Here is a 45,976-nt window from a genome sequence, read left to right on the forward strand (position 1 = left end):
GCGGCGCAGACAGATGGAAGCCCAGGTAGTTGTAGACGCTCACGAAGCTGCCCATCATCAACCCGGCGAAAAGATACAGCCCGAGCAGCGCGGGATCCGCGAGGTGGCGACGCGCGTGCCCCACCGCTTCGCGCACGGACATGTGGCGCGGCGTGAAGCGGCGCGAATGCGGCAGACTGCGAGCAAACTCCAGCCCCATCGCCAGACATACCAATCCGATCACGGCCACCGAGACGCGCCACGAGAACATGTCGGCGACGAACGCCGCGAGCACGCGTCCGGCCATCCCGCCGAGAATGTTGCCGCCAATGTAGAGGCCCATCGACATGCCGAGCGAGCCCTGGTCGATTTCCTCGCTGAGATACGCCATCGCAATGGCCGGCAGCCCGGACAGCGCAAGCCCTTTGAGCGCGCCGAGGACCACGAGCGTCTCGAAGTTCGTCGAGAACGCGCTCGCGAGCGTGAGCACCGACGAGCTGAGCAACGCAATGGTCATCATCCGCTTGCGGCTCACGCGGTCCGCGGCCACGCATGTCACGAGCAGGCCCAGCGCCATCATCATCGTGGCCGCCGACACCGACCAACTCGCCCGGGCGGGCGTAATGCCGAACGTCACCGTCAGCAGCGGCAGCAAAGACTGCATGCAGTACAACTGCGCGAACGTGGAGAAACCACCGAAGAAGAGCGCGCGGCTGATCACCACGTACTCGCGTGTGCCGCGCGCGACGCCGGCCGGTAGCCCGGGCGCGGAATGACTGCCGGCGGCGGAATTGCCGGCGCTAAGCGAAAGAGAATTCGTTGACGCCATGTTGCTGGCCCGCCTGACGGGCCGTAGGAAGGGATACCACGGATGATAGGTTTGCCGTTACCTCGCGTCCAATATATATTTAAGCGATCTTTTCATATAAAAAACAGATCAATTGAATCTCGAACCATGGAACTGCGCCATCTCCGTTACTTCGTCACGGTGGCCGAAGAGCTTCACTTCAGCCGCGCGGCGCAAAAGCTCAATATCGGGCAACCGCCGTTGTCGATGCAGATCCGCGCGCTCGAGGAGGAACTCGGCGTAGCGCTGTTCGAGCGCTCGCAGCGGCGGGTCTTCCTGACGACGGCGGGACGCGCGTTTCTCGCCCGGGCGCGCCAGATCCTGGCCGACGCCGAGGCCGCGCGTCAGGAGGTGCAGCAGATCGCCGGGGTCAACGCCGGCGAATTGCGCATCGCATTCACGACGTCAGCGCCCATGACCAATCTCATGAAACGCGTGCTCACGAGCTATCGTCAACGCTATCCGCGCGTCACGCTCATGCTCAGCGAATCGCCGTCGGAGCGCCAGCGCGAGGCGCTGATCGCACGCACGCTCGACATCGGCCTGTTGCGCCAGGCCGACGACGCCGCCCCTGTACCGGGACTGACGTTCGAGACGTTGATGGACGAGGCGCTCGTCGTGGTACTGCATCAGGGCCATGGGCTGGCGCGGCGCGCGAGCGTGTCGATTGCCGATCTTGCCGGCGAGGCGTTCATCATGCATCCGCCCGACGTCGGTACGGCCGTGGACGGGAAGATTCGGAAGATGTGCGCACGCGCGGGTTTCACGCCGCGTGTGGTGCAGGAGGCGCGCGAATCGACGACGATCGTCGCGCTCGCGGCAAGTGGTCTCGGCGTGGCGATCCTGCCAGCGGCGGTGCGCTGCATCCAGATCGAGGGCGCCCGCTTCATGGACATCGTCGAGCGCGACGCCCACACCCCGCTGCTGCTGGCCAAGCGTCGCGACGACAATGGCCCGCTCGTGCAGGCGTTCGTCGCGATGTGTCACGAAGTCGCGGGCCAGCGTCAGGAAACGCCCTCGCCCGAAGGCTGACGTCGCCGCGTGCCGGCCCGGGCCCGGCCCTCCCTCGCGCCCCCTCGCCTTCCTCGCGCCCCCTCGCCCCTCGTCAACTGCGCAGCGAAGCCGCCAGGCCGATGACGACCACGCCAAGCACGAGATTGAGAATCACGAGCCGGCGAATGCCGTTGACGGCTGCCGCGCCGTCCGGCCACGATTGCGCTTGCACCGCGCGTTGCAGGCGGGGGAACAGCGCAAAGCGGATGTGACCGAAAACCAGCATCATCACCACCCCGACGCCGGCCATGGCGTGCACGGGCCAGCGCGCGTGCGCGCCGCCCATCGCCATCATCATGTGGCCGCCCGAGAGCAGAATGACCACGATGGCGACACCGACCCACGTAAAAAAGCGTGTGAAAGCGGCCTCCCACAGCGGCAAACGCTGCTGCGGCGAGAGCTCGGAGGAGGCGGGCCGCAGGCACGCCAGCGCGAAGAACATCCCGCCGATCCAGACGGCCACGCTCACCAGATGCAGGAACAGGCTCAGGGCATAAACGCTCATGCGTGACTCCCGTCAGGATGCCGACGGCGCGGCCGGCAGCACCGGCTCGAGCGAGCGCGGCTTGAAGGTCGTGAACTTGACGGCAGGCCCACGGCCCTTGCGGGCGCGCTTGCCGATGTTCGGCGCGAGCGCATCGCCCGAGAGCGTCTCCGACTGAATCTTGCCGCCGCGCACCTCGCCGTACACCGTCACCCCGGCTTCGCTGATCGGCACCGCCGACACGAGCGTCTGCTTGCCCTCGAGCCCGATCAGCGTCACACCACGGCCGCCGCCGGTAAGCGACTTCATTTCGTCCATGCCGAAAACGAGCAGCCGGCCGTCGCTCGACAGACACGCCACCGCGCTCGCCCCCGGCCAGATCGGCGTCGGCGTGAGCGGCTCGGCGCCCTCGTCGATGGTCATGAACGACTTGCCGGCCTTCACGCGACTCACCATGTCGCCAAGCTTCGTGGTGAAGCCAAAGCCGTTCGACGTGGCGAGCAACAGTCCCTGCTCGCTCGACGCCGCGTAGTAATGCAGCAGACGCGAGCCCGACTCCAGTTCGATGAGCGACGTGAGCGGCACGCCGTCGCCGCGCCCGCCGGGCAACAGCGCCACGGCCACCGAATACACGCGGCCGTTGCTGCCCCAGGCAATGAGCGGATCGACGGTGCGGCACTCGAACGCGCCGTACAGCGAGTCGCCCTGCTTGAACGAGAAACCCTGCGCGTCGAGACCATGGCCCTTGAGCGCCCGCACCCAGCCTTTCGCGGATACGACCACCGTCACCGGCTCGTCGAGGACCTTCGCCTCGGCCACGGCGCGCTTCTCTTCCTGGATCAGCGTGCGGCGCTCGTCGCCAAATTGCTTCGCGTCGGCTTCGATTTCCTTGATGATCAGGCGCTTCATCGCGCTGTCGTTGGCGAGCAGGTCTTCGAGCTTCGCCTTCTCGTCGCGCAACGCGGCGAGTTCCTGCTCGATCTTGATGGCTTCCAGACGCGCGAGCTGGCGCAGCCGGATTTCGAGAATATCATCCGCCTGACGCTCGCTCAGGTTGAACGAGCTCATCAATGCGGCCTTCGGCTCGTCGGATTCGCGGATGATGCGAATCACTTCGTCGATATTCAGGAAGACGATCATCCGACCTTCGAGAATATGGATGCGATCGTCGACCTTGCCCAGACGATGCCGGGAGCGGCGCGTGACTGTCTCGAAGCGGAACCCGATCCACTCGGTGATGATCTCGCGCAACGACTTCTGGCCGGGACGGCCGTCTGCGCCGACCATCACCAGGTTCACCGACGTGCTCGACTCCAGGCTCGTGTGCGCGAGCAGCATGGTGATGAATTCCTGCTGGTCGATGCGGCTCGACTTGGGCTCGAACACCAGACGCACCGGCGCGTCCTTGCCCGATTCGTCGCGCACCGCGTCGAGCATGGCCAGCACCGACTGCTTGAGGTTCTGCTGCTCGGGCGTCAGCGACTTCTTGCCCAGCTTGACCTTCGGGTTGGTGATTTCCTCGATCTCCTCGAGCACCTTCTGGCCCGAGGTGTTCGGCGGCAACTCGTACACCACGGCCTGCCACTGGCCGCGGGCCATCTCCTCGATCTTCCAGCGCGCGCGCACCTTCAGGCTGCCGCGACCGGACTCATATGCGGCGCGAATCTCCGCAGCGCTCGAGATCAGTTGGCCACCGCCCGGGAAATCGGGCCCGTGCACATGCGTCATCAGCTCGGCGTCGTCGAGCTTCGGATTGCGAATCAGGGCCACGGCCGCCGAAGCGACCTCGCGCAGATTGTGCGACGGGATTTCCGTCGCCAGCCCCACGGCAATGCCCGACGCACCGTTGAGCAGCACGAACGGCAGCCGGGCCGGCAGCAGGCGCGGCTCTTCGGTCGAGCCGTCGTAGTTCGGCACGAAGTCCACCGTACCGGCATCGATTTCATCGAGCAGCAGCCTCGCGATAGGCGTGAGGCGCGCTTCCGTGTAACGCATGGCCGCCGCGCCGTCGCCATCGCGCGAGCCGAAGTTGCCCTGGCCGTCGATGAGCGGATAGCGCATGGAGAAGTCCTGCGCGAGGCGCACCAGCGCGTCATACGCGGACTGGTCGCCGTGCGGGTGGAACTTGCCGAGCACGTCGCCGACCACGCGCGCCGACTTCACCGGCTTGGCGTCGGCTCCAAGGCCCATTTCGTTCATCGCGAACAGAATGCGGCGCTGCACCGGTTTCTGGCCGTCGCAGACGTCCGGCAAGGCGCGGCCCTTGACTACGCTGATGGCATAGTCCAAATAAGCACGCTCGGCATACGCGCCGAGCGTCAGCGTGTCGTCATCCGACGGTTGTGTAAAGAGATCTTCTACTTGTTCCATAAAACCTGTGGGTCTGCTGCGAACGTTTGACGAATGTTCGGTGGGACGTCGACCGCGAGATCATACCAAGCCCGCTGGTGCAAAACGGCAAAAACGCGTCCAGGCGGCGAAGCGGGAGGCTGATTTCGGAGTCACGGAAGCGGAAATTGCCGGGATTCCGCCGGGCGTCACGGAAAAATCCCCGAATCCGGGCCGCATCCGGGCCCCGGCAGCCGCCGTTGCCGGCCTCAGTCGGCTGGCGGGGCGGAGGACAGCCCTTGCGCGGGGGCCAGGTCGCGAGCCGACGCGTTCGGCATGGTAGCAGGCACGACCGGCAGGCCGGACGGCGCTCCCAGGATGACGTGCACGCGACCGTGCGAGCCGCTCACGCGCGCATTGCCGATCTGCCCGGCGCCGCCCGTGGCGCGCAGCGTCCTGCCGCCGGCCACGGCGTCGGGCGCATCGGGATTGAAGCGCCGATAGAGTTCGAGCACGGCGGCCACGTAGTCGCGCGTTTCCGCATAGGGTGGGATCTGATCGGCGTGGCGCGCCACCGCGCCCTCCCCCGCGTTGTACGACGCGAGCACGAGTTCGAGCCGGTCGGGATAACGGGCCTGGAGGTCCCTCAGGTAACGGGCGCCGGTCAGCACGTTGGTGCGTGGGTCGGTGAGCTTGTCGGCGACCGAGCGTTTCGCGTCGGCGCGCAGACCGTAGCGCTCGCCCGTGGCCGGCAGCACCTGCATCAGCCCGACGGCCCCCTTGGGCGAGACCGCGTCGCTGTCGAACCCCGATTCCGCGGCAATCACCGCCTTGAGCAGCGCGGCGTCGACGTGAAAGCGCTGCGCGGCCTGCGCGATGACGGGCGCGAGCTTGCGCAGATTCGGATGACGTGCGAGAGCGTCATAGAGGCGCGAGCGGTCGGCACCGCTCACCACGCCGCCTTGCGCGGCGCGCGGATCGACGCTGCTGCCGCTCACCACGAGCCGATAGCGCGCGTCGAGCCGGCGCGCGGCGAGATGAGCGACGCCGTTCTCGTCGACGTAGCCGTAGAGTTCCGCAAGCGCGGGCGGCGGCGCGACAAGCAGTGCGGCTGCCAGCGCGGCCCCTGCGAATCGCGCTACGAGCGGCAGGGAAAACGTTCGGTGGAAGGCCCTCTCGCCATCCGCCGTCGAGTCGTCGTTACTGTTGGCCTTTGACATGCACCTTGATCGTCTGGCTCATGGCCGGACCGTAGGACTGGTGCGCACCGTTGGCGAACTGCATCGTCAACGTGTGATCGCCCGGCGTCAGGTTGACGCTCGTCTCGGTCTGGCCTTTGCCGAAGTGCAGGTGGGTGTCGTCGGTCGGCACCACCTGACCCGCGGGAATCGGATCGCCGTCGATGATCAGATGGTGATGACCGGTATTGGACGCCATGTCGCCCGCCGGCTTGATCGCCATGCCCTCGACGCCGAACTTGACCACTACCGGGTTCGTCACCGTCGCGCCATCGGTCGGCGAGACGAAGAAGACGCGCGGCTGGGCCGACTGCGCCAGGGCGCAAGCGCTGGCGCCCGCCAGCAGCAACGGCACGAAAATGCAACGCATAGAACGCAACATAACGCGACTCCCGGTAGGGTGAAGGTTGGATTATCCCACTATGTGGGCGCTCACGCTGATCTGGCGCAGTGTGAGGCGCCCGCCGTTACCACCATGTCAGGCTAGCGCCCGGACATCGGTTCGAACCTCCGCACGAGAACGTCGTGCGAGAACGTCGTGCGAGAACGTCTTGCAAATGGCGAGGCCAATGCCGAGGCGAATGTCGCCATCGACGTCGACACGCGGACATCGACTCAGATGTCGGCTTCGACCTCATTGCCCTTGGCCTCGAGCCAACTGCGCCGCTGCGCCGCCTCGCCCTTGCCCATGAGCATGTTCATGCGCGCCACCGTGGCGTCGAAATCGAGGCCGCCCAGCGCCACCGGGCTCAGGCGACGCGTATCCGGGTTCATCGTGGTTTCCCACAACTGCTCGGCGCTCATTTCGCCCAACCCCTTGAAGCGGCTGATCGACCATGCCGTCTCGCGCACGCCGTCCTTTCGCAGCTTGTCGAGAATGGCCTCGAGTTCGCCTTCGTCGAGCGCGTAGAGCTTTTGCGCCGGCTTCTTGCCGCGTGCCGGGGCGTCCACGCGAAACAGCGGCGGACGCGCGACGAACACGTGGCCTTTCGCAATCAGCTGCGGGAAGTGCCGGAAGAAGAGCGTGAGCAGCAATACCTGGATATGCGAACCGTCGACGTCGGCATCCGAGAGGATGCAGATCTTGCCGTAGCGCAGATTCGACAGGTCCGGCGTGTCGTTCGGGCCGTGCGGATCGACGCCGATCGCCACCGCGATGTCATGCACTTCGTTGTTGGCGAAGAGGCGATCACGCTCGGTCTCCCATGTGTTGAGCACCTTGCCGCGCAACGGCAGGATCGCCTGGAACTCCTTGTCGCGCCCCATCTTCGCCGAGCCGCCGGCCGAGTCGCCCTCGACCAGGAACAGTTCGTTGCGCGCGATGTCCTCGGTCTCGCAATCGGTCAGTTTGCCGGGCAGCACGGCCACGCCCGAGCTCTTCTTCTTCTCGATCTTCTGGCCGGCACGCGTGCGCGCCTGCGCCTGACGAATCACGAGCTCGGCGAGCTTCTTGCCGTGTTCGACGTGATGGTTGAGCCACAATTCGAGCGCCGGACGCGTGAAAGACGACACGAGGCGCACCGCGTCGCGGCTGTTCAGCCGCTCCTTGATCTGGCCCTGGAACTGCGGATCGAGCACCTTCGCGGAGAGCACGAAAGACACGCGCGAGAAGACGTCTTCCGGCAGCAGTTTCACGCCCTTGGGCTGCAGGTTGTGCAACTCGATGAAGCCGCGCACCGCCTGGAACAGGCCTTCGCGCAGGCCCGATTCGTGCGTGCCGCCGGCCGGCGTCGGGATCAGGTTGACGTAGGACTCGCGCACCTGCGCGCCATCTTCCGTCCAGGCGACGACCCAGGCCGCGCCCTCGCCCTCGGCGAAGCTGTCTTCGTTGCCGTCGGCGAAGCGCTCGCCCTCGAACAGCGGAATGAGCGGCTCGGCGCCCCCCAGCGCTTCCACGAGATAGCCGCGCAGGCCCTGCTCGTAGAACCACGATTGCTCTTCGCCGTTCTTCTCCTGACGCAGCGTGACGCGCACGCCCGGCAACAGCACGGCCTTCGAGCGCAGCAGTCGCTGGAGCTCACCGAGCGGCAGCGTGGGGCTGTCGAAGTACTTTGCGTCGGGCCAGACGGTCACACGCGTGCCGCTCTTCTTCTCGCCGCGTTGCGCGGGGCGCGAATGCAGCGCCACGCTGACGTTGCCGCCGTCGGCGAATTCGAGTTCGGAGACCTGAGCGTCGCGCCAGACGGTCACGGCAAGGCGCGTGGCCAGCGCGTTGGTGACCGACACGCCCACGCCGTGCAAGCCGCCGGAGAAGGTGTAGGCGCCGCCGGCGGCCTTGTCGAACTTGCCGCCCGCATGCAGCCGCGTGAACACGATCTCCACGACCGGCACGCCTTCCTCGGGATGGATGCCGACGGGAATGCCGCGACCGTCATCCTCGACACTGACCGAGCCGTCCTTGTTGAGGGTGACGAGAATCTGCTTGCCGTAACCGCCCAGCGCTTCGTCCGAAGCGTTGTCGATGACTTCCTGAATGATATGCAGCGGATTTTCCGTGCGGGTGTACATGCCCGGGCGCTGCTTGACCGGCTCGAGGCCCTTCAGGACCTTGATGGAAGCTTCACTGTATTGGGCGGGCGTGTTTTTTTTCGACATAGCGTGACTGAATTGGGGTGCAGCGCCCGTCGATTATCCACAAATCCTGTGGACAACCACGGGGAAAACCCATTAACACATGACAAAAGTGACGCCGGATCAACGACTTGCATTTCGGCGCCCACAGAATGAGCACGCCGAGTGCGCCTGGCACCGGCTCGGGTGGCCCGGGTGCGGGGCCGCCCGATGAATCGCGGCCTATTGTACTGTCACTCGACAAGCGCATCGCGCGACGTGGCCGACAGCCGAACGCGACGCGCCCCGGATACCCCGGCCGTCCGCCGTGCGCCGCTCGCCAGATGACGCGCATGGCGCAGGCGTGTTACGCGCTCTCGCCGCGCTGCTTGGCCTCGAGCACTTCCCAGCGTTCGAGCGCTTCGAGCAATTCCAGTTCAATGGCCTCGAAACGTTCGGACAATGCTGCCCCCGCTGCCGGATCTTTCACAAAGATGGCGCCATCCTCGAGCTTGGCCGCGGCGTCTTTCTGCTCCGCTTCGAGGGCCGCGATATGCTCGGGCAGGCCGTCGAGTTCGCGTTGCTCCTTGTAGCTGAGCTTGACCGTGCGGTTGGCGCTGCGCCTGGGCGCGCTCGGGACGTCCTTGGCCGCGTCCTCGGCCGGCGCGCGCTGCGCGGCCAGCGCCTGGGCGCGCTCGCGTTGCACCTGCCAATCGGTAAAACCGCCCACGTACTCGCGCCAGTTGCCGTCGCCCTCGGCCGCGATGACGGACGTCACGACGTTATCGAGGAACGTGCGGTCGTGGCTCACCAGGAACACCGTGCCGCCGTACTCTTCGAGCAGTTCTTCGAGCAGTTCCAGCGTTGGGATGTCGAGGTCGTTGGTGGGCTCGTCGAGCACCAGCACATTGGCCGGACGCGCAAACAGGCGTGCGAGCAGCAGGCGATTGCGCTCCCCGCCGGAGAGCGACTTCACCGGCGAGCGCGCGCGCTCCGGCGAGAACAGGAAGTCGCCCAGATAGCTCATCACGTGCTTGCGCGCGCCGTTGATCTCGATCCAGTCGCTGCCCGGGCTGATGGTGTCGAGCAGGCTCTTCTCGGGATCGAGCTGCGCGCGCATCTGGTCGAAGTACGCCACCTGCAGGTTCGTGCCAACGCGGATCTGGCCGCTGTCAGGGGCGATCTCGCCGAGGATGAGCTTGAGCAGCGTCGTCTTGCCCACGCCGTTCGGGCCGACGAGGCCGACCTTGTCGCCGCGCATGAGCGTTGCGGAAAAGTCGCGCACGACGACGCGCGCGTCATAGGCCTTCGTCACGTTGGTGAGTTCGGCGACGATCTTGCCGGACTTCTCCGCCTGCGCCACATCCATGCGCACGTTGCCCTGGATTTCGCGGCGCTCGGCACGCTCGCTGCGCATCGCCTTGAGGCGCTCGATGCGCGACACGCTGCGCGTGCGGCGCGCCTCGACGCCCTTGCGGATCCACACCTCTTCCTGCGCGAGCAGCTTGTCGAATTTCTCGTTCTCCACGCGCTCGACTTCGAGTTGCGCAGCCTTGCGCTCCTGGTACTGCGTGAAGTTGCCCGGATAGGAGAGCAGACGTCCGCGATCGAGCTCGACGATGCGAGTGGCCACGCGATCGAGGAAACTGCGGTCGTGCGTGATGAACAGCAGCGCGCCGCGAAAGCCGATCAGCAGTTCCTCGAGCCAGCGAATGGCGTCGAAGTCGAGGTGGTTGGTCGGCTCGTCGAGCAACAGCACGTCCGGACGCGCCACCCAAGCCTGCGCGAGCGAGACGCGCTTTTGCATCCCGCCGGACAGGTCGCCCACGCGTGCATGGGCATCGAGGCCCAGTTGCGCGATGGTCGTCTCCACGCGTGTTTTCAGCTGCCACGCGTCGGCGGCATCGAGCGACGACTGCAACGCGTTCAGACGGGCGAGCAGCGCGTCGTGCTCCGCGCCCTCGGGCGCCTTGGCCAGCGCGCTCGCGGTGCTGTCGTAGTCGGAGAGCAGTTCATGCCATTCGCCCAGGCCGAGCGAGACGACGTCGAACACGCGCTTCTCGCCGTCGAATTCGGGCTCCTGCGGCACGTAGACGGTGTGCAGGTCGGCCTGGCGCGCGACGAGGCCGTCATCCGGCGCGGTGAGTCCCGCCACGATCTTGAGCAGCGACGACTTGCCGGCGCCGTTGCGCCCGATCAGTCCGACGCGCTCGCCGGCTTCGAGCGAAAAATCGGCATTGTCGAGCAATGCCACGTGACCGAACGCCAGTTGGGCGCCCGTGATGGAATACAAGGCCATGTGTCGGGAAACGCGAGAACCGCAAAAGCACTATTGTAGTGCCGGGCACGGCGGCCCGGGCGGAGAAGGGGACTGGGGGCGCGGCGCCGCGGCATGGCCGCGCTCAGACTAATGCGCTCACTGCGGCACGCACCATCTCGATGTGGAGGATGCCGTCCTCGTCGTATGGCTCGCTGGCCTTGACGAATCCGAATCCGCCATAAAACGCTTCGAGGTGGGCCTGCGCGCCGATGCGCAATGGCGTCTCTGGCCATTGCATTTCGGCGATCGCGACGGCGCGGGCGAGCAGCTCGCGTCCCAGCCCCGTGCCGCGATAGGCGGCGGTGGTGATCACCCGTCCGATCGACGCCTCCTCGTAGGCGAGGCCCGGGGGAAGCAGGCGCAGGTACGCGGCGATCTGCAGCCGATTGGCTTCGTCGCGCGCCTGAGCCACGAGATGGAGGCTATGCGGGTCGCGTCCGTCGATGTCCTGATACGGACACCGTTGCTCGACCACGAAGACGGCGTTGCGCGCCGACAGGATGCGGTACAGCAGCGCGCTGCCCAATTCATCGAACGACTTGCACATCCATTCCATTGCCGACTCTCCAGCCTCGCACGACTTGCGGTGTGAAAGGCGGGACTATAGCACCGTCGCCAGATGACGATGCCAGCATCACGCAAGGGGAATGGACGGCAGAAAGGCCGGCTTACTGATAGTAGACGATGCCCTGCTCGATGTCGGCACGGGCGTTGCGCTCCGCGTCATCGAGTGCGTTGCCTTGCGTGGCGAAGCCGTAGGCCGTCTGTACCTGATAGACGCCGACCTTTTCCATACCCTGGCTGGTCGGACGATGGATTTCGTAGAAAGCGTCCCAACGGGCGTTGTCGCGCTCGACGGCGCGCACGCTGTACTGGAATTCCTGATATTGCGTTGTTTTCATTTTCTGTTCCTTCTTACTGCAAAAAATATGACTGATAACTATCCCTCTCGAATCGGCTTACGGTGATGAGAGTGCAAAACCGCACAAATGTTTCCGTGAAGTGCACGCAGCGTATCGGCCCAATGTGACGGCCACGCGACATTGGCGTGACTGACATGCGACGCATTGGGTCGACGGGAGACGGCGTGCGGCGAGTGGCCCCATGCGCGCCGGCACCACGCAATGCGCGGACAAGCGATCCTGGGCAACTTCCTGTTTCGGGGGAATGGCGGCGTGCCGGCCCACGGGCCCGGCGGCAAGAACGTCGAACTATCCGAGTTCGTTACGAACCCGCGTCGAAGCGTTCCCGGCCTCTTTGGGTCGGCACATGGCCGCACGTGGCGACATGTGGCGGCACACCCCGCGCGACACATCTGTGTAGTGGTAATCGTGTTGTGCGGTGGCCGTCGCCGGACGGACAGGAGCGTTGCCCGGCGTTTCATGCCACGAGAACTGCGTTCATTCGGTCCCGAAGTTGACGGGCAGATCGACGCAGTTGACGAATGATATCAGAAAACAGCGTCCCGTGCATCGACGGGCGGCAACCCCTCTCCGGGCGGGGGCGCGGCCGCCCGGGTTCGCCGGTCCGATCGGGCGCACGCCCGTCCCGGCAGGGCTCACGGCATTACGGTACGGTCGTCGATTTTCGCGAGAATCCAGTACATGTAGCCGGCGAACGCGCCGAAGATCACATGCCCGGCCACCATGATCCAGGAGCGCGACTCGATGAACCAGGGGAACAGTTGCGTCATCACGTAGAAGTTGACGGCGTAGACCACGAGTCCGAACACGGCGCCGGCAATCGAGACCGTGACGACGTCGGAGTCGAGCCGGAACGGCGCGATGATGGCGCCGAGCACCACGCCCAGCACGACGCCGATGGCCGCGTGGACCATGAGCGCCATGGCCACGATGGACACATCGAACGTGGCGGGCTGCGACAGGATGCCCGGCCCGAGCACGATGGCGGCGACCATGCGCGGCGGCACCCACGGACTCTGGCCGGTGACCAGCAGCACCATGAGCATTTCGACGGCGCAGAAAAAGGCGCAGGCCACGAAGCCGGCGACGGCGGCCGCCGCCCAGTCGGGCGAGCGGTGCGTGAAGCGATGCGACTGGAGGTGCAGTTCCATGATGTCCTCCCTGAAAGGGTCACTCACAGAGCCGCCGGCGGGACCGGCAGTGTTTTCAGGATAGAACAATCCAGCGCTGGCGATGGGCGGTCGTCTCGCTATACTTGGCGTCAACCCGCCGCCGGCGGGACTTCAGGGGAGAGATCGTATGTTCAACGGACTTCTCGGCTTGCTCATCGGCATTGTGCTCGTTGGCATTCCCGTCTGGCGGATTCTCACGCGCCTCGGCCTCTCGCCGTGGCTCACCGTACTGGCCTTCATCCCGATCGTCAACATCATTTCCCTGTGGCTGCTCTCCTATGCCAACTGGCCGGGGCAGCGCAACACCATGTAGGCGCCCGGCGAGACAAGGCTGGCCCATCGCCTCCTTCCGCCTCCTTCCGCCTCCTTCCGGCCGACCGGCGGCCGATGCTCCGCTTTCGGGGCGTGGGCCCCGCCCCGACCGTCCCCCCGTCCAAGGCGAGCGCGCGCTTCGGCGTCGCGCCCGGCCCCGATCGGCAGGCGGGCCCAGCGCCTTCAGGCGGCCCTCGTCGAGCGCAAACGCGCGTCGTCGCTCGCCCGTGGTGCAGTGCGGTACGGTAGAATGTTCGCCAAACACCGAACACTGGACAGGCATGAGCACAGAGCTGAACGCGGCATCCAATTTCATCCGCAACATTATTGACGAAGACAACCGGTCGGGCAAATGGGGCCAGCGCGTCGAGACGCGTTTTCCGCCCGAGCCCAACGGCTATCTGCACATCGGTCACGCCAAGGCGATCTGCCTGAACTTCGGCGTGGCGCGCGACTACGGCGGCGTGTGCCATCTGCGCTTCGACGACACCAACCCCGAGAAGGAAGACACCGAGTACGTCGACTCGATCATCGACATGGTCAAATGGCTCGGCTTCCGTTACGACACGCCGCAGAAGGAACATCTCTATTTCGCGAGCGACTATTTCGAGCAGCTCTATCAGGGCGCCGAAATCCTGATTCAGCGCGGCAAGGCCTACGTCGACAGCCAGAGCGCCGAGGACATGCGCGCCAACCGCGGCACGCTTACCGAGCCGGGCAAGGATTCGCCGTTCCGCAACCGCTCGGTCGAGGAGAACCTCGACCTGTTCCGCCGCATGCGCGCGGGCGAATTCGCCGACGGCACGCACGTGCTGCGTGCGAAGATCGACATGGCGTCGCCCAACATCAATCTGCGCGACCCGGCCATCTACCGCATTCGCCATGCGCATCACCATCGCACGGGCGACGCCTGGTGCATCTACCCGATGTACACCTACGCGCACCCGCTCGAGGACGCGATCGAGAACATCACGCACAGCCTGTGCACGCTGGAGTTCGAAGACCAGCGCCCGTTCTACGACTGGGTGCTCGGCGAGCTGGCCGACGCCGGCATGTTCACGCGCCCGACGCCGCAACAGATCGAGTTCGCGCGCCTGCAGCTCACCTACGCGATCACGAGCAAGCGCAAGCTGCGTCAGCTCGTCGACGAAAAGTACGTTGACGGCTGGGACGACCCGCGCATGCCGACGCTCGTCGGCCTGCGCCGTCGCGGCTTTTCGCCGGAAAGCCTGCAACTGTTCTGCGAGCGCATAGGCGTGGCCAAGTCCGCCTCGTGGATCGACATGAGCATTCTCGAGCAGGCGCTGCGCGATGACCTCGATCCGAAGGCGCCGCGTGCCACGGCCGTGCTCGATCCGCTCAAGCTGATCATCGACAACTATCCGCAAGGCAAGCAGGAAGACTGCCAGGCTCCGGTACACCCGCACTTCCCCGAGCGCGGCATGCGCACGTTCCCGATTTCGCGCGAGCTGTGGATCGAGCGCGAGGACTTCCAGGCCGAGCCGGTCAAGGGCTTCTTCCGCCTGTTCCCGGGCAACAAGGTCCGCCTGCGCTATGGCTACGTCGTGGAGTGCACGGGCTTCGATACCGATGCGAACGGCAACGTGATCGCCGTGCACTGCAACTACTTCGAAGACAGCCGTTCGGGCACGCCGGGCGCGGACAACTACAAGGTCAAGGGCAACATTCACTGGGTGAGCGCGCCGCACGCACTGGCCGCCGAAGTGCGCATCTACGACCGTCTGTTCCTCGATCCGAATCCGGACGCCGGGGAGAAGAACTTCCTCGATTACATCAACCCGGACGCCAAGCGCGTGACGCAAGCATACGTCGAGCCGGAACTGCTGAGCGTTAAGCCCGAAGACCGCGTGCAGTTCGAGCGCCACGGCTACTTCGTGGCGGACCGCCACGATTCGGTCCCGGGCAAGCCGGTGTTCAATCGCATCGTGTCGCTCAAAGACAGCTGGGCCGCCAAACCCGCGAAGGGCGGCGGCAAATAAAGCGATGTCGGCAACGTCGCCGACATCCGCAACGTCTGTCGGACAACACCCGCGCCGTTGAGCGCGGGTTTTCTTTCTGGGGGCGGCAGCCGCTCGCCTCCACCGCACCCTGGCGTGCTCGCCCCTCCCACGCATCCGGGAGGATTCGAGGCCGGAGCACCAGGCCGACCGCCAGGCCAACCACCAGGTGATCACCGGGCTGATGTGCCGGCTCGAATACGGACTATAACGCCCGCATGCGCCCGGCCTGCGCCGTTCGGCGTAAGCTCGCGCCCATTCGATTCCGTCTCGCGCGACGGACGGCTTGTGCGGAGCTCTCCCGATGCCCCCCGCCCACGCAGGTCCGCCCATGCGTTCGTGCTCATCCGCTGCCGATGCCCTCGCTCCCATCCACGCCCGCGTCGATTTCGCTTCGCCCGGCCCTCCTCTCGCGTCGCTGGTTGACGTCGGCGTTGCATGGCACGGCGGCCAGTTTTGCGCAGATTTACTTCATTCCGTCGGCCGGCGCCGGGTTGCTGTTGTTTGCCGTACTCGCGTTGGCTGACTGGACTGCCGCGCTGAGCGGACTGGCCGCGAGCGTTACCGCGTCGGTGGTCGCGCTCGGACTGCAGCTCCCGCGCGAGGCTCGGCGCGTCGGGTTGTTCGGGTACAACGGCGCGCTCACGGGCATCGCGTTCAGCGCGTTCTGGCAGCCGGATGCGGCCTATGCGCTGTGGCTCGTCGCCTGCGTCTGCCTGACGGTACCCGCAACCGCGGCCCTCGTCCGCCGCAACGTTCCCGCCCTGACCGGGCCGTTCGTTGGCGTCATGATGTTGTCGTGGGCCGCGCAATCGTGGCTCGGGCTGATGCCGCGCGTTGGTGCGCCCGGCTGCAGCATGGGCACGCCGGGGTTCGTTTTCTGTGCCGTCGGACAAGTCGTATTCGTGGCGCCGCTCGTGCTCGGACTGCTGGTCTGGTACGTGCTGGCGCTCTGGAATCTACGCGCGACGTTGTGGGCGCTCGCCGCAGGCGTTCTCGTGTGGTCGGTGCTGGCGCTCATGGCAGCGCACTGGCCCGCACTGGCGGGGCATGCCGTCGGCATTGGCGTGAATGCGTTTCTCGCGGCGTTGGGCCTGGGCGCGTTCGGGCGCCGCCCCCTGCTGCGCCTTGTCGGCGCCGGATTCGCGGCCTTGCTCTGCGTCGGCCTCGGGACCTGGCTCGAACCGCTGGGATGGCCCTACTTCACGCTTCCGTTCAATCTGGCGGTCTGGATCGTATTGGCATGCGGTGTCACGGCACGGTAGTCAGCGCACCGTTGTCGGAACCCTGTTGTGAGATAGCGGCTGCGTCGTGCGCCTGGTCGCGGGCCTGATCGCGAGCCCAATCGCCCGCCTGATCGCCGGCCTGATCGCGGGCCTGGTCGCGAGCCAATCGCGCGCCTGATCGGGGGCCCTCGGCTGGCGCCCCCGAGGCGCGCCCGCGCGGCCGCCGACGGCGCCCACCGGCGAGGCAGCGAGGCAAAAAAATGCCCGGAACCGTGACGTCCCGGGCACTCGCGCTTTACCGACCTCGTGATGACGAAGCTACCGTCCTCGCGGCAGCGTCGGGTCAGCTTCCCCGTGTGGTTTTGGCCTGCCCTGACTCGCGTCCGAGCCGTTGCTTCGTTGTTATGGCGGCATCCTCCCTAACACCCGCAAACGCCCCCCGACGTTGCGAATCGTTACCGGAGCCCAGGCCTCTTGCGTGCCATACCTGTATCAACGGCCGGTCACGGAAAAAGTTGACGGGGGTATACACCGACGCTTTTTGCGGTTTTGCCAGGCGGGTGCGTTCGCGGCGGTTCGCGCGGCCGGCCGCGATGACGCGCCGCGGCAGCGCATCCACATCACCTCATGCCGGTGCGCCGCCCTCCGTCGCACGGCGCGAGACGGCAGGCGTCTTCACGACCGCGTACCGCGCCAGCGTCTGCCTGCGTGCGACATCGTGCGCCACCACCGGGTGCGGATAATCGCGGCCCAACGTCACGTTCGCCGCCGCGAGCACGTCGGCATCGGCGCGCCATGGCGCATGGACGGCCTTGCCCGGCAGGCCAGCGAGTTCCGGCACGTATTTCCTTATGAAACGCCCCTGAGGGTCGAACTTCTCGGACTGGGTGACCGGATTGAAGATCCGGAAGTATGGTTGTGCGTCGCAGCCGGTGGAGGCCGCCCACTGCCAGCCACCGTTGTTCGCCGCCAGATCGAAGTCGTTGAGCGCCCGGGCAAAGTAGGCCTCCCCGCGACGCCAGTCGATGCCCAGGTCCTTCACCAGAAAGCTCGCCGCCACCATGCGCAACCGGTTGTGCATGTAGCCCGTCTGGCGGATCTGCCGCATGGCGGCGTCCACCAGCGGATAGCCCGTCCGGCCCTCGCACCATGCCGCGAAATGGGCGTCCGCCGCCGCGCCGCTGGCCCATACGATGGCGTCGCAGGCGGGCTTGAACGCGCGCTCGACCACGCATGGGTGGTGATGCAGGATCATGAAGTAGAACTCGCGCCAGATCAGCTCGCCCAGCCACGCCTGAGCGCCGCGGCCGGCCTCGCCGCCGCCCAGCATTGCGGCATGGGCCTCGCGCGCCAGCGTGCGAATCGAGAGGGTGCCGAAACGCAGATGGACGGAAAGATAGCTCGGGCCGCGCACCGCCGGGTAGTCGCGACGCTCGTGGTAGTGCGCCATGCGCGGCAGGAAATCGTCCAGCAATTGCCGCGCGCCGCGCTCGCCGGCAGGGATTGCCATGTGCCGCGCCTCAGGCACGTCGAAACCGAGCGCCGCCAGCGTCGGCACCGCCCCCACGTCCGGCGGCGCCGGGGCCAGCCGCTTCAGATCGGTCGCCCGCCCGTGCGGCGCCAGATCGGCTGGCCGGACCTGCCTCAACCACGCGCGCTGATAGGGCGTGAAGACGCTGTACGGTTCTCCTTGCGCGCTCAGGATCTCGCTGCGCTCGAAGATCACATGGTCCTTGATCAGTTCGAAACGCATGCCGAGTGCGTCGAGCGCTCGCGACACCGCGCGGTCTCGGGCGAGCGCCGCGGGCTCGTAGTCGCGGCCGGCAAACACCGCCTGCACGCCAAGCGACTGCGCGAGCGCGGGGATCTCCGTCACCGGATCTCCGTGCCGCACCATCAGCGCGCCCCCCTCGCGCTCGAGCGCCTGTGCGAGTTCGGTGACACTGTCGTGGATGAACGCCACGCGACGGTCGTCGCGCGGCAGGTCGGCAAGGATCGTCGTATCGAAGACGAATGCGACATACACCTGAGCGCACGCCGCCAGCGCCTGCGCCAGCGTCGCGTTATCCGTGCAGCGCAAGTCGCGCCGCAGCCACACCAGTCCCTTGTGGAATTCGCTCATGTCGGAATGGTGCGACACGCGTCGCACCTGCCTCGGGTGGGTTCCTCGAATCCCGTACCATATCGGCATCGCGAACTTTATGCCATCGGCATGGACGACTTCATGACTCGGATGTTTCCGACTTTGGCCGGCGCGCGTCGCCTCGCGCCAATGCGGCTTTGCGCGGTGGCCGCGCTACTGCTGACCGGCTGCGCGACCCCGTCAAGCCCGTCGGCGCCGGCGTCAGCAACCCGCCCCGCGGCGTCCGACGCCGCGACCCTGCGCGAGCGCCACCTGGTGGCCGCAGACGCTGCCGCGGCCCAATACCGCACTTGCCTCTACGGTCATGTCGCGCGCTACGTCAACCTCGTGCCCGATCCGGCCCGGCTTGCCGACGAAGCGGCGACCGAGTGTGCGCCGATCAGCGAGCGTTTCCGTCGCGAGCGACAAGCGGCCATCGCGACCTACACGACGCCGGCCGACGCCGCACAACAAGCCGATGCGGCCACGCTCACACTGCAGGCCGACGGGCTTCGCGTTGCGCGCGCTCGCGCCACGGAGCTGCGCGCGCTGCAATGAACGGTATCGCGAGGCCCGCGCCCGGCAACGCCGTTACGTAGTCTCCCGAACGTGCTTTCCCTAATCGGGCAAGCCCCGATTGGCGAACGATGGCCGGCTGACCAAAATGAAATCGCCCTCTTACGTCCTTTTGGGGGTACTGCGACAACGTCATTTGCCCGCTTCGGCGGGCATTTTTCTTCGGTATCCGCAGGAGTCTGCCCCTGATGTCCGGGGCAAGGAGACGGCGATGTCCATCTTCTGCCGACGCGCGGCAGCGCTCACTTGCCGTCGCGCTCATGCCGCGCCGGCACGTCCTCGTCCGGCGACGCTTCCCGCGATGCACCCGACGCCCCCTTTTCCGGCTCGTCGTGCCCCAGCCACCTGTGCGCGATATCCTCGATCGGCCCGCCGACCGCCAGCACGATGAGCAGCAACACCATCGCCGCGACGGCGATGTGCCAGCGTCCCAGCCCGCAGATGATGCCGATGCCAGTGGTGCTCCAGAGCGCCGCCGCCGTGGTAAAGCCATGTACCGAGCCGCCGCGGTTCGGCCGGACGATGCAGCCTGCGCCGAGAAAACCGATCCCCGCAACGATACCCTGCACCACCCGGCTCACCGACGAGGCGTCATAGGACAGCGACGTCCCGGGGAATGGTACGACGGCCAGCACGAACAAGGCTGAACCGAACGAGACGATGGCCAGCGTGCGTAGCCCGACGGACTTGTGGTGCAGGTTCCGGTTGAGCCCGACCATGCCGCCCAGCACGAGCGCGGCCATCAGCCGCAGCATGACTTCGATGATCTCCGCCATCCCCCACCTCCCGCGCGTTCGAGCTACGTTTGCGATGTTTCATTATCGCCCGCGCCAGCCCGACCGAGCGACGCACCGCCGTCCCAGTCGTCGAAAAGCCGCAATTGCCGCGTCGCCTGCGCCTCGAGCAGCCGCACCCCCACGCCCAGCAGGCGGACGGGCTTGCGCCGGCGTCCGACAGCTTGTGCGAGCAGTTGATGGCACTGCGCAGGATCGACGCCAAGCGCGCCCGCTTCGGCCGTCGTGCGTGAAAAGTCGGCAAAGCGAATCTTGACGAAGACCTTGGCCACTGCGAGCGGCTCGCTGCGGCGCGCCCGTTCGATCCGCTGGGCCAACTGGTGCAGCAACGGCTCGAGGGCCGTGGCGCAGTCGGCCAGCGTGCGCAAGTCACGCGTGTAAGTCGTCTCGACGCTGATCGATTTGCGCTCGCGCTCCGGCGACACCTCCCTCGTGTCGATACCGCGGCAACGCTCGTACAACCGTTGCCCGAACACGCCGAAACGGTCGATCAGCTCGGTCATGGAATGGCGGCGCAGGTCGCCGCACGAATCCACGCCGAGCGCGCGCAGTTTCTCTGCGGTGACCTTGCCCACGCCGAACAGGCGTTCGACGGGAAGCGCGGCCACAAACGCGTCGACTTCGGCCGGCCGCACGACGAACATGCCGTCCGGTTTGCGCCAGTCGCTGGCGATCTTGGCGATGAACTTGTTCGGGGCCACGCCGGCCGAGACGGTCAGCCCCACTTCGGCGGCGACGCGCGCGCGAATCTCGCGGGCGATGAGCGTGGCCGATCCTTCGCATCGCTCACTGAGAGTGACATCGAGATATGCCTCGTCCAGTGACAGCGGCTCCACCAGTTCGGTGTAATCGCGATAAATCGCCATGATGCGTTGCGACGCCTCGCGATAGCGGTCCATCGACGGCGGGATGATGTGCAGGCTCGGGCAAAGCTTGAGCGCCTGTGCCGACGGCATGGCCGAGCGCACCCCGAAGGCCCGGGCTTCGTAGTTGCAGGTCGCCACCACGCCGCGCTGGTCAGGCTGTCCGCCGACGGCCAGCGGGATGCCTCGCAACGACGGGTTGTCACGCATCTCGACCGAGGCGTAGAAACAGTCGGCGTCGCAGTGGATGATCTTGCGCGTGGTGGTGGACATGGCGGACAGGCAAAAACACTGTGCAAATATACAGCATTCGCGCAACGTATGCGCCTCGTCCGTGACATCGTCTCACCGCACGGGCAGGAACTGCAGGAATTGAGCGCCGAGCAGGTTCTGGACATACCCGATGCCTGCGCGGCGGTACTTCTCGTCGAGCATTTCGGCGAGCAGATCGAGCCGGCCGATGATTTTGCCGAATTCGCGCTCGAAGCTCACATTGCGTACGTCCGCCATTTCGTTGGCCAGCAGCAGCGGCCGCCCGGACAGGTCGTGGCGGCTCGCCAGCAGCCATGCCGCGATCTCGACGTTGCGTGCGGCGTTGTAGATGCGCTGCGCGTCGAGTCCGTCGCTCAGGTAGAACACCGTGGCACCGCCGTGCGCCGTGATGATCGTGTCTGCCAGGCTAAAGACGAAGGCCGCCACCCGATCGCCGTCGAACGACGGTTCGAGCGACAGCGACAGCGCCTTCACGTCGCGCAGATCCTTCAGTCCGGGCAAGCTTCGACGCTCCTCGACGCACGCACGCAACCGCGCCATCGCCTGCGCCTGCGTTGCCGCCCCGCTCTTGCGCCATTCACGCGGATTGCGCTTGTACAGCTTGTCCGCGAGCCGATAGAGGCTCTCCAGATTCGCTCGCATGCCGAGCGTGGCCATGCGGTTGATGTCAGTCTGCGCAAGGTCCGCGGTGGTCATGGACGTCGAACGGACCTTGCCGCGATCCGTAGGCGCGTCCTGATACGACGCGCACCCCGCGCACACGGCGAGAGCCAGCGCCGCCAGCGCGTATGCCGGTTGTGCCAGCCGTGGCGCCCATCGTACTGGCGGCACCGGCACTGGCGGCACTGCCCGCACCGGCTGCGCATGTCGTTGTCGTCGCGGCCGCCGCGCAAGCCGCCCGTGCAGTCCATACCGTTGGGTCATGAGTCGTTCGCTATCGATCAGCGACCGACTCTACGCGATCAACGCGCCGACTTCGCACCAGCACCGGCGGAAAATTGTGACAATCGGTAACGCGCCCTCCTTACAGACCTCCTGGTCAATCACGCCCCTCTTCAATCACCCCCTCTTCAATCACCCCCTCTTCAATCACCCCCTCTTCAATCTCGCCTCGCGGCCCCACGGCTGCTTCAAGGCACCAACGCTTCGCGCGCCTCGGCGAAAAGCGGATGCGCCATCGCTTCTTCAAGCCGGAGCACCGGCGTGACGCAGCAATCGGCGTGCGCAAAACGCGCGGTCCACTCTGCCTGCGTGGCGCTCGCGAACACCGCCGCGAGTTCGGCCTGCAGCGTGCGAGCGTCCTCGGCGCCGACCGCCTGCCCGAGCGACCAGTGGCGAGACTTCCAGTCACTGCGTCCGAGCACGTCGCACAGGGTCTGCCAGAACTTGAGCTCGAGCGCACCCACCGCCATGTAACGCCCGTCCCGCGTGCGATAGACCTGATAGCACGGCACGCCGCCGTTGAGCAGGTCGTCGCCGGCGCGCGGCGCCCGCCCTTGCCGATGCATGGCGACGGCCGGCACGAGGTTCGATCGGAACACCTCGTGCGTCATTGAAATGTCGAGCCATCGTCCGCGCCCCGTCCGCTGCGCCGAGACCAGTGCCGCGAGCACGGCCTGCACTGCCGCCTGTGCGCCGCCATAAAGGTCGCCGATCTGGAAATTGGGCACGATGGGCGCGTCGCCCGCATCGCACAACTGGTCGAGCACGCCGGCGTAGCCGATGTAGTTGATGTCGTGCCCGGCCGCCTGCGACATCGGTCCGTGCTGTCCGTACCCTGAGATCGACGCCATCACGAGCGACGGCCGATGCCGCGCCAGCGTCTCGTAACCGAAGCCAAGGCGCGCCATCACGCCGGGCCGAAACCCTTCGAGCAGCACGTGCGCACGCGCGACGTGCCCGAGGAACGTCGTGCGGTCCGCGTCGTCCTTCAGGTCGAGGCGCGCCACCGTCTTGCCACGATTGAGCAGCCGCCAGAACGCGCTCGGCGCGGATTCACCCTCGCCCAGCATCATCTCGCGCGCGTAGTCGCCCGAGCCCCTGTCCTCGATCTTGATGACCTCCGCCCCCATCTCCGCGAGCCGCATGCCCGCCAGCGGACCGGGCAGCAGACGTGTGAGGTCGAGCACCACGACGCCCGCGAGCGGCAGTTGCGGCGCGGTGAAAGACGGATCGGAAGACTCGGCGGCGTTCCTGCCGCGATCGCTGCGCGGTGCGCCGGACGTGCCGGGCGTATCCGATGTGTCGGATGTGTCGGATGTGTCGGATCTGTCGGATCTGTCGGATGATTGGCTCATGACGTGGCGAATGATGACGGTGGGATAGCCACACCGTACCGCGCCAGGGCGACTGCCCGCAAGCAGAGAGCGGGCATAAGCGGTTCGGACAACTCCGAATCATCGGATTACGGGATGGCTCGCGGCGCGCGCCGCCTTCGCTGCCAGACGCGCCCCCGCCACGGCGCAGGTTCGCCTCCCCTCAATCGTGGCCGCCCTCCCACAGCACGGGCCCGGCGCCATTGTCCGGCGCGTTGGCGCCGGCGAGCGCCCCGGGCGCGCGCCCGTCCATCGGTCCGGCCACGACACCGTCGCTCCGCAGCTTGGCGATCTGCGCGTCGCGATAACCCAGATCCCGCAGAATTTCGTCGGTATGTTCCCCGGTCGAGGGCAGCGGCCGACGTGCCGGCAGCCGCTGTCCGCCCATCGTGATCGGCAGCAGCGGCACCTGCGTGCGCTCGCCGTCGTCGGTCTCCAGTTCGCCCAGCCCCCCGCTTGCCCGCAGGTGCGGGTCGTCGAACAGCGCCTGGGGCCTGACGATCGGCGCAAACGGCAACCCGTGACGCTCGAATGCCGCCGCCAGATAGCTCGCGTCGAAGCCCAGCACCATCTCGCGCAGCAACGGCAGCAGCCAGTCGCGCTCGCGCACGCGGTCGTTGTTGGTAGTCAGTCGCGTGTCGTCGGCGAGATCCTGACGGCCGAACACGTCGCAGAAAATGCGCCACTGTGAATCGCTCACCACCGCCAGAAAAATCTGCGCGCCGTCACGCGCGGTGAACACGTCGTACACGCCCCAGGCCGACACGCGCGCCGGCATCGGGTCCGGCGCCACGCCCGTCACCGCGTATTGCTGCATGTGCTGCGCCGCGAGCAGCACGCAATTCTCGAACAGCGCGCCCTGCACTTCCTGCCCGCGCCCCGTGGACTTGCGCTCGTAGAGCGCGGCCAGCGCGGCCAGCGCGCCGAACACGCCGCCCATGATGTCGTTGACCGACGACCCGGCGCGCAGCGGCTGCCCCGGCGGCCCCGTCATGTACGCGAGCCCGGCCATCATCTGCACCACTTCGTCGAGTGCGGTGCGCGTGGCATACGGCCCCGGCAGAAAGCCCTTCAGGCAGACGTAGACGAGCGCCGGATTGAGTCGCGAGAGCGTGGCGTAATCGAGACCGATCTGTCGCATGCGTCCCGGCTTGAAGTTCTCCGTCACCACGTCGGCGGTCGTCACGAGACGCAGGATCAGCTCACGCCCCTCGGGCCGCGTGACGTCGACGGCCAGGCTGCGCTTGTTGCGGTTGAACGTGCGGAAGAAGCCCGCGCCGGTGCCCAGCAGCCGCCGAGTGGCGTCGCCGCCGACCGGCTCGACCTTGATGACGTCCGCGCCGAGGTCCCCGAGCACCATGCCGCATGCCGGCCCCATCACCATGTGCGAAAACTCCACGACGCGGATGCCTTGCAGCGGCATCGGGGTCGCAGGGGTCACGTCCTGCATCGATTACCCTCCGGAAGCGGCGCCCCACGCCTCGCCGTGCCGTCGCGCACCGCGCTGCCGGCATGCGTTGCGAAGCCGTCGCGTCGCAATTGATCGAAGCCGACGAGGTAGCCCGCCAGCGCGCTCGCCGCCACCGTGGCGGGGCTGCCCAGCCACATCTGCCCGGGCCCCGAACGACCAGGGAAATTCCGATTCTGTGCGCTGATGACCACCTCGCCCGCCGTTTGCGACACGCCGGGCCCGGCATTCACGCAGGCGCCGCATCCCGGGGCAAGCAGCGTCACGCCCGCTGCGCGGAATACCTCGGTATAGCCCTGCGCCTCGCACCACGTCCGCACGTCCTCGCTGCCGTACTGCAGGTAGAAGCGCACGCCATCCGCCACCCGGCGCCCTTGCGCGAGGCCCCAGGCGAGCACGTCGTGGCAGGCCCGCAGATCGTCGCGCTTGCTGCCCGTGCATGAGCCACCGTAGGCGATGTCGATGGCAATCGGCGCCGACAGGCGCGAGAGCGGCAAGCCGTTGCCCGGGTCGCCGGGGCTGGCCACCATGGGCTCCAGGCCCGCGCAGTCGATTTCGATGACGTGGGCGTAGGACGCCTGCGCATCGCTCGACATCCACGGGGCAATCTCGAAGTCGATGCCACGGCGCTCGCGCAGATACCGCACGGTTTCCGCGTCGGGGGCGACAAGGCCGGTGAGCCCGCCGATCTCCGCGACCATGTTGGTCAGCGTCGCGCGCTCATCCGTGGACAGATGCGCCACCGCCTGCCCGGCGAACTCGATGACCTGGCCGATGGCGCGCCCGTCGCGAATGTAGGGCAGATGCAGCAGGTGCAACGCGAGGTCTTTCGCGCCAACGCCGGCCGGCAGCTTGCCGTGCAGGTGCACGAGACAGGTGCCCGGTACGGCAAGCCGCACGTCTGCCGTCAGCCAGGCGTTGGCCATCTCGGTCGCGCCCACGCCGAACGCGAACGCCCCGATTGCCCCGCAGTGCGGCGTATGTGAATCGGTGCCCACAACGACCTGTGCGGGCAGCGCATAACGCTCGAGCATCAGGGCATGGCAAATCCCCTCCGAGCCGCCGCCTGGCGCCCGCCCGTGCAGGCGCAGATCGTGCTGCGCACAGAACTCCCGCTGTACGGCGCCCAGCCGCCGCGCCGCGTCGAGCAACGCCGGGGGACGGCCGCCGTCGGCGCTCACGGCCTCCAGATGCGTGAGATGGTCCTCGAAACAGAGCATCGACGCGCGCTCGTGCAAATCCGGGGCGGCATCGCCGAAGGCATGTCGCAGGAAGCTCACGGCCATCGGCGTGACGTACTCGTGCGAGAAGCGCCAGTCGGCCGGCACGAACACGGCGTCGCCGGCCCGCACGCGCGGCACGCCGAGCGCCCGGGCAACGATCTTCTCGCCATAGGTCATCGGCCCCGCGGCATGCGACGGTGTCGGCGGCACCACCTCGCCCGCGAGCCGCCGGCGCGTGTAGCTGAACAGGCCGCCGCTTCGCACGATCGCTTCGGCCAACGGGTCGCAGTCTTCGAGGAAGACTTCGATGGGCACCTCGTCGCCCGCCTGCAGACGCTCCGCGAGCGTGAGGTCGGTCGACATCAACAGCCCCAGGTTCTGACAGTTCTGCGCGTAGATGCGCTCGAAGCTCTCCGCAATGACGATGCGAATGCCCGCGCACCACTCGGCGAAGGGACTTGCCTCGCGCGACGAGCCCTTGCCGCGACGCATGCCGGACACCGACACCACGAAGCCGCCCTCGCGCACGGCGCGCGGCCTGACCGGAAATGCACCGGCGGGATCGTCGGCGCCTTCGCTGCATCGCAACCCGACGTACACGTAGTCGCCGAGCGTCTCGTCGAACGCGAGGCATGCGCGGGCGGGCGTGATTTCGTCGGTCGATATCTGCTCGCGCAGCGGCCCCGCCTCGTCGCGCGTGAGCGACTCGCCGGCCAGTTGCCGCTTCATGGCGTCGACGCTGTCGCTCAACCACAGCACACGCCCGTTCAATCGCACGGTGGCTTGCATGAGTCCGCTCCTCGAGGTCTGCCGCATGGGTTCACCCGATCCGGGCGCAAGTTCCGTGCCGGACAGGCGCGCGACGGCGTTGGCGAGATGGAGTCATGGCGTCATGGCGTGCAAGCGCGCGTTCCTCAGGGGTACTGGCGATTGGCTTGCGCAGCGAAAGTGTTGGTCCAAGTGTCGCCCAGACGAATCTGCGCGGGCCTGACCTCGGGGGTGAACGAGGCAAGCGCCCTGAGCGCCGTGGCCGGGCCGCCGGGCGGCATCATGCCGTCAGGCGAGAACGCCTCGCGACAATTGTCGAACGCCTTCAGGTACAGCGTCTTGTCGCCGAGAAGGTAGGGCTCCGGAACGGTCTTGATCAGATCGGCCGCCGAAGCGTGCTGCAGCCACTTGTCCGCGCGCACGATGGCATTGGCCAGCGCCTGCACCGTGCGCGGGTGCTTCTGAATGAAGCTCTGGGGGGCGTACATCACGGCCGCCGGCATCGGCCCGCCGAACACGGCCCGCGTGCCGGCCTGCGTGCGCGTGTCGACGAGGACCTTCAGATCGCCCGATTCGGTGAGCAGCGTCATCATCGGGTCGACGTTGGAAATGGCGTCGACCTGCCCGCCGCGCGCCGCGGCCACGACCGTCGCGTTGCTGCCGACGCCCACGATGGACACGTCACCCGGCTTGAGTCCCGCCTGGGTGAGCGCCACGTTGACCAGCATGTGCGTGCTCGAGCCCGGCGCGCTCACGCCGATGCGCATGCCCTTCAGATCCTTGACCGAGCGGACCTGCGCGGCATGCGACCTGACTACGCCAAGCACGAGTTGCGGGGCGGCGCCAAGGACGACGAACGACTGATACGTCAAGCCCTTGGTCTGCATGAGGAGCGTGTGCTCGAATGCACCGGTGCCTACGTCCGCACTGCCGCCGACCACGGCCTGCAGGGCTTTGGAGCCGCCGGCAAAGTCCTCGATGGTCACGTCGAGTCCTTCCTCTCGGAAGTAGCCGAGCTGCTCGGCGATCGTGAGCGGCAGATAGTAGAGGCCGGGCTTGCCGCCGACGGCGATGGTGATCTTCGGTTTTTCGAGCGGCTGGGTCGGTGCGGCCGAGGCGCCGGCGCTCAGGCTCAGCGCCACGAGGCCCAGCGCCATCAGCGCAAGCACAAGAATCAGACGTCCCACGGCCTCGCGCACGCGGCGCGCTTCGGCTTGTGTCATCGCGTGTCTCCCCCCGCCGGATGCGGGATACAGGCGCGCCCCGGCTCGTCGGCCGGAATCGCTATCGGCTCCAAGAGCATCGTTCGCCGCCCCGCCCTTCGACAAGCGGTGTTTCGGCATGCCAGACATCGTCGTTCACGATGCCTGGCGCCGGTGCCGCCTCACTGGCCACGTCACCGGCCGCATCACTTGCCTGGTCACTTGCCTCGCCGCCCGCGACGTCACGTGTTACCCCTTGTTACGTTACGTGCGCACAAATGGTCGACCAGCATGCGCGAGGCGACCGGCAACGCGTCGTAGCGGCGCACGCAAACGATGAGACGTCGCTGCGCCCACGCATCGGTGAGTGCAACGATGCGCAACGCCTCCCCGTCCGTCACCTGCGAATAAATGCCCACGGCTTCCTGCGGCGCCACGGCCAGTCCCAGCTGGGCGCGCACCATCCGGCACACGGCTTCGAACGTCGAGACGTGGATGCGAAACTTGACCGTCTTGCCCTGCTCGGCGGCGAGCCGGCGCAACACGGTGTACATGGCGCTGTCGGGGTGTACGCCGACGTGGTCGAAGTCGAGCGTATCGGTAAAGGCCAGCTGTTGCGCACCGGCGAGCGGGTGTTCGCGGTGCAGGACCACCACGATGCGATCGTGACGGTATGGGAAGACCTCGACGTCGCGCGTGTCGACCGCGTCCCAGCAGATGCCGATGTCCGTTGCGCCGTCGGCCACGCCACGCACCACCTGCGCGCTGGTGTGCTCTTCGAGGTCGACCTTCACGCCTTCATGGCGGCGCAAAAAGGCGCCGAGCTCGTCGGGCAGCGTTTCGACGATGGACGAGACGTTGGCGAAGATGCGAATGTGGCCGCGCACGCCGCTCGTGTATTCGGACAGGTCGCCCTGCATCTTCTCGAGACTGCGCAGAACGTTGCGCGCGTGGTGCAGCAGCGCCTCGCCGGCGGGCGTGGCGCGCACGCCCCACTTGTGTCGCTGCAGCAGCGCGGAGCCGACGAGCGACTCCAGGTCGTTGATTCGCTTACTGACGGCCGACGGCGCAATGAACTCGCGCTCGGCGGCGCGCGCAATGCTGCTCTCTTCGCAAACGGCCACGAACAGTCGCAATGAGACGAGGTCGATTCGCCAAAGCGCCATGCCCATCTCCCGAAGGGATTGCATTGACCGCGATTTTGCGGCGAGTGTGGCGAAAACGCCACTCGGCGCCGCCCCGGCGACACAGGAAAACAACAACCGGCAGCCGCCTGTGGCGGCGAGCGGGCCCGGACGACGCTCGCCCGAGCGGGTAGCGGGGAGCTCGCGCCTGGCGCGCCATTGGCGCCAAGGCGACGGCGCGAAGACGGTGGGACCGAAGCGATGGCACCAGGGCGACGGCGCGAAAGCCGCGGCGCGAAACCACTTCGGACCGACAGGTTGCACCCCGCCACCGGACGTCTTGCGTCCGTCTTCCAGTCCAGGTGCCGGTCCCTCCCCGCAGGACCGCTAGCGCATCGCCCCCGAGAGCAGCACCGCCGTCCAACCGCCGTCTGCCGCGTGGAACGATGCCTCAGGCGGCGGCGCCGACGCCAAGGCCATGAACAGCCAACATTTGCAAATGACGATCGCAAGCATGTTGTTGACGTCCGATCATCCCGGTTTCGCTGCCGGGTCTGATTTGACTATAGTGCGGCGCTATCGGCGGGGCAACTCCCGATCGTTCAAATGTATTTTTCGGGATATCGGCAAGCGCGCCGCGAAGGGCGGCGTCGGCCGGCGAGCCGCCGCCGGTGGCGATGACGTCACCGGCGCCGAGCGATCGCGCGCGCGAGCACCAGCACCGGCAGCATGCCGACGAGCACGAGCGTGAGCGCCGGCACCGCGGCCTCCGCAAGCCGCTCGTCCGCGGCCAGGTGGCTCGCGACGACGGCGAGCGTGTCCATGTTGAATGGCCGCAGTGCGAGCGTGGCCGGCAACTCCTTCATGACGTCGACGAACACGAGCAGCGCGGCCGTCAGTACGCTGCCGCGCAGCAGCGGCAGGTGCACGCGTCGCAGCATCGCCCAGCCGCCCACGCCGAGGCTGCGCGCGCTGGCGTCGAGATTCGGCGGAATGCGCGCGAGGCCGGCGTCGACGCTCTGCAGCGCCGCGGGCAGAAACCGCACGAGATAGGCATAGACGAGCACGCCCGCCGTGCCCGCGAGCACCAGGCCTTCGGCGCCGAGCCGATCACCGAGCCACGAGTCGAGTCGCAATACCGGCGTGAGGATGCCGAGGGCGATCACCGCCCCGGGGATCGCGTAGCCCACGCCGACGAGCCGCACGGCAACGTGCGTCACGCGACCGGGGGCGAGGCGTCGGGCGTAGCCCAGCACGACGGCGAAGGCGGTCGCCACGAGCGCGGCCGCCCCCGCGAGACGTACCGTGTTGTAGACCCACTCGCCATAGCGCGACCATGGCACCTGATCCAGTTCGCCGAGCGCCAGCCGTAACATGATGAGCGCGGGCAGCACGAAACCGATGAATAGCGGCAGCGCACAGGCAAGCGTCGCGAACCAGGCCTTGCCGCCGCGCAAGACTGCGCGGCGCGAGGTTGCCGGAGCGCGGCCCGGCGCCCCGTAGTAACGCAGGCGCGCCCGGCTGCGCGCCTCGGCGATCAACAGCACCAGCACCGCGAACAGCAGGCACGCGCTAAGTTGCGCTGCCGCGACGCGGTCGCCCATCGACAGCCAGGCGCGGTAGATGCCGGTCGTGAACGTCGGCACGCCAAAGTAGGCCACGGCGCCGTAGTCGGCGAGCGTCTCCATCAGCACGAGCGCGACACCCGCCGCGAGCGCCGGGCGCGCGAGCGGTAAGGCCACGCGCACGAACGCCTGCGCCGGCGTGCACCCGAGCGTCCGGGCCGCTTCGAGCAAGCGCTGACTGTGCTCGAGGAACGCCGTGCGCGCAAGCAGATAGACGTAGGGGTAGAACGCGCCGGCAAAGACCCACGCCGCGCCGTACCACGAACGGATTTCCGGAAACCACGCGAGCCGCTCAGCCGCGAGCAGCCGGCGCAGCGCACTTTGCACCGGGCCGGCGAACTGCAGGAAATCGGTATAGGCGTAAGCGGTGACATACGCCGGCATCGCGAGCGGGAGGATCAACGCCCACTCCAGCACGCGCCGCCCGGGGAACGCGTAATGCACGACGAGCCAGGCGCTCGTCACGCCCATCACCACCACACCGGCGCTCACGGCCAGCGAGATGCGCAGCGAATTGAGCGCGTACTCGGGCAACACCGTGTCGAGCATGTGCGCGAGAACGGCACGGGTCGCATCGCCGCCGGCGCCAACGGCCGCCACGATGCCGAACATCGGCACGAGCACGACCAGCGCGGGCAGCCATGCCACCAGGCGCCATGCCCATCTGCCGGCCCAACGCCCTCGCCGCGAGCGGCGCACGAGGCGGTGCGCAATCAGCGCTTGCGGCGCGCTCGCGCACGGCAACGGCAGATCGGTGGAGACAGGCTCGGCGGCGGCGCGCGGCGGGGGCGTCGATGACATCGGTAAAGGGCCGTGGAAGCGGTGATCGGTTGGCGCGAGAGGGGCTGCAGGCAACGTGCGCGACAAGATATGGCTCCGTACACGCGCCCGCTCCGCCCTCTGCGCCCCCTCCTTTGGGAACCGGCGGATGCCCGCCGGTCTAAAGCGTTGTAAATTATACGCATTCGCAATTGTGACTCTGACGGCCCGGCCCGTGGAAAGTGCCCGGCCCGCCGTCTCCCAGTGATTTGGTACGGAACGCCCGGGCCTCGCGAGGTGCGTCACACCTCGCGTCGTCCACGGCCAGATCTGCGGCCTCCTTTACGATCGACGCCTACGACTCTTACGACGCCAACGACGCCTGCCCCCTGCGATCCCCCCGATCCCCACCATCCTTAACGACGCGCTTCCGCCCTCTCCCGATGCCACTGCCCTATCTGCTGCTCGACCACATCAGCGTGAACTACGCGGCCGCCGGCCACGTACACACGGCCGTTCGCGACCTGTCGCTCTCACTCGCGCGCGGCGAGATCGGCTGCCTGCTCGGGCCGTCCGGCTGCGGCAAGACGACGGTATTGCGCGCGGTATGCGGCTTCGAGCCGCTCGCGGGCGGCCGCATCGTTCTCGACGGTCATGAGGTGGCCAATGCCCGGTCGAGCGAGCCACCCGAGCGGCGCCACGTCGGCGTGGTGTTTCAGGACTACGCGCTGTTCCCGCATCTGAGCGTGGCGCGCAACATCGCCTTCGGGCTGGGGCGCATGGCACGCGCCGAACGTGAGGCGCGCGTCGCGACGCTTGCCGAACGCGTAGGGCTGGCCGGGGCGCTCCACAAGTACCCGCATGAACTGTCCGGCGGTCAGCAGCAACGCGTGGCGCTCGCACGGGCGCTGGCGCCCTCGCCGGCCCTGCTTCTGCTCGACGAACCGTTTTCGAACCTCGATCTCGATCTGCGCGAACGTCTGGCCGTGGAGGTGCGGGAGATCATCCGGGCGAGCGGCGCCACGGCAATCCTGGTCACGCACGATCAGCACGAGGCGTTCGCCATGGCCGATCGCATCGGCGTGATGCACGCGGGCGCGATCGCCCAGTGGTCGCCGGCACGGGAACTGTGGCGAGCGCCGGCGAATCGCGTGGTGGCCGATTTCGTGGGGCGCGGTGCGTTCATTCCCGGCACGTTCCGCGGCAACGCCGGGGGCGGCGGCATTGCACTCGAACTCGGGGAAATCGCCGTCTCGCCCGCGCTGGCCGAGCAGTTGCTGCGCGCCGCGGGGGACGCGTATCCCGTCGACGTCGACGTGCTGCTGCGCGCCGACGACATTGCGCACGATCCGGCCAGCCCGTTCGAGGCCTTGCTCGTGCGCCGCGCGTTTCGCGGCGCCGATCAGCTCTACACGTTGCGGCTGGCCTCGGGACGCGAAGTCCTCGCGCGCGTGGACGGCGACTTGTCGCACGAGGCCGGCGAACGCGTCGGGCTTCGGCTCGCCGTGCAGCATCCGGTGGCGTTCGTCGCGACGCGGGCGGCATCCGGCGCACCGGGGGTAATGGGCGCGACAACCGAGGCGACAGCGGAGGCGACAGCGGAGGCGACAGCGGAGGCGACAGCGGAGGCGACAGCGGAGGCAACAACGGAGACGACAACGGAGACAACGGCGGCCTGACGCACTGCGGGGCGCCTGCGCGCAGACGCTGGTAAAATCGCGCAAAACGGATGGGCCTATGAAACAGTACCTCGACTTCATGCGCCATGTACTCGAACATGGCACGGACAAGACCGATCGCACCGGCACGGGCACGCGCTCGGTGTTCGGCTACCAGATGCGCTTCGACCTGCAGGCCGGCTTCCCGCTGGTCACGACCAAGAAGGTGCATATCAAGTCGATCGTGCACGAACTTCTGTGGTTCTTGCAGGGCAGCACGAACGTGCGTTATCTGCAGGAAAACGGCGTGTCCATCTGGAACGAATGGGCGGACGCCGACGGCGAGCTCGGTCCCGTCTACGGCGCCCAATGGCGCTCGTGGCCAACGCCGGATGGCGGCCACATCGACCAGATCTCGCAGCTCGTCGAACAGATCCGCAAAACGCCGGACTCGCGCCGCTTGATCGTCTCGGCCTGGAACGTCGGCGAGATCCCGCGCATGGCGCTGCCGCCATGCCATGCGTTCTTCCAGTTCTACGTGGCCGATGGCAAACTTTCCTGCCAGCTCTATCAGCGCAGCGCCGACATCTTCCTCGGCGTGCCGTTCAATATCGCGAGCTATGCGCTGCTCACGCACATGATGGCGCAGCAGACCGGGCTCGACGTGGGCGACTTCATCTGGACGGGCGGCGACTGCCACCTGTACAACAATCACCTCGAGCAGGTGCGCACGCAACTCGATCGCGAGCCGTTCCCGCTGCCGAAGCTCGAAATCGCGCGCAAGCCCGACTCGATCTTCGATTACCGCTTCGAGGACTTCCACATCGTCGGGTACGAAGCGCATCCGCACATCAAGGCGCCGGTGGCCGTATGACGATTCTGACGCTGGTGGTAGCCCGCGCCGCAAACGGCGTGATCGGACGCGACAACCAGTTGCCGTGGCGTCTGCCGGAAGATCTCGCGCACTTCAAGCGCACGACGCTCGGCAAGCCGGTCGTGATGGGCCGCAGGACCTATGATTCGATCGGGCGTCCGCTGCCGGGCCGTCGCAATATCGTGGTCTCGCGCAATCCCGAGCTCAAGATCGAAGGCTGCGAAGTGGCGGGCTCGCTCATCGATGCCATGCGACTGTGTGTGGGCGCCGACGAAATTTGCCTGATCGGCGGTGCACAGCTGTATGCGCAAGCACTGGCAAGCGCGGACAAGGTGGTCGTCACCGAAATCGCGAAGGCTTTCGAAGGCGACGCCCACTTCCCGGCGTTGTCGCCGGCGCAGTGGCGCGAGACGGCGCGCGAGACGCATCACTCGCCGGCGCCAAACGACTTCGACTACGCGTTCGTGACTTACGAACGGATTTGAACGCAGGGCCTTCGGGCCCGATCATTCGATCGAAAAAAAGCGCCGGCCGCCCTGTCGGAACGGCTCGGCGCGCGTGGCCGCTTGCGTGTGCAGCCGACCGGCTCCATGGCGGGGAAGAACGCGCTCGATTGCCTCGCGCGCCCGCCCGGCCACGTCAGCCGCCCAGATATGCCTCCAGCACTCGCGGATTACCCAGCAGATTGCGGCCCGTGTCGTCCAGCACGACCTTACCGGTCTCCAGTACGTAGCCGTGCTGCGCAATCTTCAACGCCTGGCGCACGTTCTGCTCGACCAGGAAGATCGTCAGGCCGTCGGCGTTGATCTCCTTTAGCGTGTGGAAAATGCCCTGCACGATGATCGGCGCGAGTCCCATCGACGGTTCGTCGAGCAATAACAGACGCGGCCGTGCCATCAACGCGCGGCCGATCGCCAGCATCTGCTGCTCACCGCCCGACAGGTTGCCCGCCATCTGATCCAGACGCTCCGCCAGCCGCGGAAAACGCTCGAGCACCTTGTCGAAGTCCGGCTTCACGTTCTGCCGATCGCGGCGCGTGTACGCGCCGAGCTCGAGGTTCTCGCGCACCGTCATCGTGGTGAGCGTGGCGCGACCTTCCGCAACTTGCACCAGCCCGCGCTGCACGATCTTGTTCGGCGTCAGTCCCCCGATATCTTCGCCTTCGAACAGGATCGTCCCCGCCTGCTTCCGGATGAGACCAGACAACGCAAGCAGCGTCGTCGACTTGCCTGCGCCGTTGGCCCCCACGAGCGAGGTGATCTCGTGCTCACGCAAGGAAAAGTCCACGCCCTTCACGGCCTCGATATGCCCGTAGGCGACCTTCAGGCCCTTCACTTCGAGCAGCGCGCTCATGCCTTGTCCTCCGCGCCGACTGCCAGTGCAGCCGCATCATCATCGTCGTCGCGGCCCAGATAGGCCTCGATCACCTGCGGGTTGTGCTTGATCTCGTCGGGCTTGCCCTCGGCAATGATCTTGCCGAAGTTCAGCACCGCGATCCGCTCGCACAGCCCCATCACGAAACGCATGTCGTGCTCGATCATGAAGATCGTGTACCCGCGCGCCTTGATGTTCTCGATCTCGCTCATGAGATCGACCTTCTCGCCGGTGTTCATGCCGGCGACGGGCTCGTCGAGCAACAGCAGCTTGGGCTCTGTCGCCAGCGCACGCGCGAGTTCGAGCTTGCGCTGATCGCCGTATGAAAGATTGTCGGCAATGTCATGTGCCTTGTGATCGAGCCTCACCCACGACAGCAGTTCGTGCGCGCGCTCGCGCGAGCGCTTCTCCATGTCGCGAAAACCCGGCAGCGAAAGCAGCAGGCCGGCCGGACCGTAGGTGAGATGACGATGCATGCCGACCACCACGTTCTCGATCAGCGTCATCTCCTTGAAGATGCGGATGTTCTGAAACGTGCGCGCGATGCCGCGCTGCGTGATCAGGTGCGGCTTCTGGCCCACGAGACTTTCGCCGTCGAACGTGATGCCGCCCCCGGTCGGCTGCAACAGGCCCGTGATCAGGTTGAATACGGTCGTCTTGCCGGCGCCGTTCGGGCCGATCAGCCCGAAAATCGTGCCCTGCGGCACTTCGATGTTTACGTCCTGCAGAACGTGCAGGCCGCCGAATCGCTTGGAAATATTGGAAAGCTTGAGCATGTCGTGTCCTCCTTCCGCTCACGAGGAAGAGGCCGAACGCGTCTTGCCGGCCCGGAACCAACGGCGAAAACGCATCGGGTCCCAGATGCCCTTGGGCAGGAACAGCACGATCAGCACGAGGATCAGGCCATTCACCACAAGACGGAAATCGTTGAACGCGCGCAGCAGCTCGGGCAGCAACGTGAGAATCGTGCTGCCGAGCACCGGGCCCACCAGACCGTTGATGCCGCCGAGAATCGCCATCGTCAGAATCTCGACGCCACGATCGAAACCGAACTCGTTCGGCCCGATGAAGAACGTCAGGTGAGCGTTGAGCGCGCCCGCCAGGCCGGCCAGCACGGCGCCCAGCACGAAGGCCAGCATCTTGTAGCCCGTGACGTTGATGCCCATGAGGCCGGCAGCCGTCTCGTCTTCCTTGATCGCCTCGAAAGCGCGGCCGATCTTGGAGCGGCGCATACGCCACAACACCGCCAGCACGATCACCACCGCACCGGCCACGTGCCACCACTGCGTGAGCTGCGGAATGCCGTTCAGGCCAAGCGCGCCGCCCGTGAGGTCTTCGGTGTTGAGAATCAGCACGCGCACGACCTCGCCAAAGCCGAGCGTCGCCATCGCGAGATACACGCCCGACAGCCGCAGCGTGGGCTTGCCGATGATGAACGCGATGAGCGCCGGGGCCGCCATGCCGCCCGCGAGCGACACGGCAAACGAAGTCTCGTAGTTCATCGTGAGCAGGGCCGCCGTGTAGGCGCCGATGCCCATGAACGCCGCATTGGCCATTGCCAGCATGCCGCACGAGAGCGTGAGATAAATCGACAGGGCCAGCAGCGCGTTGGTGCCGAGTGTGAGCACCAGGTTGCTGTAAACCGCCCAGAAATTAGTGAACCAGTCCATTGCGCCCCCGTGATTACGCTTTGCGTTCGAGCACTTTGCCGAACAACCCCTGCGGACGCACCAGCAGGATCAGAAACAGCAGGCCGAACGCCACGGCGTCGCGCATGTTCGAGCCGATGTAAGCCACCGACAGCACCTCGGCAAAGCCCAGGAACAGCCCGCCGATCATCGCGCCGCGAATATCGCCCATGCCGCCGAGAATGATCACGGCAATGCCCTTGTGCAGCATCGGCTGGCCCATGAGCGGGAACACGGCGTTGGAATACAGACCAATCAGCACACCTGCCATGCCGCCCAGACCCGCGGCCGCGAACGAGGTGGCGAGAAACAGCCCTTCGACGTTGATCCCGAGCAGATACGCCGCCTTGGGAGACTCGGCAATGGCGCGCAGCGCGCGGCCGAGTTGCGTCTTCTTGATCGTCGTGATGAGCACGGCCATCAGCGCGAACGAGATGAAGATGATCGCCATTTCGAGCGCCGTCATGTGTACGCCGGCCACGGTGATCGTGTCCTGCGAGACGACGTCGTATGGAAAGCGCAGGTTCTCGGCGCCGAAGATGCCTTGCACACCGTTGTTGAGCAGAATGCCCACGCCGATGGTCGCGATCATCGGAATCAGGTGAGGCGCGCCGCGTTTGCGCAGCGGCTTGAGCACCAGCACGTCGATGATGAGTCCGAGCAGGCCGGCCGCCACGACGGCCACGATGATAGCCGCCCACAGCGGCAGATGCAGACGGACGACGGCTTGCAAGGCGGCGTATGCGCCGACCATGAAGACCGCGCCGTGCGAGAGATTGATGACGCCGAGAATGCCGAACACGAGTGTGAACCCGAGCGCGAACAAGGCGTACACGCACCCGAGGGAGAGCGCGTTGACGAGTTGCTGTTCCAGCATGGTGTGTATTCCAGCCTGAGGGACGGGGGCGCGCGCCGCGCGGGGGTGCGGCGTGCGCCAGAAACGCCGATGGGCGTAGCGCCTTTCGGCCCTACGCCCATGCGGACTTCTTCAAGTACTGCCGGGCTGCTTACTTCTCGATGACGTACTTGCCGCCCTTGGTTACGCTCACGATCGGCGCCTGCTGCGCGTCGTAGCCGGCCGGCTTGCCGTTCTTGCCCATCGCCTGACGGAAGGCGAACGCACCGGTCGCGCCGTCATGCTTGACCTTCGGCAGCGCGTCGCGCAGCGCCTTGCGGTCGGCTTCGAGGTTGCCCGAGATCTTCACGTTCTTGAGCGCGCTCGCGGCAATGTACATGGCGTCGTAGGCTTGCGCGGCGAACTGGTCCGGGGCCACGTTGTACTTCGCCTTGTAGGCGCCGATGAACTTCGTGTTGGCCGGCGTGTTGTTCTCGATCGACCAGGGGCTGCCCACCCACAGGCCGTCCGAGCTGCCCTTGGCCAGATCGAACACCTTGACCGAGTTCATGCCGTTGCCGCCGATGAACGGCACGTTGATACCCAGTTGGCGAGCCTGCACCATGATCGGCGCCCCTTCGGCGATCAGCGCCGACAGCACGATGGCGTCCGGGTTGGTCGCCTTGATCTTGGTGAGCTGCGCCTTGAAGTCCACGTCGCCCTTGGCGAACGTTTCCGTCGTCGTGACCGGGATCTTCAGGTCTTCGAGCGCCTTCTTGAAGTTGTCGTAGCCGCTTTTGGTAAACACGTCGTCGTTGCCGTACAGCACCGCGACCTTCTTGATGCCCGTGTGCTTGGCCGCGACCTTGATGGTCTCCGGCAGTACGTCGGCTTCGGTCACCGAGTTGCGGAAAATGAAGTCGCCGATCGACGTGATGCCGTCAGCCGTGTTCGACGTGCCGAACGCCACCGTCTTGCCGGCCTGGGCAATCGGGTCGGCCGCCTGGGCCGAGTTCGACAGCGTCGGGCCGAACACCATGAGCACCTTGTCCTGGAAGATCAACTTCTTGAAGACGTTGATCGCCTCTTCCTTCTTGCCCTGCTCGTCCTCGATCTGAAGCACGAGCTTGTTGCCGTTGATGCCGCCGGCGGCATTGATCTCGTCGGCCGCGAGCTGGAAACCGTTCTTGATGGCCGCGCCATACTGCGCGGCACCGCCCGACAGCGCCTCGGCCACGCCAATCTTCAGATCGGCCGCGTGAGCCGCAGCCACCATCCCCGTCGCGACAAGTGCGCACAGCAACTTGGTCATGGTGCTTTTCATGAGTCCTCTTCCTCCAATACCTAGTCTCTAGTTATGAGAAGGCGCGCCTTATGGGCGCGCCCATTACCCTAACTACCGTGTCGGTTCTCAAGCCGCGGCTTAAGAAAACTCCTAAGCATAACGCAAACTGCTGGCGACGGACACGACAAAAGGGGTTTTGCCCCGTTTTGGCGCATAAATGCAACGCACTTATGGCGCCATAACGGCTTTTTGCAGCATCAATGACCGGCGATGGTCATTTGTTCAATCAGGATTGACCCGACCTCCTTGGTGCCGCGCACGAGCGTGTCGGCGCCGATGGCGACGATCTGGCGGAACATGTCGTTCAGGTTGCCGGCGAGCGTGATTTCCTCCACCGGATACTGGATCTCGCCGTTTTCCACCCAGAAACCGGACGCGCCGCGCGAGTAGTCGCCCGTCACGTAATTCACGCCCTGCCCCATCAGCTCCGTGACGAGCAGGCCTGTGCCGAGCTTGCGCAGCATGGCGCGGAAGTCGTCGTCCGGCGCGGTCAGCTTGCTGTACATGCGCAGGTTGTGCGAACCGCCGGCATTGCCGGTCGTCTGCATGCCCAGCTTGCGCGCCGAGTAGGTCGAGAGGAAATAGCCCTGCACCACACCGTCGCTCACCACGTCGCGCGCGCGCGTTTTCACGCCCTCTTCGTCATAGGGCGCACTGCCCATGGCGCGCGGCACGTGCGGGTCCTCGTGGATGCCGACGTGATCGGCGAAAACCGGCTTGCCGAGACTGTCGACCAGGAACGTCGCCTTGCGGTACAGCGCTCCGCCGCTCACGCCCTGCACGAAAGCGCCCAGAAGGCCGGCGGCGAGGGGCGCCTCGAAGAGCACGGCGCACTTGCGCGTGGACAGTTTGCGGGCATGCAGACGCGCCAGCGCGCGCTCGGCGGCGTAACGCCCGACCGCTTCGGGCGAGGCGAGGTCCTCGGACGCACGCTTGGACGAATACCAGTCGTCGCGCTGCATGTGGCTGCCCGAGCCCGCGATCGGCGAGACGGACAGGTAATGGCGGGAATACGGGTAGCCGGAGAGGAAGCCGCGTGTCGTGCCCAGCATGAACTGCGAGTGCTGCGCCGAGACGCTCGCCCCTTCCGAATTGCGGATGAGCGGACTCACGTCGAGCGCCGCCTTCTCGGCGCGGCGCGCCAGCTCGACCGCATCGTCCGCGCTGATGCGCCACGGATGGAACAGCGAGAGCTCCTGCGGGTGCATTTCGAGCAGTTCGGCCTCCGCCAGCCCCGCGCAATCGTCTTCCGCGGTGAAGCGGGCAATGTTGTAGGCGGCGTCGACGGTGTCATGCAGCGCCTTGCGCGAGAAATCGGACGTGCTGGCGTTGCCGCGACGCTGACCGATGAAGACCGTCACGCCCACGAGCTTGTCGCGGTTGCGCTCGATCGTCTCGACTTTGCCGCGCCGCACCGAGACCGACAGTCCGTCGCCCTCCGAAATCTCGGCAGCGGCGTCGGTGGCGCCGAGCGAGCGGGCGTACTGCAATACGTCGCTGACGATTTCCTTGAGTTGGTCCTGAGTGTGCGTGAAGTGCTGGGTCGCTTGAGACATCGGCGCGATTGGGTCAGTAGCTGAATGGGAACCGCCATCTTAGCGCGACTTACTCTCCGTCGCGCGGCGGCCATGCAACTATTTGGCGGCCGCGCGCCGCGCTACAATAGCGCCCATGACGCACATTCAACGCTTTAACCGTATCGCCCACAGCGAGCTTTCCGAGCAAGGTCCGAGCAAATCCCAGCGCAAGCGCGAATCCCATGCCTTGCAGGACCTGGGCGAAGAACTGGTCAATCTGGCCAAGGACGCGCTCGCCCGCGTGCCGATGCCCGAAAACCTCGAGCAGGCCGTGCGCGAGTGCCGCAAGATCACCGCCCACGAAGGCCGGCGCCGCCAATTGCAGTATGTGGGCAAGCAAATGCGTTCGCTGCACGAATCCGAAGTCGAAGCGATTCGCCGCGCGCTCGACGCCATCAAGGGCGTCTCGAAGGCGGAAACCGCCAGGCTGCACTCGCTCGAGCGCTGGCGCGAACGCCTTCTGGCCAGGGACGAAGCCCTCACCGAGTTGCTCGCCCAGCACCCGCAGGCCGATGCCCAGCAATTGCGCACGCTCATTCGCAACGCACGTCGCGAGCAAGCGGCGCAAAAGCCGCCCAAGGCCTTTCGCGAGCTGTTCCAGGCGCTCAAGGATTTGCTCGTGAACAGCCCGGCCAGCCCCGAAACTTCGGAAGACGCCGATAGCCACCTGCCCGAATTCCCAACCCGCGAGGAAGACTGATGGTCGCGCGCTCACATCCGGACGAACTTCGCGTCGGCCTCGTATCGATCAGCGACCGCGCGAGCCAGGGCACCTACGAAGACCAGGGCATCCCGGCGCTGCAGACGTGGCTGGGCAGCGCGCTCACCTCGCCGTGGGTCGCCGAGACGCGCCTGATTCCCGATGACGCCGAAGGCATCACTGCCACACTGATCGAACTCGTCGACACGATGCAGTGCGACCTCGTGCTCACGACCGGCGGCACAGGCCCGGCGCGGCGGGACGTCACGCCCGAGGCCACGCTGCGCGCCGGCACCAGGGAGATGCCGGGGTTCGGTGAGCAGATGCGTCAGATCAGCCTGCGCTTCGTGCCGACGGCCATCCTGTCGCGGCAGGTGGCGGTCATTCGCGAAACCGCCGATCACGCGGCGCTCATCATCAACCTGCCGGGGCAGCCGAAGTCGATCAAGGAAACGCTGGAAGGCTTGCGCGACGCGGACGGAAAGTCCGTGGTGGCCGGAATTTTCGCCGCGGTGCCCTACTGCATCGATCTGATCGGCGGCCCGTACATCGAGACGAACGAGGCCGTGTGCAAGGCATTCCGTCCGAAGAGCGCGATTCGCGCGCCGAAATCCGTCTGACGGGATCTTCGCGGGCCCGGCGCGCTCGGCCTGCCAGCATGGCGCCATGAAAAACGCCAGCGTCATGCACTGGCGTTTGTCCGGTGTCTCGCCGGGTGTTTCCGCATTAAGCGGCCGCGGCAGGCGCGACGCGCCTGAGCCAGCTCCCACGTCAGGCGGATCAGGCCGATCAGGCGGATCAGGCCGATACGATCGCCGCGCCGGACTCGGGGCCGCCAGGCACCGAGGTCCTCAGGAAGTGCTCGCGGTAGTACACGAGCTCGTCGATGGACTCGTGGATGTCGGCCAGCGCCGTGTGTGCGGCGCGCTTCGTGAACCCCTTGTAGACGGCCGGCTCCCAGCGGCGGCACAGTTCCTTGAGCGTGCTCACGTCCAGATTGCGATAGTGGAAAAACGCTTCGAGCTTGGGCATGTAGCGCGCCATGAAGCGGCGGTCCTGGCAAATCGAGTTACCGCACATCGGTGACTTGTTGGGCGGCACGTATTGGGAGAGAAACTCGATCAGCCGGGCTTCGGCCGTCGCTTCGTCGATCGTGGACGCCTTGACGCGATCGATGAGGCCCGAGCGGCCATGCGTCGACTTGTTCCAGTCGTCCATGCCGTCGAGTACCGCGTCCGATTGATGGATGGCGAACACCGGGCCTTCGATACGACGTGTGAGCGCCGAGTCCGTGACGACCACCGCCACTTCGATGATCCGGTCGCTCTCAGGCTGCAGACCGGTCATTTCCATATCGAGCCAGACCAGATTGAACTCGGCGCGCGCGAGCGCCAGTTCGCTCTCGGCTGGCGTGGAATTTTGGGACGAAGTGGCGGACATGATCGGAGGACTCTGGAAAACGCGTCGGTGGACGGCCAGCCAGGCGCCTGGCCGGTCGAAAGAACTTATAATTCTCGCATACTTCGGATTCTTCTTAAGCACATGTTCACCTATCTCTTCGTGATCTTCCTGCTGGCGATGGTCATGACCAAACTGTGGCTGGCCGCCCGCCAGATCCGCCATGTGGTCGCGCACCGGGCCGCCGTGCCCGCGCGGTTCGCCGATACGATCACGCTGACCGATCACCAGCGCGCCGCCGACTACACGGTCGCCCGCACCCGCCTGGGCATGGCGGAGATATTCGCGCAGGCCGTGCTGCTCGTGGCGTTCACGCTGCTCGGCGGGCTGAACGCGCTGCACATCGGCATTTCGGAATGGCTCGGGCAGGGTTACGTCGGCCAGATTGCGCTGATCGGCGCCGTGCTGCTCGTTTCCGGCATCGTGGACCTGCCGTTCACCTATATCCGCCAGTTCGTGATCGAGCAGCGCTTCGGCTTCAACCGGATGTCGCTCGGTCTGTTCATTGCCGATCTTCTCAAGGGCACGGCCGTGGGCATTGTGCTCGGCCTGCCGCTGCTCTTCGTCGTACTCTGGCTGATGGAGCGCGCCGGGACCCTGTGGTGGCTGTACGCATGGGTGGTCTGGGTCGCGTTCAACCTGTTCGTGCAGTTCATCTTCCCGCACGTCATTGCACCGATGTTCAACAAGTTCGAGCCGCTCTCGGACGCCTCGCTGGCGCAGCGCATCGAAGGCCTCATGCAACGTTGCGGCTTCGCGGCGCGCGGGCTGTTCGTGATGGACGGCTCCAAGCGCTCGGCGCACGGCAACGCGTATTTCAGCGGCTTCGGGCGCGCCAAGCGCATCGTATTCTTTGACACGCTGATCGAGCGGCTCTCGCCCGCGGAAATCGAAGCCGTGCTCGCGCATGAGCTCGGCCATTTCAAGCGTCGCCACATTACCAAGCGGCTGGCCGTCGCTTTCGCGCTTTCGCTCGCGTTTCTCGCGCTGCTGGGCTGGCTCGCCGGCCGCACGTGGTTCTATACGGAGCTGGGCGTGATGCCGTCGATGACCGGCAGCAACAACGCACTGGCGCTGGTGCTGTTCTTCCTCGTGCTGCCGGTGTTCGGCTTCTTCGCCAGCCCGCTGAGCAGCCTGAGCTCGCGCAAGCACGAGTTCGAGGCCGACGCCTTCGCCGCGAGCCAGACCGAGGCCGGCGATCTGGTCAACGCGCTGGTCAAGCTGTACCAGGACAACGCCTCGACGCTCACGCCCGACCCGGTCTACACGGCGTTCTACTACTCGCATCCTCCGGCCTCCCAGCGCATCGACCGTTTGCTGGGGCACGCATGAAGCGCGGCGTGAAGGGCAAGGCTTCGCCGGTTGCCGTGACCGCGCAGCAGGCGCGCCGCCACGGACGCGTGACGGCGGCACACGGCCGCCACTACCTCGTGGAAGCCGACGATGGCGAGACGGTGCTGTGTTTTCCGCGCGGCAAAAAGAGCGAAATCGCCGTCGGCGACGAAGTGCAATGGGCGCGCACGGGCGACCAGGGCGTGATCGAGGAGATTCTGCCGCGGCGCAATCTGTTGTACCGGTCGGATCAATTCAAGAGCAAGCTGTTCGCGGCGAACATCGATCAGCTGGTCATCATGCTCGCGACCGAGCCGTATTTCAGCGAAGACCTGCTGGGCCGGGCGCTCGTTGCCGCCGAAGCCAACGAACTGCGCCCGCTCATCGTCCTGAACAAGACGGACGTCACGCACGCCGTACCGGCCGCCCGCGAACGACTGGCGCCGTACCGCGCGCTGGGCTACGAAGTGCTGGAACTGTCGGTGCGCGCCGATCCGAAAGCCGCGACGGCCTTGCTGCAGCCGCGGCTCGCGCACCAGGCCTCGCTGCTGCTCGGACAATCGGGGATGGGCAAATCGAGTCTCGTGAACTTGCTCGTCCCGGACGCCGACGCCGCGACTCGCGAGATCTCGACGGTGCTCAATTCCGGCAAGCATACGACGACCTTCACGCGCTGCTTCCATCTGCCTGAAGGCGGCTTGCTGATCGATTCGCCCGGGTTCCAGGAGTTTGGCTTGCACCATCTCAAGGAGGGTGCGCTGGAGAGGGCCTTTCCCGAGTTTCGTCCGCTGCTGACGGGTTGTCGGTTCTACAACTGTCATCACCTGAAGGAGCCGGGCTGCGCGATTCTCGAGGCCGTTGCGGCGGGCCGCGTCTCGGCACAGCGCCATGCGCTCTATGCGCAGCTCGTGCATGAGTCCGAGCAGCAGATTCCGTACTGAAACGGTCTTCGCATGCCGCGCCGGACATGAAAAATGTCCGCTGTCAAGTCCTGAGGACTGGTATGCAGTTGTCTATAAGGTCTTCTGGCGCAATGAGTTAGGCGAGATTTCAACCTTTGCGCAGATTCCGCGCTTCCTTCACCAGGGGCCGTACAGGTGCGACGCAAGGATGTGCGCAGGAGTGCGCCTAGCAAAGCAGGGCTGCTTATGGCAGCGTTGCGCCGCCCATCTGTCGGTGCTACTTCATGCTCGCCAGCGAGGATCGACCGTCCAATGAGCAGAAGGCTATGAATCAGCCATTGTCGTCTTCTTCGCTTCGTTCAACACCCACTGGGCAAACACCTGTATCGGTACGCCGCTCAATTCGATCGGCTCGGGAAGGATGAGGCAGAAGGTTTTGGCGACCGTGTTGCCCTCCGGCCACGGTGCAACCAATCGGCCAGATGCCAATTCCGTTTCTGGAGTTGCCCCTGTAACTCAGGACACGTGGACACCGTTAGGTTGATGACGCCGCTGCTCGCCTGAACTCGCGAGGCGAGCGGTATTTCAGGGCTTTGTGCGGGTGGCGCTCATTGTAATGTTCAAACGCAATGGCCAGACGCGAGAGCGCCGTTGGCGCATCGGGCTTGTCC

40 protein-coding genes and 1 pseudogene (1 of these 41 only partly in view) are annotated in these 45,976 nt (G+C 66.3%); 12 read left to right on the top strand and 29 right to left on the bottom strand.

Annotation, left to right across the window (positions count from 1 at the left end):
• Positions 1-808, bottom strand: partial view of an MFS transporter gene (locus tag CDN36_RS03340; RefSeq protein WP_150554972.1) — the 5' portion only. 461 nt of this gene lie to the left of the window's left edge; only the first 808 of its 1,269 coding nucleotides appear in the window; the start codon lies at positions 806-808; the stop codon falls past the left edge of the window.
• 126 nt (positions 809-934) lie between these two features.
• Here CDN36_RS03340 and CDN36_RS03345 point away from each other — a divergent pair, with 126 nt between their 5' ends.
• Positions 935-1,858 carry a LysR substrate-binding domain-containing protein gene (locus tag CDN36_RS03345; RefSeq protein ID WP_150554971.1) on the top strand — a complete coding sequence of 308 codons (924 nt, stop codon included), beginning with the start codon at positions 935-937 and terminating at the stop codon, positions 1,856-1,858.
• A gap of 73 nt (positions 1,859-1,931) precedes the next feature.
• Here CDN36_RS03345 and CDN36_RS03350 read toward each other — a convergent pair whose 3' ends face one another.
• The 9 genes from CDN36_RS03350 to CDN36_RS03390 form a co-directional block, all read right to left on the bottom strand.
• Positions 1,932-2,384, bottom strand: coding sequence for a CopD family protein (locus CDN36_RS03350; protein WP_287495985.1), 453 nt, complete (start codon positions 2,382-2,384; stop codon positions 1,932-1,934).
• A 12-nt stretch (positions 2,385-2,396) separates the two neighbouring features.
• Positions 2,397-4,733, bottom strand: coding sequence for a DNA topoisomerase IV subunit A (gene parC, locus CDN36_RS03355; protein WP_287495986.1), 2,337 nt, complete (start codon positions 4,731-4,733; stop codon positions 2,397-2,399).
• A gap of 227 nt (positions 4,734-4,960) precedes the next feature.
• Complete coding sequence (locus tag CDN36_RS03360; RefSeq protein ID WP_502920331.1) at positions 4,961-5,842, bottom strand: lytic transglycosylase domain-containing protein; 882 nt, start codon at positions 5,840-5,842, stop codon at positions 4,961-4,963.
• Between the two features lie 49 nt (positions 5,843-5,891).
• Complete coding sequence (locus CDN36_RS03365) at positions 5,892-6,311, bottom strand: DUF4399 domain-containing protein (RefSeq protein ID WP_287495988.1); 420 nt, start codon at positions 6,309-6,311, stop codon at positions 5,892-5,894.
• Positions 6,312-6,544: 233 nt separating this feature from the next.
• A complete protein-coding gene (locus CDN36_RS03370; protein WP_150554967.1) occupies positions 6,545-8,524 on the bottom strand; it encodes a DNA topoisomerase IV subunit B in 1,980 nt (659 codons plus the stop codon).
• 322 nt (positions 8,525-8,846) lie between these two features.
• Positions 8,847-10,778 (bottom strand): ATP-binding cassette domain-containing protein, encoded by a 1,932-nt coding sequence (locus CDN36_RS03375; RefSeq protein ID WP_287495989.1) that lies wholly within the window; start codon positions 10,776-10,778, stop codon positions 8,847-8,849.
• Between the two features lie 103 nt (positions 10,779-10,881).
• Positions 10,882-11,355 carry a GNAT family N-acetyltransferase gene (locus tag CDN36_RS03380; protein ID WP_287495990.1) on the bottom strand — a complete coding sequence of 158 codons (474 nt, stop codon included), beginning with the start codon at positions 11,353-11,355 and terminating at the stop codon, positions 10,882-10,884.
• Between the two features lie 112 nt (positions 11,356-11,467).
• Positions 11,468-11,701, bottom strand: a complete 234-nt coding sequence (locus tag CDN36_RS03385) for a hypothetical protein (protein WP_039410031.1) — start codon at positions 11,699-11,701, stop codon at positions 11,468-11,470.
• Positions 11,702-12,357: 656 nt separating this feature from the next.
• On the bottom strand, positions 12,358-12,873 hold the full coding sequence (locus tag CDN36_RS03390) for a hypothetical protein (protein ID WP_150554964.1): 516 nt from the start codon (positions 12,871-12,873) through the stop codon (positions 12,358-12,360).
• A gap of 148 nt (positions 12,874-13,021) precedes the next feature.
• On the opposite strand from CDN36_RS03390, the gene CDN36_RS03395 reads away from it, so the two are divergent.
• From CDN36_RS03395 to CDN36_RS03405, 3 genes are all read left to right on the top strand, one after another.
• Positions 13,022-13,207, top strand: a complete 186-nt coding sequence (locus tag CDN36_RS03395; protein WP_287495991.1) for a hypothetical protein — start codon at positions 13,022-13,024, stop codon at positions 13,205-13,207.
• 280 nt (positions 13,208-13,487) lie between these two features.
• A complete protein-coding gene (locus CDN36_RS03400) occupies positions 13,488-15,206 on the top strand; it encodes a glutamine--tRNA ligase/YqeY domain fusion protein (protein WP_150554962.1) in 1,719 nt (572 codons plus the stop codon).
• Positions 15,207-15,580: 374 nt separating this feature from the next.
• Positions 15,581-16,489: an urea transporter gene (locus CDN36_RS03405; RefSeq protein ID WP_174966316.1), complete on the top strand. Its 909-nt coding sequence runs from the start codon at positions 15,581-15,583 to the stop codon at positions 16,487-16,489.
• A 586-nt stretch (positions 16,490-17,075) separates the two neighbouring features.
• Here the strand turns inward: CDN36_RS03405 and CDN36_RS03410 are convergent.
• Positions 17,076-18,572, bottom strand: a complete 1,497-nt coding sequence (locus CDN36_RS03410) for a cryptochrome/photolyase family protein (RefSeq protein ID WP_287496004.1) — start codon at positions 18,570-18,572, stop codon at positions 17,076-17,078.
• 102 nt (positions 18,573-18,674) lie between these two features.
• Between CDN36_RS03410 and CDN36_RS03415 the strand changes: the two genes are divergently transcribed.
• Positions 18,675-19,130 carry a hypothetical protein gene (locus tag CDN36_RS03415; RefSeq protein ID WP_150554960.1) on the top strand — a complete coding sequence of 152 codons (456 nt, stop codon included), beginning with the start codon at positions 18,675-18,677 and terminating at the stop codon, positions 19,128-19,130.
• A gap of 260 nt (positions 19,131-19,390) precedes the next feature.
• On the opposite strand, the gene CDN36_RS03420 is transcribed toward CDN36_RS03415, so the two are convergent.
• From CDN36_RS03420 to CDN36_RS03460, 9 genes are all read right to left on the bottom strand, one after another.
• The gene (locus tag CDN36_RS03420) at positions 19,391-19,924 is read right to left on the bottom strand and encodes an MgtC/SapB family protein (RefSeq protein ID WP_150554959.1); all 534 of its coding nucleotides are present in this window, start codon (positions 19,922-19,924) and stop codon (positions 19,391-19,393) included.
• A gap of 23 nt (positions 19,925-19,947) precedes the next feature.
• The gene (gene dinB, locus CDN36_RS03425; RefSeq protein ID WP_287495992.1) at positions 19,948-21,078 is read right to left on the bottom strand and encodes a DNA polymerase IV; all 1,131 of its coding nucleotides are present in this window, start codon (positions 21,076-21,078) and stop codon (positions 19,948-19,950) included.
• Positions 21,079-21,150: 72 nt separating this feature from the next.
• On the bottom strand, positions 21,151-21,774 hold the full coding sequence (locus CDN36_RS03430; RefSeq protein WP_353846838.1) for a hypothetical protein: 624 nt from the start codon (positions 21,772-21,774) through the stop codon (positions 21,151-21,153).
• Positions 21,775-22,208: 434 nt separating this feature from the next.
• Positions 22,209-23,375 (bottom strand): CaiB/BaiF CoA transferase family protein, encoded by a 1,167-nt coding sequence (locus CDN36_RS03435; protein WP_287495993.1) that lies wholly within the window; start codon positions 23,373-23,375, stop codon positions 22,209-22,211.
• A 181-nt stretch (positions 23,376-23,556) separates the two neighbouring features.
• Positions 23,557-24,843, bottom strand: a complete 1,287-nt coding sequence (locus CDN36_RS03440) for a CaiB/BaiF CoA transferase family protein (RefSeq protein WP_287495994.1) — start codon at positions 24,841-24,843, stop codon at positions 23,557-23,559.
• A complete protein-coding gene (locus tag CDN36_RS03445) occupies positions 24,831-26,873 on the bottom strand; it encodes an aconitase family protein (RefSeq protein ID WP_150554955.1) in 2,043 nt (680 codons plus the stop codon). The genes CDN36_RS03440 and CDN36_RS03445 overlap by 13 nt, the downstream gene beginning before the upstream one ends.
• Positions 26,874-26,998: 125 nt before the next feature.
• Positions 26,999-28,075: an ABC transporter substrate-binding protein gene (locus CDN36_RS03450; protein WP_287495995.1), complete on the bottom strand. Its 1,077-nt coding sequence runs from the start codon at positions 28,073-28,075 to the stop codon at positions 26,999-27,001.
• Positions 28,076-28,296: 221 nt separating this feature from the next.
• Positions 28,297-29,220 carry a LysR family transcriptional regulator gene (locus CDN36_RS03455; RefSeq protein WP_150554953.1) on the bottom strand — a complete coding sequence of 308 codons (924 nt, stop codon included), beginning with the start codon at positions 29,218-29,220 and terminating at the stop codon, positions 28,297-28,299.
• A 641-nt stretch (positions 29,221-29,861) separates the two neighbouring features.
• On the bottom strand, positions 29,862-31,604 hold the full coding sequence (locus CDN36_RS03460; RefSeq protein ID WP_287495996.1) for an ABC transporter permease: 1,743 nt from the start codon (positions 31,602-31,604) through the stop codon (positions 29,862-29,864).
• 401 nt (positions 31,605-32,005) lie between these two features.
• Between CDN36_RS03460 and CDN36_RS03465 the strand changes: the two genes are divergently transcribed.
• The 3 genes from CDN36_RS03465 to CDN36_RS03475 are packed head-to-tail and all read left to right on the top strand — an operon-like array spanning position 32,006 to position 34,579.
• The gene (locus CDN36_RS03465) at positions 32,006-33,241 is read left to right on the top strand and encodes an ABC transporter ATP-binding protein (protein ID WP_287495997.1); all 1,236 of its coding nucleotides are present in this window, start codon (positions 32,006-32,008) and stop codon (positions 33,239-33,241) included.
• Between the two features lie 58 nt (positions 33,242-33,299).
• Positions 33,300-34,094, top strand: coding sequence for a thymidylate synthase (locus CDN36_RS03470; RefSeq protein WP_150554950.1), 795 nt, complete (start codon positions 33,300-33,302; stop codon positions 34,092-34,094).
• Positions 34,091-34,579, top strand: a complete 489-nt coding sequence (locus CDN36_RS03475) for a dihydrofolate reductase (protein ID WP_150554949.1) — start codon at positions 34,091-34,093, stop codon at positions 34,577-34,579. The genes CDN36_RS03470 and CDN36_RS03475 overlap by 4 nt, the downstream gene beginning before the upstream one ends.
• Positions 34,580-34,733: 154 nt before the next feature.
• On the opposite strand, the gene CDN36_RS03480 is transcribed toward CDN36_RS03475, so the two are convergent.
• From CDN36_RS03480 to pmbA, 6 genes are all read right to left on the bottom strand, one after another.
• Positions 34,734-35,447, bottom strand: coding sequence for an ABC transporter ATP-binding protein (locus tag CDN36_RS03480; RefSeq protein WP_150554948.1), 714 nt, complete (start codon positions 35,445-35,447; stop codon positions 34,734-34,736).
• Positions 35,444-36,244 carry an ABC transporter ATP-binding protein gene (locus CDN36_RS03485; RefSeq protein WP_150554947.1) on the bottom strand — a complete coding sequence of 267 codons (801 nt, stop codon included), beginning with the start codon at positions 36,242-36,244 and terminating at the stop codon, positions 35,444-35,446. Before CDN36_RS03485 ends, CDN36_RS03480 begins: the two co-directional genes overlap by 4 nt.
• 18 nt (positions 36,245-36,262) lie before the next feature.
• Complete coding sequence (locus tag CDN36_RS03490; RefSeq protein ID WP_150554946.1) at positions 36,263-37,138, bottom strand: branched-chain amino acid ABC transporter permease; 876 nt, start codon at positions 37,136-37,138, stop codon at positions 36,263-36,265.
• A 13-nt stretch (positions 37,139-37,151) separates the two neighbouring features.
• On the bottom strand, positions 37,152-38,033 hold the full coding sequence (locus CDN36_RS03495; protein WP_287495998.1) for a branched-chain amino acid ABC transporter permease: 882 nt from the start codon (positions 38,031-38,033) through the stop codon (positions 37,152-37,154).
• A gap of 130 nt (positions 38,034-38,163) precedes the next feature.
• A complete protein-coding gene (locus CDN36_RS03500; protein ID WP_150554944.1) occupies positions 38,164-39,315 on the bottom strand; it encodes an ABC transporter substrate-binding protein in 1,152 nt (383 codons plus the stop codon).
• 218 nt (positions 39,316-39,533) lie between these two features.
• Positions 39,534-40,892 (bottom strand): metalloprotease PmbA, encoded by a 1,359-nt coding sequence (pmbA, locus tag CDN36_RS03505; RefSeq protein ID WP_150554943.1) that lies wholly within the window; start codon positions 40,890-40,892, stop codon positions 39,534-39,536.
• A gap of 115 nt (positions 40,893-41,007) precedes the next feature.
• On the opposite strand from pmbA, the gene yjgA reads away from it, so the two are divergent.
• Both yjgA and mog read left to right on the top strand, forming a co-directional pair.
• Complete coding sequence (gene yjgA / locus CDN36_RS03510; protein WP_150554942.1) at positions 41,008-41,613, top strand: ribosome biogenesis factor YjgA; 606 nt, start codon at positions 41,008-41,010, stop codon at positions 41,611-41,613.
• Entirely contained in the window at positions 41,613-42,233 is a 621-nt protein-coding gene (gene mog, locus CDN36_RS03515; protein ID WP_150554941.1) for a molybdopterin adenylyltransferase, read from the top strand. The genes yjgA and mog overlap by 1 nt, the downstream gene beginning before the upstream one ends.
• 178 nt (positions 42,234-42,411) lie before the next feature.
• On the opposite strand, the gene orn is transcribed toward mog, so the two are convergent.
• Positions 42,412-43,053 carry an oligoribonuclease gene (orn, locus tag CDN36_RS03520; RefSeq protein WP_150554940.1) on the bottom strand — a complete coding sequence of 214 codons (642 nt, stop codon included), beginning with the start codon at positions 43,051-43,053 and terminating at the stop codon, positions 42,412-42,414.
• 102 nt (positions 43,054-43,155) lie between these two features.
• On the opposite strand from orn, the gene CDN36_RS03525 reads away from it, so the two are divergent.
• Positions 43,156-44,403 carry a M48 family metallopeptidase gene (locus CDN36_RS03525; protein WP_150554939.1) on the top strand — a complete coding sequence of 416 codons (1,248 nt, stop codon included), beginning with the start codon at positions 43,156-43,158 and terminating at the stop codon, positions 44,401-44,403.
• Entirely contained in the window at positions 44,400-45,344 is a 945-nt protein-coding gene (gene rsgA / locus CDN36_RS03530; protein WP_150554938.1) for a ribosome small subunit-dependent GTPase A, read from the top strand. Before CDN36_RS03525 ends, rsgA begins: the two co-directional genes overlap by 4 nt.
• 285 nt (positions 45,345-45,629) lie before the next feature.
• Here rsgA and CDN36_RS03535 read toward each other — a convergent pair.
• Both CDN36_RS03535 and CDN36_RS03540 read right to left on the bottom strand, forming a co-directional pair.
• A pseudogene (locus tag CDN36_RS03535) lies at positions 45,630-45,797 on the bottom strand (LysR substrate-binding domain-containing protein); the annotation flags it as partial.
• Positions 45,798-45,840: 43 nt separating this feature from the next.
• The coding region (locus tag CDN36_RS03540; protein ID WP_287496006.1) for an integrase core domain-containing protein at positions 45,841-45,976 on the bottom strand (136 nt) is incomplete at its 5' end.

This window comes from Pandoraea sp. CB10b_02, from assembly GCF_002216225.1.
Taxonomy (GTDB): Bacteria; Pseudomonadota; Gammaproteobacteria; order Burkholderiales; family Burkholderiaceae; genus Pandoraea; species Pandoraea nosoerga.

Coding starts and splice junctions, on each gene's coding strand:
- CDN36_RS03370 (WP_150554967.1), bottom strand. CDS start 8,524: ATGTCGAAAAAAAACACGCCCGCCCAATACAGTGAAGCTTCCATCAAG.
- CDN36_RS03380 (WP_287495990.1), bottom strand. CDS start 11,355: ATGGAATGGATGTGCAAGTCGTTCGATGAATTGGGCAGCGCGCTGCTG.
- CDN36_RS03400 (WP_150554962.1), top strand. CDS start 13,488: ATGAGCACAGAGCTGAACGCGGCATCCAATTTCATCCGCAACATTATT.
- CDN36_RS03490 (WP_150554946.1), bottom strand. CDS start 37,138: ATGGACTGGTTCACTAATTTCTGGGCGGTTTACAGCAACCTGGTGCTC.
- CDN36_RS03435 (WP_287495993.1), bottom strand. CDS start 23,375: ATGAGCCAATCATCCGACAGATCCGACAGATCCGACACATCCGACACA.
- pmbA (WP_150554943.1), bottom strand. CDS start 40,892: ATGTCTCAAGCGACCCAGCACTTCACGCACACTCAGGACCAACTCAAG.
- CDN36_RS03475 (WP_150554949.1), top strand. CDS start 34,091: ATGACGATTCTGACGCTGGTGGTAGCCCGCGCCGCAAACGGCGTGATC.
- CDN36_RS03375 (WP_287495989.1), bottom strand. CDS start 10,778: ATGGCCTTGTATTCCATCACGGGCGCCCAACTGGCGTTCGGTCACGTG.
- CDN36_RS03405 (WP_174966316.1), top strand. CDS start 15,581: ATGCCCTCGCTCCCATCCACGCCCGCGTCGATTTCGCTTCGCCCGGCC.
- CDN36_RS03365 (WP_287495988.1), bottom strand. CDS start 6,311: ATGTTGCGTTCTATGCGTTGCATTTTCGTGCCGTTGCTGCTGGCGGGC.
- CDN36_RS03450 (WP_287495995.1), bottom strand. CDS start 28,075: ATGACACAAGCCGAAGCGCGCCGCGTGCGCGAGGCCGTGGGACGTCTG.
- CDN36_RS03430 (WP_353846838.1), bottom strand. CDS start 21,774: ATGACCACCGCGGACCTTGCGCAGACTGACATCAACCGCATGGCCACG.
- CDN36_RS03345 (WP_150554971.1), top strand. CDS start 935: ATGGAACTGCGCCATCTCCGTTACTTCGTCACGGTGGCCGAAGAGCTT.
- CDN36_RS03390 (WP_150554964.1), bottom strand. CDS start 12,873: ATGGAACTGCACCTCCAGTCGCATCGCTTCACGCACCGCTCGCCCGAC.
- CDN36_RS03525 (WP_150554939.1), top strand. CDS start 43,156: ATGTTCACCTATCTCTTCGTGATCTTCCTGCTGGCGATGGTCATGACC.
- CDN36_RS03480 (WP_150554948.1), bottom strand. CDS start 35,447: ATGAGCGCGCTGCTCGAAGTGAAGGGCCTGAAGGTCGCCTACGGGCAT.
- mog (WP_150554941.1), top strand. CDS start 41,613: ATGGTCGCGCGCTCACATCCGGACGAACTTCGCGTCGGCCTCGTATCG.
- CDN36_RS03465 (WP_287495997.1), top strand. CDS start 32,006: ATGCCACTGCCCTATCTGCTGCTCGACCACATCAGCGTGAACTACGCG.
- CDN36_RS03500 (WP_150554944.1), bottom strand. CDS start 39,315: ATGAAAAGCACCATGACCAAGTTGCTGTGCGCACTTGTCGCGACGGGG.
- orn (WP_150554940.1), bottom strand. CDS start 43,053: ATGTCCGCCACTTCGTCCCAAAATTCCACGCCAGCCGAGAGCGAACTG.
- CDN36_RS03485 (WP_150554947.1), bottom strand. CDS start 36,244: ATGCTCAAGCTTTCCAATATTTCCAAGCGATTCGGCGGCCTGCACGTT.
- CDN36_RS03445 (WP_150554955.1), bottom strand. CDS start 26,873: ATGCAAGCCACCGTGCGATTGAACGGGCGTGTGCTGTGGTTGAGCGAC.
- CDN36_RS03350 (WP_287495985.1), bottom strand. CDS start 2,384: ATGAGCGTTTATGCCCTGAGCCTGTTCCTGCATCTGGTGAGCGTGGCC.
- dinB (WP_287495992.1), bottom strand. CDS start 21,078: ATGTCCACCACCACGCGCAAGATCATCCACTGCGACGCCGACTGTTTC.
- CDN36_RS03415 (WP_150554960.1), top strand. CDS start 18,675: ATGACTCGGATGTTTCCGACTTTGGCCGGCGCGCGTCGCCTCGCGCCA.
- CDN36_RS03385 (WP_039410031.1), bottom strand. CDS start 11,701: ATGAAAACAACGCAATATCAGGAATTCCAGTACAGCGTGCGCGCCGTC.
- yjgA (WP_150554942.1), top strand. CDS start 41,008: ATGACGCACATTCAACGCTTTAACCGTATCGCCCACAGCGAGCTTTCC.
- CDN36_RS03460 (WP_287495996.1), bottom strand. CDS start 31,604: ATGTCATCGACGCCCCCGCCGCGCGCCGCCGCCGAGCCTGTCTCCACC.
- CDN36_RS03455 (WP_150554953.1), bottom strand. CDS start 29,220: ATGGCGCTTTGGCGAATCGACCTCGTCTCATTGCGACTGTTCGTGGCC.
- CDN36_RS03470 (WP_150554950.1), top strand. CDS start 33,300: ATGAAACAGTACCTCGACTTCATGCGCCATGTACTCGAACATGGCACG.
- rsgA (WP_150554938.1), top strand. CDS start 44,400: ATGAAGCGCGGCGTGAAGGGCAAGGCTTCGCCGGTTGCCGTGACCGCG.
- CDN36_RS03420 (WP_150554959.1), bottom strand. CDS start 19,924: ATGGCGGAGATCATCGAAGTCATGCTGCGGCTGATGGCCGCGCTCGTG.
- CDN36_RS03440 (WP_287495994.1), bottom strand. CDS start 24,843: ATGCAGGACGTGACCCCTGCGACCCCGATGCCGCTGCAAGGCATCCGC.
- CDN36_RS03495 (WP_287495998.1), bottom strand. CDS start 38,033: ATGCTGGAACAGCAACTCGTCAACGCGCTCTCCCTCGGGTGCGTGTAC.
- CDN36_RS03395 (WP_287495991.1), top strand. CDS start 13,022: ATGTTCAACGGACTTCTCGGCTTGCTCATCGGCATTGTGCTCGTTGGC.
- CDN36_RS03410 (WP_287496004.1), bottom strand. CDS start 18,572: ATGAGCGAATTCCACAAGGGACTGGTGTGGCTGCGGCGCGACTTGCGC.
- parC (WP_287495986.1), bottom strand. CDS start 4,733: ATGGAACAAGTAGAAGATCTCTTTACACAACCGTCGGATGACGACACG.